General features: G+C 62.6%; 52 protein-coding genes (1 of these 52 running past the window's edge). 35 read left to right on the forward strand and 17 right to left on the reverse strand.

Going from position 1 to position 57,009, the window contains the following annotated elements; genetic code table 11:
- Positions 1–46 precede the first annotated feature (46 nt).
- The 13 genes from SMD31_RS14760 to SMD31_RS14820 all read left to right on the forward strand — a co-directional run bounded on the left by SMD31_RS14760 (position 47) and on the right by SMD31_RS14820 (position 14,767).
- Entirely contained in the window at positions 47–1,267 is a 1,221-nt protein-coding gene (locus SMD31_RS14760; RefSeq protein WP_320501663.1) for an NnrS family protein, read from the forward strand.
- Between the two features lie 47 nt (positions 1,268–1,314).
- Positions 1,315–1,773, forward strand: a complete 459-nt coding sequence (locus tag SMD31_RS14765) for a c-type cytochrome (RefSeq protein WP_320501664.1) — start codon at positions 1,315–1,317, stop codon at positions 1,771–1,773.
- A gap of 25 nt (positions 1,774–1,798) precedes the next feature.
- Positions 1,799–2,239 (forward strand): hypothetical protein, encoded by a 441-nt coding sequence (locus SMD31_RS14770; RefSeq protein WP_320501665.1) that lies wholly within the window; start codon positions 1,799–1,801, stop codon positions 2,237–2,239.
- The gene (locus tag SMD31_RS14775) at positions 2,236–4,407 is read left to right on the forward strand and encodes a 4Fe-4S binding protein (RefSeq protein ID WP_320501666.1); all 2,172 of its coding nucleotides are present in this window, start codon (positions 2,236–2,238) and stop codon (positions 4,405–4,407) included. The genes SMD31_RS14770 and SMD31_RS14775 overlap by 4 nt, the downstream gene beginning before the upstream one ends.
- A 15-nt stretch (positions 4,408–4,422) precedes the next feature.
- Complete coding sequence (gene nosZ, locus SMD31_RS14780; RefSeq protein ID WP_320501667.1) at positions 4,423–6,360, forward strand: TAT-dependent nitrous-oxide reductase; 1,938 nt, start codon at positions 4,423–4,425, stop codon at positions 6,358–6,360.
- A 6-nt stretch (positions 6,361–6,366) separates the two neighbouring features.
- Positions 6,367–7,677: a nitrous oxide reductase family maturation protein NosD gene (locus SMD31_RS14785; RefSeq protein ID WP_320501668.1), complete on the forward strand. Its 1,311-nt coding sequence runs from the start codon at positions 6,367–6,369 to the stop codon at positions 7,675–7,677.
- 14 nt (positions 7,678–7,691) lie between these two features.
- Positions 7,692–8,648, forward strand: a complete 957-nt coding sequence (locus SMD31_RS14790) for an ABC transporter ATP-binding protein (RefSeq protein WP_320501669.1) — start codon at positions 7,692–7,694, stop codon at positions 8,646–8,648.
- Positions 8,645–9,469 carry an ABC transporter permease gene (locus SMD31_RS14795; RefSeq protein ID WP_320501670.1) on the forward strand — a complete coding sequence of 275 codons (825 nt, stop codon included), beginning with the start codon at positions 8,645–8,647 and terminating at the stop codon, positions 9,467–9,469. Before SMD31_RS14790 ends, SMD31_RS14795 begins: the two co-directional genes overlap by 4 nt.
- The gene (locus tag SMD31_RS14800) at positions 9,466–9,969 is read left to right on the forward strand and encodes a nitrous oxide reductase accessory protein NosL (protein ID WP_320501671.1); all 504 of its coding nucleotides are present in this window, start codon (positions 9,466–9,468) and stop codon (positions 9,967–9,969) included. Before SMD31_RS14795 ends, SMD31_RS14800 begins: the two co-directional genes overlap by 4 nt.
- A gap of 11 nt (positions 9,970–9,980) precedes the next feature.
- Positions 9,981–10,973, forward strand: coding sequence for an FAD:protein FMN transferase (locus tag SMD31_RS14805; RefSeq protein ID WP_320501672.1), 993 nt, complete (start codon positions 9,981–9,983; stop codon positions 10,971–10,973).
- Positions 10,957–11,679, forward strand: a complete 723-nt coding sequence (locus SMD31_RS14810) for an NnrU family protein (protein ID WP_320501673.1) — start codon at positions 10,957–10,959, stop codon at positions 11,677–11,679. Before SMD31_RS14805 ends, SMD31_RS14810 begins: the two co-directional genes overlap by 17 nt.
- Positions 11,680–11,817: 138 nt before the next feature.
- A complete protein-coding gene (locus tag SMD31_RS14815) occupies positions 11,818–12,252 on the forward strand; it encodes a bacteriohemerythrin (protein ID WP_320501856.1) in 435 nt (144 codons plus the stop codon).
- Between the two features lie 28 nt (positions 12,253–12,280).
- A complete protein-coding gene (locus SMD31_RS14820; protein ID WP_320501674.1) occupies positions 12,281–14,767 on the forward strand; it encodes a bacteriohemerythrin in 2,487 nt (828 codons plus the stop codon).
- A 52-nt stretch (positions 14,768–14,819) separates the two neighbouring features.
- On the opposite strand, the gene SMD31_RS21575 is transcribed toward SMD31_RS14820, so the two are convergent.
- Positions 14,820–15,122, reverse strand: coding sequence for a transposase (locus SMD31_RS21575; RefSeq protein ID WP_407652143.1), 303 nt, complete (start codon positions 15,120–15,122; stop codon positions 14,820–14,822).
- Positions 15,123–15,528: 406 nt separating this feature from the next.
- On the opposite strand from SMD31_RS21575, the gene SMD31_RS14825 reads away from it, so the two are divergent.
- The 3 genes from SMD31_RS14825 (at position 15,529) to SMD31_RS14835 (ending at position 19,717) form a co-directional block, all read left to right on the forward strand.
- Complete coding sequence (locus tag SMD31_RS14825) at positions 15,529–16,782, forward strand: Hsp70 family protein (protein WP_320501675.1); 1,254 nt, start codon at positions 15,529–15,531, stop codon at positions 16,780–16,782.
- Positions 16,783–17,046: 264 nt separating this feature from the next.
- Positions 17,047–18,189, forward strand: a complete 1,143-nt coding sequence (locus SMD31_RS14830) for a THUMP domain-containing class I SAM-dependent RNA methyltransferase (protein ID WP_320501676.1) — start codon at positions 17,047–17,049, stop codon at positions 18,187–18,189.
- A gap of 142 nt (positions 18,190–18,331) precedes the next feature.
- The gene (locus SMD31_RS14835; RefSeq protein ID WP_320501677.1) at positions 18,332–19,717 is read left to right on the forward strand and encodes an L-serine ammonia-lyase; all 1,386 of its coding nucleotides are present in this window, start codon (positions 18,332–18,334) and stop codon (positions 19,715–19,717) included.
- Positions 19,718–20,244: 527 nt separating this feature from the next.
- Here the strand turns inward: SMD31_RS14835 and SMD31_RS14840 are convergent.
- The 3 genes from SMD31_RS14840 to SMD31_RS14850 form a co-directional block, all read right to left on the reverse strand.
- Positions 20,245–21,258 (reverse strand): ornithine cyclodeaminase family protein, encoded by a 1,014-nt coding sequence (locus SMD31_RS14840; RefSeq protein ID WP_320501678.1) that lies wholly within the window; start codon positions 21,256–21,258, stop codon positions 20,245–20,247.
- 11 nt (positions 21,259–21,269) lie between these two features.
- Positions 21,270–23,609 (reverse strand): caspase family protein, encoded by a 2,340-nt coding sequence (locus SMD31_RS14845; protein ID WP_320501679.1) that lies wholly within the window; start codon positions 23,607–23,609, stop codon positions 21,270–21,272.
- 116 nt (positions 23,610–23,725) lie between these two features.
- Positions 23,726–24,679 (reverse strand): autotransporter outer membrane beta-barrel domain-containing protein, encoded by a 954-nt coding sequence (locus SMD31_RS14850; protein WP_320501680.1) that lies wholly within the window; start codon positions 24,677–24,679, stop codon positions 23,726–23,728.
- 267 nt (positions 24,680–24,946) lie between these two features.
- On the opposite strand from SMD31_RS14850, the gene SMD31_RS14855 reads away from it, so the two are divergent.
- The 3 genes from SMD31_RS14855 to SMD31_RS14865 are packed head-to-tail and all read left to right on the forward strand — an operon-like array spanning position 24,947 to position 28,427.
- Positions 24,947–25,582: a hypothetical protein gene (locus SMD31_RS14855; RefSeq protein WP_320501681.1), complete on the forward strand. Its 636-nt coding sequence runs from the start codon at positions 24,947–24,949 to the stop codon at positions 25,580–25,582.
- Positions 25,583–25,635: 53 nt separating this feature from the next.
- A complete protein-coding gene (locus SMD31_RS14860) occupies positions 25,636–27,678 on the forward strand; it encodes an adenylate/guanylate cyclase domain-containing protein (protein ID WP_320501682.1) in 2,043 nt (680 codons plus the stop codon).
- The gene (locus SMD31_RS14865) at positions 27,675–28,427 is read left to right on the forward strand and encodes an SDR family NAD(P)-dependent oxidoreductase (RefSeq protein WP_320501683.1); all 753 of its coding nucleotides are present in this window, start codon (positions 27,675–27,677) and stop codon (positions 28,425–28,427) included. Before SMD31_RS14860 ends, SMD31_RS14865 begins: the two co-directional genes overlap by 4 nt.
- Before the next feature lie 117 nt (positions 28,428–28,544).
- Here the strand turns inward: SMD31_RS14865 and SMD31_RS14870 are convergent, their stop codons facing one another.
- The 4 genes from SMD31_RS14870 to SMD31_RS14885 all read right to left on the reverse strand — a co-directional run bounded on the left by SMD31_RS14870 (position 28,545) and on the right by SMD31_RS14885 (position 33,390).
- On the reverse strand, positions 28,545–29,741 hold the full coding sequence (locus SMD31_RS14870; protein WP_320501684.1) for a Gfo/Idh/MocA family protein: 1,197 nt from the start codon (positions 29,739–29,741) through the stop codon (positions 28,545–28,547).
- 15 nt (positions 29,742–29,756) lie between these two features.
- Positions 29,757–30,812 carry a sugar phosphate isomerase/epimerase family protein gene (locus SMD31_RS14875; RefSeq protein ID WP_320501685.1) on the reverse strand — a complete coding sequence of 352 codons (1,056 nt, stop codon included), beginning with the start codon at positions 30,810–30,812 and terminating at the stop codon, positions 29,757–29,759.
- A 70-nt stretch (positions 30,813–30,882) separates the two neighbouring features.
- Positions 30,883–32,337: a xylulokinase gene (xylB, locus tag SMD31_RS14880; protein ID WP_320501686.1), complete on the reverse strand. Its 1,455-nt coding sequence runs from the start codon at positions 32,335–32,337 to the stop codon at positions 30,883–30,885.
- 15 nt (positions 32,338–32,352) lie between these two features.
- On the reverse strand, positions 32,353–33,390 hold the full coding sequence (locus SMD31_RS14885) for a LacI family DNA-binding transcriptional regulator (RefSeq protein ID WP_320501687.1): 1,038 nt from the start codon (positions 33,388–33,390) through the stop codon (positions 32,353–32,355).
- Positions 33,391–33,815: 425 nt separating this feature from the next.
- Here SMD31_RS14885 and SMD31_RS14890 point away from each other — a divergent pair, with 425 nt between their 5' ends.
- From SMD31_RS14890 to dhaK, 12 genes are all read left to right on the forward strand, one after another.
- The gene (locus SMD31_RS14890; protein ID WP_320501688.1) at positions 33,816–35,132 is read left to right on the forward strand and encodes an ABC transporter substrate-binding protein; all 1,317 of its coding nucleotides are present in this window, start codon (positions 33,816–33,818) and stop codon (positions 35,130–35,132) included.
- A 69-nt stretch (positions 35,133–35,201) separates the two neighbouring features.
- Complete coding sequence (locus SMD31_RS14895; RefSeq protein ID WP_320501689.1) at positions 35,202–36,155, forward strand: carbohydrate ABC transporter permease; 954 nt, start codon at positions 35,202–35,204, stop codon at positions 36,153–36,155.
- Positions 36,152–37,108: a carbohydrate ABC transporter permease gene (locus SMD31_RS14900; RefSeq protein WP_320501690.1), complete on the forward strand. Its 957-nt coding sequence runs from the start codon at positions 36,152–36,154 to the stop codon at positions 37,106–37,108. The genes SMD31_RS14895 and SMD31_RS14900 overlap by 4 nt, the downstream gene beginning before the upstream one ends.
- Positions 37,109–37,119: 11 nt before the next feature.
- The gene (locus tag SMD31_RS14905) at positions 37,120–37,314 is read left to right on the forward strand and encodes a hypothetical protein (protein ID WP_320501691.1); all 195 of its coding nucleotides are present in this window, start codon (positions 37,120–37,122) and stop codon (positions 37,312–37,314) included.
- A 3-nt stretch (positions 37,315–37,317) separates the two neighbouring features.
- Positions 37,318–38,415, forward strand: a complete 1,098-nt coding sequence (locus tag SMD31_RS14910) for an ABC transporter ATP-binding protein (protein WP_320501692.1) — start codon at positions 37,318–37,320, stop codon at positions 38,413–38,415.
- Positions 38,408–39,427: an ABC transporter ATP-binding protein gene (locus SMD31_RS14915; RefSeq protein ID WP_320501693.1), complete on the forward strand. Its 1,020-nt coding sequence runs from the start codon at positions 38,408–38,410 to the stop codon at positions 39,425–39,427. The genes SMD31_RS14910 and SMD31_RS14915 overlap by 8 nt, the downstream gene beginning before the upstream one ends.
- Positions 39,428–39,451: 24 nt before the next feature.
- The gene (dhaL, locus tag SMD31_RS14920; protein WP_320501694.1) at positions 39,452–40,063 is read left to right on the forward strand and encodes a dihydroxyacetone kinase subunit DhaL; all 612 of its coding nucleotides are present in this window, start codon (positions 39,452–39,454) and stop codon (positions 40,061–40,063) included.
- Positions 40,060–40,449, forward strand: coding sequence for a dihydroxyacetone kinase phosphoryl donor subunit DhaM (gene dhaM, locus SMD31_RS14925; protein WP_320501695.1), 390 nt, complete (start codon positions 40,060–40,062; stop codon positions 40,447–40,449). The genes dhaL and dhaM overlap by 4 nt, the downstream gene beginning before the upstream one ends.
- Positions 40,450–40,487: 38 nt before the next feature.
- Positions 40,488–40,835 (forward strand): HPr family phosphocarrier protein, encoded by a 348-nt coding sequence (locus SMD31_RS14930; protein ID WP_320501696.1) that lies wholly within the window; start codon positions 40,488–40,490, stop codon positions 40,833–40,835.
- Positions 40,825–42,426, forward strand: a complete 1,602-nt coding sequence (gene ptsP, locus SMD31_RS14935; protein WP_320501697.1) for a phosphoenolpyruvate--protein phosphotransferase — start codon at positions 40,825–40,827, stop codon at positions 42,424–42,426. The genes SMD31_RS14930 and ptsP overlap by 11 nt, the downstream gene beginning before the upstream one ends.
- Positions 42,423–42,848, forward strand: coding sequence for a hypothetical protein (locus tag SMD31_RS14940; RefSeq protein WP_320501698.1), 426 nt, complete (start codon positions 42,423–42,425; stop codon positions 42,846–42,848). The genes ptsP and SMD31_RS14940 overlap by 4 nt, the downstream gene beginning before the upstream one ends.
- Before the next feature lie 23 nt (positions 42,849–42,871).
- Positions 42,872–43,873 carry a dihydroxyacetone kinase subunit DhaK gene (gene dhaK / locus SMD31_RS14945; protein WP_320501699.1) on the forward strand — a complete coding sequence of 334 codons (1,002 nt, stop codon included), beginning with the start codon at positions 42,872–42,874 and terminating at the stop codon, positions 43,871–43,873.
- Position 43,874: 1 nt separating this feature from the next.
- Here the strand turns inward: dhaK and SMD31_RS14950 are convergent, their stop codons facing one another.
- The 5 genes from SMD31_RS14950 to SMD31_RS14970 all read right to left on the reverse strand — a co-directional run bounded on the left by SMD31_RS14950 (position 43,875) and on the right by SMD31_RS14970 (position 48,895).
- Positions 43,875–44,774 carry a carbohydrate kinase family protein gene (locus tag SMD31_RS14950; protein ID WP_320501700.1) on the reverse strand — a complete coding sequence of 300 codons (900 nt, stop codon included), beginning with the start codon at positions 44,772–44,774 and terminating at the stop codon, positions 43,875–43,877.
- Positions 44,775–44,777: 3 nt separating this feature from the next.
- A complete protein-coding gene (locus tag SMD31_RS14955) occupies positions 44,778–45,806 on the reverse strand; it encodes an SIS domain-containing protein (protein ID WP_320501701.1) in 1,029 nt (342 codons plus the stop codon).
- Entirely contained in the window at positions 45,806–46,651 is an 846-nt protein-coding gene (locus SMD31_RS14960; protein WP_320501702.1) for a carbohydrate ABC transporter permease, read from the reverse strand. Before SMD31_RS14960 ends, SMD31_RS14955 begins: the two co-directional genes overlap by 1 nt.
- Positions 46,652–46,655: 4 nt before the next feature.
- Entirely contained in the window at positions 46,656–47,540 is an 885-nt protein-coding gene (locus SMD31_RS14965) for a carbohydrate ABC transporter permease (protein WP_320501703.1), read from the reverse strand.
- A gap of 86 nt (positions 47,541–47,626) precedes the next feature.
- Positions 47,627–48,895 (reverse strand): extracellular solute-binding protein, encoded by a 1,269-nt coding sequence (locus tag SMD31_RS14970; protein ID WP_320501704.1) that lies wholly within the window; start codon positions 48,893–48,895, stop codon positions 47,627–47,629.
- 217 nt (positions 48,896–49,112) lie between these two features.
- Here SMD31_RS14970 and SMD31_RS14975 point away from each other — a divergent pair, with 217 nt between their 5' ends.
- The gene (locus SMD31_RS14975) at positions 49,113–50,342 is read left to right on the forward strand and encodes an ROK family transcriptional regulator (protein WP_320501705.1); all 1,230 of its coding nucleotides are present in this window, start codon (positions 49,113–49,115) and stop codon (positions 50,340–50,342) included.
- A 4-nt stretch (positions 50,343–50,346) separates the two neighbouring features.
- Here SMD31_RS14975 and SMD31_RS14980 read toward each other — a convergent pair whose 3' ends face one another.
- A complete protein-coding gene (locus SMD31_RS14980) occupies positions 50,347–51,462 on the reverse strand; it encodes an ABC transporter substrate-binding protein (RefSeq protein ID WP_320501706.1) in 1,116 nt (371 codons plus the stop codon).
- A gap of 284 nt (positions 51,463–51,746) precedes the next feature.
- Between SMD31_RS14980 and SMD31_RS14985 the strand changes: the two genes are divergently transcribed.
- From SMD31_RS14985 to SMD31_RS14995, 3 genes are read left to right on the forward strand one after another with little or no spacing between them, the layout of a single operon-like run.
- Positions 51,747–52,721 (forward strand): ABC transporter permease, encoded by a 975-nt coding sequence (locus SMD31_RS14985; RefSeq protein WP_320501707.1) that lies wholly within the window; start codon positions 51,747–51,749, stop codon positions 52,719–52,721.
- Between the two features lie 3 nt (positions 52,722–52,724).
- Positions 52,725–53,528 carry an ABC transporter permease gene (locus tag SMD31_RS14990; RefSeq protein ID WP_320501708.1) on the forward strand — a complete coding sequence of 268 codons (804 nt, stop codon included), beginning with the start codon at positions 52,725–52,727 and terminating at the stop codon, positions 53,526–53,528.
- Between the two features lie 4 nt (positions 53,529–53,532).
- Positions 53,533–54,633, forward strand: a complete 1,101-nt coding sequence (locus SMD31_RS14995; protein ID WP_320501709.1) for an ABC transporter ATP-binding protein — start codon at positions 53,533–53,535, stop codon at positions 54,631–54,633.
- Here the strand turns inward: SMD31_RS14995 and SMD31_RS15000 are convergent.
- From SMD31_RS15000 to gap, 3 genes are all read right to left on the reverse strand, one after another.
- Positions 54,630–55,835 carry a serine hydrolase domain-containing protein gene (locus tag SMD31_RS15000; protein WP_320501710.1) on the reverse strand — a complete coding sequence of 402 codons (1,206 nt, stop codon included), beginning with the start codon at positions 55,833–55,835 and terminating at the stop codon, positions 54,630–54,632. The two genes, SMD31_RS14995 and SMD31_RS15000, sit on opposite strands and share 4 nt — an antisense overlap.
- Before the next feature lie 209 nt (positions 55,836–56,044).
- Complete coding sequence (locus SMD31_RS15005; protein ID WP_320501711.1) at positions 56,045–56,443, reverse strand: MAPEG family protein; 399 nt, start codon at positions 56,441–56,443, stop codon at positions 56,045–56,047.
- Between the two features lie 124 nt (positions 56,444–56,567).
- A protein-coding gene (gene gap, locus SMD31_RS15010; protein WP_320501712.1) for a type I glyceraldehyde-3-phosphate dehydrogenase crosses the window boundary here: on the reverse strand, positions 56,568–57,009 show its end. Its footprint extends 569 nt past the window's final position; the window shows 442 of its 1,011 coding nt (coding positions 570–1,011); the start codon falls outside the window, past its right edge; it ends in the stop codon at positions 56,568–56,570.

The raw sequence follows: 57,009 nt of genomic DNA on the forward strand, positions 1-57,009 counted from the left end.
CTCAATCTCGGCGCGTTCCTCATCAGCCGCACCGGTCGTCAGCACCATGTCCGAGACTCGTTTCATCGCCGTCGAGCCAGAGCACCGCCAAGCGTCGCGCTTTGCCTTGTTCGACTATGGCTTCCGCCCCTTCTTTCTCATCGGGGCGTGCCAAGCGGCTGTGGCTGTGCCGATCTGGGTTGCGATCTGGCGCGGAAGCCTGGGCTGGCAGCCGACACTGCCGCCAGCCCTGTGGCACGGGCATGAGATGCTGTTCGGTTTCGCCACCGCGGCACTTGCCGGCTTCATGCTCACAGCCGTGCCCAATTGGACCGGCGGCGCCGCGATCCGTGGTTGGAAGCTGATGCTGCTGGTAGCTCTGTGGCTCGCCGGCCGTATCGCCGCTTTCACCCCTTGGCCGGATTTCTTCGCGCTCGTCGACATCGCCTTTCTGCCCGCGCTGGCATTGACGCTGGGTCCCGGCATTCTGCTGCGCAATGGGCGCCGGAACGGCATTCTGGTCGCGATATTGCTGTTGCTGGCCTTTCTCAATGCCGGTGTTCATTTCGACGGCTGGGGATGGACCGGGCTTTCGGGCGCGTTCCTGAGCGGCAGTTGGTCCTTGCGCGTCGCCATCGCCGTCTTTGCCCTCCTCATCGGCCTGATCGGTGGGCGCATCGTGCCGGCCTTTACCCAGGGCGGCATGAAGATGAGCGGCGTGCCGTTCCAGATCACCGGGCACCGCCTGGTCGATGGCGCGGCCGTGCTCAGCCTGGCCTTCCATCTGCTGGCCACCGGGCTTGATCTGGCATCAACCATAATCGGGGTCGCGGCGCTGATCGCAGCGCTTGCCAATGCGCTGCGGTTATTGCGCTGGCAAGGATGGCGCACGCTCGGCGTACCGCTCGTCTGGGTTCTTCACCTTGGCTACGCCTGGCTCGTCGTTGGCTTGCTGCTCTCCGGTCTCGCTGTCTTCGATCTCGTGCCGGCGGCGAGCGGCATCCACGCGCTGACGGCCGGATCGTTCAGCACGATGATCATGGCGGTGATGAGCCGTGCGTCACTTGGTCATACCGGGCGGCAATTGATCGCAAGCCGGGCCACGGCGGTCGCCTATCTGGCACTGACCGCCGCGGCATTGTTGCGAGTCCTCGCGCCCTTCGCCGGAAATGGCGAGCCGGCGCTGATTGATTGCGCCGGTCTGTTCTGGTCCCTCGCCTTCCTCATTTTCATCCAGCAATACCTGCCGATCCTGATCGGGGCGCGCCCCGACGGGCGGCCCGGTTGAACCCCGATTGATTCAGATCAACACGCGTAACGCCACGGAGATTAAAGATGAACATCAAATATACCTTCACAAAAGGCATGGTCATGAAGACAAGCTTGCAGACCGGTTTGACGGCACTGTCGCTCCTTGGCGTCCTGACATTCGGCATCTCCGCCAGCCGGGCCGATTGCCCCGTGCCGCCGAGCCTCAACCAGTGCAAGACCTGCCACGCGCTTGACGCCAGCAAGCCCTCGCGCGCGACAGGCCCGAACCTGCACGGGATTCCCGGCCAGCCCGCGCTCCATGCGGCGGACTTCAAGGGCTACTCACCGGCGATGAAGGCGGCGCAAGCCAAGGGTCTCACCTGGAACGACGACAATCTCTTCAAATATCTGGGCGATCCGAAGGCGTTCCTGGCCGAGGTCAATGGCGAGCCGTTGAAGAACGCGATGATGTTCCAGATGAAGGACGAGACCAAGCGCAAGGCCGCGATCGAGGGGCTGAAGACCATGGCGGCCTGCCAGTAACACCGGGAAGCGGAACCAGAATCACATGATCGGCACCGAACGCATACTCGCAGCCCTCCGGCTACGACGCCTGGCGATCGGCATGTTGCTGGTGCCGCTACTGGTGCTCAATCTTGTCGCCGCCAGCCTCGGCACCAGCCACATGGCCCGGGCCAGTGCGTTCGACGATGTCGTTGCGCGGTCCCGTTGCCTCACCGGTACGGACGCGATGCTACCAGGGAAAGCCCCGGTAAAGTCCGAGAAGCATCAGCCTTGCCCGGCTTGCGCAACAGCCTGCACCACGGGCTGCTGCGCCGGTCCGGCGCTGTTGGGCGCCGGCATGTCGGCCAGCGAACGGCGCCTGGCCGCCAGCCTGAATGCCACGCACATGCCGATCACCTATCTGGCCGTGCCGCTGCAATTCCGCTCGTCCCTACATGCCCAGGCGCCCCCGCTGCGCCAGCGCGGCCAGAGTTTTGACGCATGATGACCCGTATCCTCCGCAGCCTGCTTGTTCTTGGCATCCTTGTCGCAGCGCTGCTCCAAGTCCAGCCGGCGCTGGCCAAGGGGTTTGGCGCCTATCTCGCCGACATCAAGCCGGAAGAGGTTTTCCCAGGCGCCGATCACTTTGGGCCGCGCGAGGGAAATCCGCCCTCGATGGCCGCCTTCAAGGGCGATGCATTGCTGGGCTACGTGTTTGAGACCGCCGATATCGGCTATTCCGGCAAGCCGATCCGCCTGCTGGTGGGCTTGGACAAGAGCGGCGTCATTCGCGGCGCCAAGGTGATGGAGCATCACGAGCCGATCCTGCTGGTCGGCATCCCACCCGAAAAGCTCACCGCCTTCGTCGATTCCTATGTCGGCCGCAACATCGTCACCAAGGTCGCCGGCGACGCAAACGCGGTGGACGCGATCAGTGGTGCGACCGTCACCGCCATTGTCATCAATGACGGCATCAGCCGTGCCGCCATGCAGGTTGCTAAGGCCCGGGGCCTCGCCGGCTTCGAAGCCGCCACCGCAGCAACGGGCAAGCGCTCGCTCGTCGATATCCCCTTCGCCAAGGCCGATTGGCAGTCGCTGCTGGGCGACGGGTCGGTGCGGCGCCTGCATCTTCTTAACAGCGACGTTGACGCGGCGTTTCAGAAAATCGGTGTCGGCAGCCCAGAGCCTTATGCCCGCGCTGGCGTCCCCACCGAGCAGTTCGTCGATCTTTATGTGTCGATGGTGTCGGTTGAGGGGATCGGCCGCAACCTGCTGGGCGATGCCGAATTCGAGCGGCTCGGCCACTGGCTGAAACCCGGCCAGCAGGCCATCCTGATCGCCGCCAACGGCGACTATTCCTTCCGCGGATCCGGCTTCGTGCGCGGCGGCATCTTCGACCGCTTCCAATTGGTACAGGACCAGACCTCGATCCTTTTCAAGGATCATGACTACCGCCGCATGGGCGATCTGCCAGACGGCGTTCCGACCTTCAAGGAAGCCGGCCTCTTCCGCATTCCCGACGGCGTCGCCTTTGATCCCACTGCAGATTGGGAGATCAAGCTGCTGGCGCAGCGCCCGACGGGTCCGACGCAGAAGGCCTTCACCAGTTTCCCGTTGCGCTATCATCTGCCCGATCGCTTCATCCACGCCGAGGCCCTGGCGGCGCCTGCCGCGACACCCGCGGCCACCACGCCGGAAGCCGCCCCGGCGAGCGACCTGTGGAAGAAGATCTGGCGCGGCAGAATCGTCGACATCATCATCCTGTCGCTGTCACTGGCGCTGTTGACCCTCATCTTCTTCTTCCAGGATGAGTTGGTGAAGAAAGGCAAGCTCTTCACGTATCTTCGCGTCGGCTATCTCGTCTTCTCAGTGGTGTGGATCGGCGGCTGGGCCCAGGCGCAGCTCTCGGTCGTCAACGTGCTGACCTTCACGGGCGCCCTGGTCAGCGGTGGCTTCCGCTGGGAACAATTCCTGCTTGAGCCGCTCATCTTCATTCTGTGGTGTGCGACCGCCGTTTCATTGCTCTTCTGGGGTCGCGGGCCGTTCTGCGGCTGGCTGTGCCCGTTCGGATCGCTGCAGGAACTGCTCAACCATCTGGCCCGCCGCATCGGCATTCGGCAGATCGCCATACCCTTCCATTGGCATGAGCGCCTGTGGCCGATCAAATACATCATCTTTCTCGGCCTCTTCGGGTTAAGCCTCAATGAATTCGCGCTGGCCGAGCAGTTTGCCGAGGTGGAGCCCTTCAAGACCGTCGTGCTGCTGCGCTTCATCCGTGACTGGCCGTTCGTCGTCTGGGCCGTCGCAATGCTTGTGGCCGGCCTCTTCATCGAACGCTTCTTCTGTCGCTATCTCTGCCCGCTGGGTGCTGCCTTGGCGATTCCCGGCCGCGGGCGGCTCTTCGAATGGCTGAAGCGGCGCAAGCAATGCGGCTTTGAATGCCAGCTCTGTGCCAAGCGCTGCCCGGTGCAGGCCATCCATCCGCTGGGCCAGATCAATCCCAATGAATGCGTCTATTGCATGCAGTGCCAGGTCATCTACTGGGACGATTCGACCTGCCCGCCGCTGCTGCTGAAGAAAACCGGTCGCGGCAAGAAGCCGGCGCCGCGCCCAACACCCCCTGCGGTCGCGGCCCCAACCGTACCGAAATCTGTCGAAACAGCATCCGTTTGAAAGAGGAGGAGTACCATGACTAAGAACACGGAAGACACCACTGGGCATGCCAGCATCAGCCGGCGTGACATATTGGGTGGCAGCGTCGCCTTGTCGTCGCTTGCCGTGGCAGGTGCTGGTGGCGCCGTCATTGGCGGCGCGGCCGGAATCCTTGCTACGCCAAAGGCCGCCGTCGCTGCGGAAACGGACGAAGTCAGCGTCCCTCCGGGAAAGCTAGACGAATATGTCGGCTTCTGGAGCAGCGGCCAGACGGGCGAAGTGCGCGTCCTCGGCCTGCCGTCGATGCGCGAGCTTGTCCGTATCCCGGTTTTCAACCGCTGCAGTGCGACGGGTTGGGGTCAGACGAATGAAAGCCTGAAGATCCTGACCGAGGGCCTGCTGCCCAAGACCAAGGAATGGCTGGCCAAGCGCGGCATGAAGACCTTCGAGAACGGCGATTGCCATCATCCGCGCCCCTCGGTCACGGATGGCTCCTATGACGGTCGCTATGTCTTCATCAACGACAAGGCCAACACCCGCCTTGCCCGCATCCGCCTCGATGTGATGAAGGTTGACAAGATCATCGAGATCCCGAATGCGCATTCGATCCACGGTCTGCGCGTGCAGCGCTACCCGAAGACCGGCTATGTCTATTGCAATGGCGAGAACCGCATTCCGCTCCTCAATGACGGACGTGAGCTCGAGGACGTCAAGGCGTGGCGGTCGGTCTTCACGGCGGTTGACGGCGATACGATGAAGGTTGCCTGGCAGGTCATCGTCAGCGGCAACCTCGACAACAATGACGCCGACTATAAGGGCAAGTATGCCGCCTCGACCTGCTACAATTCCGAGGAAGGCGTCACTGTTGAGGAAATGACTGCCTCCGAAACCGACCATGCCGTCTTCTTCGACATCAAGGCGATCGAGAAAGGCGTTGCCGACGGCAAGGCCAAGATGATCAACGGCGTGCCGGTACTCGATGGCACCAAGCAAGCCAAATCGCCCTACACGCTCTATATCCCGATCGCCAACTCGCCGCATGGATGCAATGCCAGCCCCGACGGCAAGTATGTGGTCATCAACGGCAAGCTGTCGCCCACCACGACGGTGATCGAATGGGACAAGCTGGACGACATCTTTGCCGGCAAGGCCGAGCCGACGACGGCCATCGTCGCCAACGTTGAACTGGGGCTTGGGCCACTCCATACCTCGTTCGACGGCCGTGGCAATGCCTATACCTCGCTCTTCCTCGACTCCCAGGTCGTCAAATGGAACATCGACGAGGCGATCCGGCAGTTCAAGGGCGAGAACGTCAATCCCATCAAGCAGAAGCTCGACGTGAACTACCAGGTCGGTCACGTCAACGCCTCGATGAGCGAGACAAAGGATGCCGACGGCAAATGGCTGGTGGCGTTGTGCAAGTTCTCCAAGGATCGGTTCATCAATGTCGGTCCGCTGAAGCCGGAGAACGACCAGCTGATCGACATCTCGGGCGACGAGATGAAGCTGGTGCATGACGGCGCCAACTTCGCCGAACCGCATGACGGCACGATCATGAAAGCCAACATGATCAACCCGCTGGAAATCTGGAAGCGCGACGACCCGATGTGGGAAGACGCCCGAGAGATGGCCAAGAAGGACGGCGTCAAGCTGGAGGAGGACAACAAGGTCATCCGTGACGGCAACAAGGTGCGCGTCTACATGACGTCGGCGGCGCCCGCCTTCGGCGTCACCAGCTTCAAGGTGAAGCTTGGCGACGAGGTTACCGTCATCCAGACCAATATCGACGATGTCGTGGACCTGACCCACGGCTTCACCATGGTCGATTACGGTGTCGCGATGGAGATCGGGCCGCAAGCGACGTCGTCGGTGACCTTCGTCGCCGACAAGCCCGGCGTCTATTACTACTACTGCCAGTGGTTCTGCCATGCGCTCCATATGGAGATGTCTGGGCAGATGCTGGTAGAGGCCTAAGCGACCATGCGCCGGTCGGACGCCATTCTTCTGGCGATCATGCTCGCGGTGGCGGGCATGCCGGCCGGTGCATGGGCCAAGACCATCACCGTGGCGGCCGGCGGCAACACCCTCATCGAGGCTGTTGCCGCCGCGTCTCCCGGCGATATGCTGGATTTACAGCCGGGGCGCCATCAAGGCCCGGTGCTGATCGCCAAGACACTCGCGCTCATCGGTGCTGACGGCGCCGAAGTGGTCGGGAATGGGGAAGGCAGCGTTATCCGCATCGAGGCCGCGGGCGTCACCATTCGTAACCTCACCATCACCGGCTCGGGCACCAACACCACCAATATCGACGGTGGAATCTATGTCGCCCAGGGAGCCGACGACCCGGTCATTGAAAACAACCGCCTGGACCAAAATCAGTTCGGCATCAGTCTGCATGGGCCAAAGCGGGCCATCGTCCGCAACAATGTCGTCACCAACCGCAATGATCTGTGGCTGAACAGTCGCGGCAATGGCATCCACATGTGGAACAATGTCGGCTCGCGCATCGAAGACAACATCGTCACTGGCGGTCGCGACGGCATCTTCGTCCAGTTGGGCAGCGATAACATCATCACCGGCAACAAGTTCAGCCATCTGCGCTTTGCCGTTCACTACATGTATTCAAAGCGCGGATCCGTTTCCGACAACGTGTCGATCGGCAACCATATCGGCTATGCGCTGATGTATTCCGACCAGTTGATCATCAAGGGCAATATCAGCGTGAAGGACCGCGATTACGGCCTGATGCTCAATTCGGCCCGCAAAGGCGACATCCGCGACAATGTCATCTATGGGACCGCCGACAAGTGCCTGTTCTTCTATCTGGCGGTCAAGAATCAGCTCATCGGCAATCGCTTCGAGGATTGCGGCATCGGCGTCCATGTGACGGGATCCGATGCCAATCTCATCGGCGGCAACGCGTTTATCGGCAATCATGTCCAGATGCATTATGCCGGCACCAAATTCCATGAATGGTCGATCGACGGACGCGGCAATTACTGGAGCGACAATCCGGCCTTCGATCTCAATGGCGACGGCATGGCGGATACCGCCTACCGGCCGAACGACATCGTCGACTGGGTGGTGTGGCGCTATCCGCTGTCAAAATTGCTGATGTCGAGCCCGGCCATGGAGATCCTGCGCGTCGGGCAGAGCCAATTTCCAGCGCTTTACCCGGGCGGTGTCGTCGACTCGCATCCTCTTATGACGGCGCCAACCGCGCCACGCGCGTTGCCGGAGATCCCGGCCGATGTGAAGTGGGAAGAAGGCAAGGCAGACCCATCATCATGAATGTCGTGACGAAAATGACCCTTTTTGAGCAAGGTCCAGCAGGCGTGGCGCCCGCCATTCACGCCAGCCATCTGGTGAAACAATATGGCACGCATCGCGCGGTCGACGGGGTTGAGCTGATGATCGAGCCTGGCCGTACCGTGGCGTTGATCGGCCACAATGGCGCCGGCAAGACCACGTTGATGAAGCTGATCCTGGGGCTGATCCGGCCCAGCGCCGGCGATCTCGTGGTGCTGGGGGCGAGGCCATCGCTCGCTGGTCTCGACTATCGGCGGCAGATCGGGTTCCTCCCGGAGAATGTCGCCTTTCATGACGAACTCACCGGCACGCAGACATTGCGCTTCTATGCCGATCTCAAAAGCGCCCCGCGATCGCAATGCGCGGAATTGCTGGAGCGCGTCGGCTTGAGCTTTGCGGCCGGGCGGCGGGTCAAGACCTATTCGAAGGGTATGCGGCAGCGCCTCGGCCTGGCGCAGGCCTTGCTCGGCGTGCCGCGCCTCCTGTTGCTGGACGAACCGACGACGGGGCTCGATCCGAACTCGCGGCGGGAATTCTTCGCCATCATCCGCGAGCTTTCCGCGCGCGGTGCGACGGTGATCATCTCCTCCCACATACTGACCGAGTTGGAAGCGCAGACCGATCTGGTTGCCATCATGAAGGGCGGGCATCTGGTCGGTCTCGGGCCGCTGGAGACATTGCGCAGCCAGGCGGCCCTTCCGGTGCGTTTCGTGGTGGGTTGTCGCGGTTCCGCCGAAACCCTCTCAACCCATCTCGCCGATCTCGATGCATGCGTGATCAACCAGGACGCCTTGATGGTGGCCTGCCCGGTGGCAGATAAAATGACGACCCTGGCGCGTCTGGTGGCGCTCGGGGCGGCGGTGACCGATATCGATATTCGGCATCCGGGGCTTGACGAGATCTACAATCATTTCAGTCCGCAGCCGGCCGACCGGACAGGGGGTGCCGCATGAGAGCGATTTTGATCATCGCCCGCAAGGAGATTACCGACGGCCTGCGCAACCGGTGGGTTCTGGGCGCCACGTTGCTGCTCTCTGGCCTCGGCTTTGCCCTTGCCTTTCTCGGCAGCGCCCCTAGTGGCCAGTTGGACGTCAAACCGCTGGCGGTCATCGTCGTCAGCCTTTCCAGCCTCACCATCTTCCTGATGCCGCTCATCGCCCTGCTGATCTCCTATGACGCGATCGTGGGCGAGATCGAGCGCGGCTGCATGTTGCTGCTGCTGACCTATCCGGTGACCAAGGGCCAGATCCTGGTCGGCAAGTTCCTGGGCCATACCGGCATCCTTGCCATCGCCACATTGGTGGGCTATGGCGCGGCCGGGATGGCCGCCGCAATGAGCGGCGATGCCGACATTCAATCCTGGAAGGCCTTCGCCAATCTCATTATCAGCTCGATTCTGCTGGGCTGTGCCTTCCTGGCGCTCGCCTATTGGGTCAGTGCCTCGGTGCGGGAGCGCAGCACGGCGGCCGGAATCGCCATCGGCATCTGGTTCGCCATGGTCGTCATCTATGACCTCATGTTGATGGGTCTGTTGATCGGCACCAAGGGCTGGATCGACGACAAGGTCTTCCCCTATCTGCTCCTTGCCAACCCCGCCGATATCTATCGCCTGCTTAACCTCACCGCTTTCGACAATATCCGCAGCTTCTCCGGCATGGCCGGCTTGAGCGAGCAGGCTCAGTTCGCGCCCACGACATTGCTGGTGGCGCTGCTCGCTTGGATTGCCGTGCCGCTGCTGCTGGCCGGGCGTCGTTTTGTCAGGAGTGAATCATGAAGACCTTTCTTGTGGCCGGTGCGGCGGCCTTGATGTTGCTGCTGGCCGCCTGCTCGCCGGAAGAGGACGCCGCATTGCCGCTGCCGTTGGAGCCGGATGCCAATTCGATCGCCTATTTCTGCCATATGGCTTTGACCGAGCACGAGGGGCCCAAGGGGCAGTTGTTCCTGCGCGGCCAGGCGGCCCCCGTCTGGTTCTCTTCGCCCGGCGAGGTTTTCATGTTCCTCGCCACCGAGTTGGCGCAGCCACGCGATCTTCGCGCCGTCTATGTCAACGATATGGGCCGCGGCAGTTGGGAAAAGCCAGAGGTCGGCGCCTGGATCGAAGCCGACAAAGCGTTCTATGTGGTCGGCAGCAGCAAGACCGGCGCCATGGGTGAGAAAGAGGCGGTTCCCTTCGCCGACAAGGATGCGGCCGTTCAATTCGCGACGCAGTTCGGTGGCCATGTCCTCGATTTCGACCGGGCCAAGGTGGCGATGAATCCCGAGACCGGCAGCTAAGGGAGACGGCGATGTCGACTCCTCGCACCTATTCACGCCGCCGCGTCCTGTCGATCCTGGCGGCGGCAACGATCCTGCCGCTGGGCAAGGCGCAAGCCCGTGTGCCCAACATGCAGCCCTATCGTTGGCAGGGATTGGCATTGGGCGCTGAAGCGGACTTGACGCTCTATGCCGAAACGGAATCGGTGGCGATGGAGGCCATCGCTGCGTCGCTCGCGGAGATCGACCGGCTGGAGCGGATCTTCAGCCTGCACCGGCCGGATTCGGCCATCAGCCAATTGAACCGGGTGGGCACATTGCCGGCGCCGCCGGTTGAATTTGTCGAACTTCTTTCCCTCGCCCTGACCCTCGCCGAGCGTACCGATGGTCGCTTCGATCCCAGCATTCAGCCGCTCTGGCAGCTTTACGCAAAGGCCGGGCCGGCCGCTGCCGAACTTGATGAGGGGCAGCTCAAGGCCACGCAAGCACTGGTCGATTGGCGCAACGTTGCGCTCTCGCCCAGCGTGGTCACCTTTGGGCGTCCCGGTATGCAATTGACACTCAATGGTATCGCGCAAGGGTATATCAGCGACCGCATCGCCATCCTTCTCCAGGGGCGCGGCTTTACCCATGCGCTGGTCAATCTCGGTGAATTGCAGGCGCTTGGCAGCAGGGCCGACGGATCGCCCTGGCAGATCGGATTGTCGGCGCCGCATGACCGTGCGGATTTGCGCGAGACCGAATTGTTGTCCTCCGGCGCCATGGCGACATCCGCCGCCGCCGGGCTCAGTTTCGACCGGACGGGCAACTACAACCACATCGTCAATGCCCGGAGCCTGCAATGTGCCGACCCGCGCTTCAGTGTGACTGTGCGCAGCCAATCTGCGGCCGTGGCTGACGGCTTGTCGACGGTCGGCACCCTGATGCTGCAGGAGAGGGATGCCTTCACCGATCTTTTGCGGCAGTTCGTGGCACGGGCCATCATCATCGACGAGCAGCAAGCGCCGCTTGTTCGCCTCGGGTAACATCATCTCCGGCCTGGATGGTTGGGGCGAGTTCGCGGCGGCGCTGGCACTGTTCTTTCTGTCGCATGGCATTTCGGCCTCGCCGCGCTTGCGCCAGATGCTGCGGCACCACCTTGGTCGCCGCTGCTATGGCGCGCTCTATGGCACTCTGTCGCTGATCATCTTCTACTGGCTGATTCAATCGGCCGGCCGGGCACCCTATGTCGAGCTCTGGGGTACGGCACCATGGCAGTATCTTGTGCCGCATATCGCGATGCCGATCGCCTGCCTGCTGCTCGCTTGCGGTATTGGGGTGGTTAACCCGTTCAGCCTGGGCGGCACCGCCGGACCTTTCTCGCCCCGGGCACCCGGCATTGCCGGAGTCACGCGTCACCCCCTGCTTTGGGCGGTCATATTGTGGGCGATGGCGCATCTTTTTCCCAATGGTGACGTGGCGCATTTGCTTTTATTCGCGTCGCTGGGACTCTATGGCGTTGTCGGCACGCTGCTCTTTGATGCCCGTCGCCGGGCCGCATGGGGTCCGTCGCAATGGCTTGCTTTCTCAGCTCATACCTCCTGGCTTCCTGGTTGGGCTTTGATGACGGGCCGATGGCGTGGCGACGTGCGGCAACTGCCGTGGCGACGCTTGATCGCCGCGATGGGCCTCTATGTCGGCATCCTTTTCAGCCACGCGATCATCATCGGCGCAACGCCCCGGCCATTCTGATATTCCTACGACTAGGAAAACGATTTTTGATTATTATCAAGTGGCGCCATTCATCCGTTGGTTGATTTGCCTCAATGACCGTGTTTATCGTTCTGCCATCCTTGCTCGCACTGATTTCTGCTCGAGGAAAGAGTGTGCATGGCTTCATCTGTCGACAATGGCATCACGCTGATCTGGTCGGAGGCTTTTGAGAGCGGCGATCCGGAGATCGATCGGCAGCATCAATGCTTGTTGGCGGACAGCGCACGGCTGCGGGCGCTTGTCGAAACTGGTGCGCCCTGGAGTGACGTGCAGGCCGCACTTTCGGTATTGATCGCCGATTGCTCCGCGCATTTTCGCTTTGAAGAGGCGATGTTGCGCAACACCCATTTCCCACGAGCCGAGGCGCATGCCGGGCAGCATCAGGCAATTGAAGCCATGTTGCAGCAACTGGCCGAGATGGTCGCCGAGCCCGGCGGCTCGGAGCCGGAGCGTTGCAGCCTCGTTGCTACCATGGAACGCAAGATTGTCGAAATCATCGTCCGGCACGATCTCGACTTCAAATCACACCTGCTCAATTTGATCGGTCGGTAGTTCAGCACCAGGCAAGCGGAGATGGACCATGCTTAAGGCCTTCAATGATCTGCGCATCGGCAAACGGATCCTCATTGCCCTCTTGATCCCGATGCTCGGTCTGCTGGCCGTCTCCCTCTTGGCTGTGGCCGACAAGTACCGTCTGTGGGCCGAGATGCGGCAGCTGCAATCCATGGCCGAGCTGGCACCTGAAATCAGTGCTCTCGGCCATGAATTGCAGCGCGAGCGCGGTGCGTCCGCCATTTACCTCGGCAGCAAGGGCGGATTGTACAAGACAGAGCTCGATACGCAGCGGCAGGCAACGGACGCTCAGATCGCCAAGCTGAAGGCCGCTCTCGGCGCGGATGGCATGCAAGGTTTAGGGGCTGTTGCGCAGCCGGCCGACGACGCAGTCGCGGCCCTTGCCGCAGTATCGGACATGCGCCAGTCCATTACCGATCTGAAGACCGGCGTCGCCGACATGGCAGGCTATTATACGCCGATCATTCGCCGGCTGATCGCCAGCGTCGAAAAGATGGCCCCCCTCAGCCACAATGCCAACATCGGTCGCGCCATTCTGGCCTATGCCGCGTTCCTCCAAGGCAAGGAGCGGATGGGCGTCGAGCGTGCCATGGGCGGCGCTGGCTTCAGCGCCGGCAAATTTGATGGCGAACTCTTTCGCAAGTTCGTCGGCCTTATGGCCGAACAGAGCGCCTTTTTCGACCGTTTCGGCTCGATGGCGGACGATGCCCTGGTCGCCACTCTCGCCGAATTGCCGAAGACACCCGCATCCATGGAGGTTGACCGGCTGCGCGGTATTGCGATTGCCAGTTTGCAGTCGGGTGATACGCAGGGGGTAAAGGCGGGCGACTGGTTTACAACCGTCACCAAGAAGATCGAGACCTATGAGACGGTGGAAGCCGACATAGCTGCCGATCTTGTCACCCAGACACGGGCGCTGGGCAGCGAGGCGCGCAATATTCTGTTCTATGTCCTGGCGTCGGCCTCTGTGCTCTTTGTCATCACCATTTTGTTGGGCGTCCTGATCGCGCGCGGAATAACCCGGCCGATTGCCGGCATGACCTCTGTGATGACGCAGCTTGCGGCTGGTGACCACAGTGTCGCGGTCATAAGCATCGATCGTGGCGATGAAGTGGGCGATATGGCCAAATCGGTCGAGATCTTTCGCGAAAGCATGATCCGCGCCGATCGGTTGGCCGAGGAGCAGTTGTCAGCCCAGCGAGAGCGGGATACCCGGCAAACCAAGGTCAATTCCTATATCGGTCAGTTTGAACTGACGATCCGCAGCGTGCTTGACGGCCTCAGTCACGCCGAGGAAGTGATGGGAACGACCGCATTGGGCGTCGACAAGGGTGCCACGGATACGCGCAATGAATCGGCATCCGTTGCTGCAGCGGCCGAACAATCGACCACGAATATTCAGTCGGTGGCAGGTGCCACCGAGGAACTGGCTGCCTCGATCCAGGAAATCAGCCGCCAGGTCAGTCAGTCGGCGGCACTCACCAGCAAGGCCGCCGATGTGGCCGACAGCACGGGGCAGAAGATGACGGGTTTGGTCGCCACGGTTGGCCGCATCGGCGATGTGGTGCGTCTTATCACGGATATCGCCGAGCAAACCAATCTGTTGGCCCTTAACGCGACCATCGAGGCGGCCCGTGCCGGCGAGGCGGGCCGCGGGTTTGCCGTGGTCGCCAATGAAGTGAAGTCACTCGCCACTCAGACCGCCAAGGCCACCGAGGACATCGGGCAGCAGATCAGCGAAGTGCAGGCGTCGACCGGCGATACGGCAGCCTCCATTCGCGAGATCATGGAGGCGGTCAAGCAGATCAATGAGGTCTCATCCTCCATCTCGGCAGCCGTCGAGCAGCAGGGCGCCGCGACCGCCGAAATCGCACGCAATGTCGAGCAGGCATCGGCCGGCAGCGCCACGGTGACCACCAGCATCCACCGGGTGCTCTCCTCGGCCGAACGATCGGCAGGCCTTGCCGCCGACATTTCGACCTCGTCCGGTGATCTTTCCACCCAAACGGCGACCCTGAAGCAGAATGTGGCGAGCTTCCTCGAAAAGGTGCGCAAGGCCGATGGCAGCGAGTCGAGCGAGCTGATCGAGTGGAACGACAGCCTCACCATCGGTGAGAAGGAGATCGATGACGAGCACAGCCAGATCATGGCGACCATCAACGACCTGCACCGAACCATTTCATCCGGTGCCGACGGGGCCGCGGTCCGGCGCAGCTTCCAGCGCATGATGGAGTATACCCGGACGCATTTCTCACATGAAGAAGCTCTGATGAATGCGCGGCAATATCCCGAATTGATCGAACACAAGCGCGCCCATGACGGCTTTGATCGCCGGCTCAATCAACTCCATGAGCGCTTCCAGCAGGGCCACCGGGAAGCGGGAACAGACCTCCTCAACCTGCTTAGCAGCTGGTGGATGACCCACATATCGACCGCCGACACGAAACTCGCACATTTCCTGCGTCCGCGGTCAGCTGCGCTGGCCAGTCGGTAGCTGGGTAGGAATGCGAAACGAGCAGCAGGTTGAGTAGCCGCTCTTCAACTCGCTATCGCTCATCGCAACCCAACGATGCGGCGCTGCGGGCGAGGCTGAGATACATCGCCTCGATCCAGGTGCTCAGCCGAAGGTTGGTCGAATGCACCAATGTATGGGTCGTCACGCTATACTGTCGGCTGCAATCGCGGCACTTGATCAGGCCAGGCCGGCAGCTCGCAGCCTCCAGGCGCAGGTGATCGTAGCTGCCGCAGAGCGGACACTTAGGGCCATCAGGCCAGCCCATCTGCTCAAGAAGGGTTCTGCAAGCAGCCTTTATTGGGTAAGAGGCGGGCAGCTTCGCGAACGATGGCATTTTTGAGCCATTCCCAGATTCCACGTCGATATCTCAAGACCGTCCATACGCTAGATTTTGGACCATCCCGGACAATCGTTTACCGACCGGGACTCTTATTGAAGCAACTGAATTTTCGACTCAGTGGCTTTGTTTGATGTGTAAAGGCGAAAGCTCTTGACCTCCCGACGCTCTTCATCCAAATGCAAGCTGTCGGAGAGGACGATCGTCCTTTACCTGGACATAAAGAGTGGCACAATATTGGCACAGAACCAAAATAGACTGCGGCTTTGTGCGGGGCGTACAGGGGAATCATAATCCCTAGGTCGGCGGTTGATATCCGTCGGGTGATACCATTTTCTTTTATCAAGCCATGTTCTGGTCAGGGTGCCGTTCGGCCCCTTCCTTGCACGCGGTTGGGGTTGCGATGCCGAAAAACTTTTGCGGTCTCGATTTCGGGACGTCGAACTCGACCCTTGGCATTGCCGCCGGCAATGGCGTGGCGCTTTGCCCGCTGGAGGCGGAGAGTGTGACGCTGCCCAGCGCCATCTTCTTCGATTACGAAGAGCACAAGGTGCGGTTCGGGCGCGAAGGGATCGGCGCCTATATCGAGGGCACGGAAGGGCGCCTGATGCGGGCGCTGAAAAGTGTTCTGGGGTCGAGCCTCATCGATGAAACGACATTGGTGCAGCGCAAGCGCGTCGCCATGCGCGATGTTATCGGCATGTTCATGCGGCACTTGAAGGCCCGGGCGGAGCAGCATGTCGGTCACACGATAGAGCATGTCGTGCTCGGCCGGCCCGTGCGCTTTGTCGACGAGGATGACGCGGCGGATGCGCAGGCCGAGGCGGAGCTGATCGGCATCGCCAAGGCGCAGGGTTTTCATCATGTCGAGATGCAGTTCGAGCCGGTGGCGGCAGCGCTTGCCTATGAGCAGTCCCTGGCGCGGGAGGAACTGGCCCTCATCGTCGATCTCGGCGGTGGTACATCGGACTTTGCGGTGGCGCGGTTGTCGCCCGAGCGGGCGCGGGCCCATGACCGTGCGGCCGATATCCTGGGCCGCAGCGGTGTCCATATCGGCGGTACCGATTTCGACCGGCGCCTCAGCATCCGCCATGTGATGCCGCATCTGGGTTATGACGCGCTCATCGGGCCGAAGAAGCTGCCGATGCCGAGCCACCTCTATCATGATCTGGCGACCTGGCATCGCATCCCGACGCTCTATACGCCGCAGAACATCAATTATCTGCGCTCGATCCTGTTCCAGGTGAGCGCGCCAGAGATGATCGAGCAGTTGATCGAGGTCTTGGTCGATCGGAAGGGCCACCGCATCGCCGCCGCCGTGGAAGCCGCCAAGATCGCGCTGTCGGATGAGGCCGAGGTGACGCTGCCCATTCCATTGGATCCGGTCGTCGAGACGGTGCTGCACCAGGGCGATCTGGATCACGCGGTCTATGAGGATGGCTTACGGATCGTGCAGGCGATCGATGCATGCCTCCGCGCCGCCGGTGTGGCGCCGGGTGCCATTCAATCGGTGTTCCTGACCGGTGGCTCGACCGCCGTGCCGGAAATCCGGCGCCAGGTGCTGGGGCATCTCCCCAATGCCAAGCCGGTGACGGGCGACCTGTTCGGCAGCGTCGGGCTGGGCCTTGCCATCGATGCGGCGCGGAAGTTCGCGTGACGCGCCTTAAAAAGCCTGTTCCCACCTGCCGATTGATCGTAGGTTGAGGGCCAACAGAATCTGAATTTGCCGCGTTTTCATCACGTTCGGCAGCAATCGGGTGCCCGCTTGAGAAAACCGACCCGGCCGCAAGGTCGCCCACAGCCAGGAACACCGCCACGGCCGCAGCCCGGTGCCAAGTCCGCACCTGCGGGGAAGCCGGGGCCACGGGCAGAGAGCCGGCCGCAGGGCGGTAAGCCCGCCAAGCCGACGCGGCCAGCGCCGATGCCTGAGCGCGAAGACGTGCCGCGGCTCGGGCATGTGTTCGAAATCTTCCTGGTTTCGATCCCCGGCTTTGAAGAAACCTTGGCTGGCGAGGCGCGCGATCTCGGTTTCAAGGAGGTCACCGTCGTTGGGGGCGGCGTCACGGTGAAGGGCGGCTGGCCGGAGGTGTGGCGCGCCAATCTGATGCTGCGCGGGGCGAGTGCGGTCTTTGCGCGGATCATCTCCTATCCCGTCTTTCACTTGGCCCAGCTCGACAAGCGGTCGCGGAAGGTGCCGTGGGACCAGCTGCTGCGCAAGGATGTGCCGGTGCGGGTCGAGGCCACCTGCAAGCATTCCAAGATCTATCATTCGGGGGCAGCGAAACAGCGCATCGAGACGGCGATTGCCGAGACGCTGGGGGCGCCGATTTCGGACGAGGCCGAACTCTGCGTGAAGGCGCGCATCGAGGACGATATCTGCACCATCAGCATCGATACCTCGGGCGAGAGTCTGCACAAGCGCGGCCATAAGGAGGCCGTCAACAAGGCACCGATGCGCGAGACGCTGGCCGCCTTGTTCCTGCGGGAAGCCGGTTACACGGGGGGCGAGCCGGTGCTCGATCCCATGTGCGGTTCGGGCACCTTCGTCATCGAAGCGGCGGAAGTGGCGCTGGATCTGGCGCCCGGCCGGTCGCGCCCCTTTGCTTTCGAGCAGTTGAAGGGATTCAACGCGCAAAGCTGGGCCAAGCTGCGTGACAGCGTGGCGACGCCGGGAGCAACGCCCGATTTCCGCTTCTATGGCTGCGACCGTGATGGCGGTGCGATCGAGATGAGCCGCGCCAATGCCGCGCGGGCAGGGCTGGGCGAGGTCACGGCCTTCCGCCAATGTGCGGTGAGTGCCGTGACGGCGCCGAATGGCCCTGCCGGCCTTGTCATCGCCAACCCGCCCTATGGCCAGCGCATCGGCGACAAGAAGAAGCTGTTCGGACTCTATAAGACCTTTGGCCAGACCATGCTGGCACGCTTTGGCGGTTGGCGCGTGGCGGTCATCACCAATGATGCGAGCCTTGCCGGCGCTTGCGGCCTGCCATTCGGCACCCCGTTCGGACCGGTTTCCCATGGCGGGCAGCGAGTCTATCTCTATCTGACCGACGCTCTGCCCTAGGCCGACGGAGCTTTTTCGCCGGCAAACGGCTGTTTTTGGGCGGATTGCGACTCTGGGCGTCCGGACCCGTTTTGCGCTAACATGGTGGCAAAGGGGACGGTTGCGGTTTGGCGGCCGACATAAAAAGCACCGAGAACACCAAATGTTTTTGAGCGTCTTCGATATTTTCAAGATCGGCATCGGGCCGTCTTCGTCGCACACGATGGGGCCGATGACGGCTGCGGTTCGTTTTCTGGACCAGCTGCGGGCGGCAGGCGGCACACCGGCGAGACTGCGTGTGACGCTGCATGGCTCGCTCGCTTTTACCGGCAAGGGTCATGCGACCGACCGCGCCGTGGCGCTGGGCCTCATCGGCTATACGCCGGCCGGTATCGTGCCGGGCGAGGCGGAGGAGAAGCTGGCCAGATTGCACGCGGAGAAAATCGTGCGTCCCGCCGGCCTGCCGCCGCTGGGCTTCGATCCGCAGCAGGACATCGTCTTCAATTACGGGCCGCCGCTGCCCGGCCATTCCAACGGCCTCATCTTTGAGGCCTTCGATGGCGCCGGCAACACGCTGCTGCGCGAGGTCTATTATTCGATCGGCGGCGGCTTTGTGGTGACGGAAGCCGAACTGGCTAATCCCGTGAAAACGGAAGCGAGTGCCCAGGGCGGTGTCACGCGGCCCTATCCCTTCGACAGCGCTGCCGAGATGCTGGACATGGCGAAAGCCAGCGGCAAATCGATCGCGATGATGAAGCGGGAAAACGAGCTGCAATCGCAATCGAGCGCAGAGCTCGAGGCGGGGCTCGACCAGCTGTGGGCGACAATGGATGGCTGCATCGAACGCGGTTTGGCGCAGCAGGGCGAATTGCCGGGCGGTCTCCATGTCAAACGCCGCGCAGCTGTCATTCGGGCGCAACTGGAAAAGGAGAAGGGCACCAATCTCGCGCAGCCGCATGTGACCTCCGACTGGCTCAGCGTCTATGCGATGGCGGTCAATGAGGAGAATGCGGCAGGGGGCAAAGTGGTGACGGCGCCGACCAATGGTGCTGCTGGCGTCGTGCCGGCCGTCATCCGCTATTACCTCGACCATTGCGTCGGTGCCGAGCGTGGTCGGGTGTCGGAATTCCTGCTCACCGCAGCGGCGATCGGCGGGCTCATCAAGCACAACGCCTCGATCTCAGGTGCCGAAGCCGGCTGCCAGGGCGAAGTGGGATCGGCCTCGGCGATGGCGGCGGCGGGTCTTTGCGCGGTCCTGGGCGGGACGCCGGCGCAGGTCGAGAATGCGGCGGAGATCGCGCTGGAGCATCATCTCGGCATGACCTGCGACCCGGCGGCGGGATTGGTGCAGGTGCCCTGCATCGAGCGCAACGGCATCGGCGCCATCAAGGCCGTGGCGGCGGCGTCACTCGCCTTGCGCGGCGACGGCTCGCATTTCATGCCGCTCGACAATTGCATCGAGGCCATGCGCCAGACCGGCGAAGAGATGAGCACCAAGTTCAAGGAAACCAGCCTCGGCGGCCTCGCGGTCAATCTGCCGGAGTGTTGAGGGCGCGGTTCGAGCGTGCGCTCAGACCCCTCGCCCTCTCTACGGGATCACCATCGGCATAGAAAAATGGCCGGACAAGGGGAATTGTCCGGCCAAAGTAAGGCTTGGTTCTGGGAGGCCGGAATGCGCCGCGGAGGACGGCGGATCCGGGAGTGCGACTGACGTGCCGTTCCGCGGGCGATCGGTTGATCGATGGTGGAATGACTGTCGAGCCACCCCCATATGAGCGTGGCAGCAGCATTCGGGCAATCGAGGCTTCCTTGAGCGCTCTCAAGAAAATCTGGCCGTTAGATTTTCTGCGCCGGCGGCGCAGTTAAGCTCGTTTGTTTGTCGAAGGGCGCCAACGCATCATCGTCTTGCGGCTGGGTTCCGCGAGATGAGGGCAGGTCGGGCGAGATGTTCCCTCTCCATCCGAACGGTCCTGTCCCGCGGAGAAGGGTGCCGCAATGCGTCGGCCGGCGATTCTCCTGTCGTCATGCGGGTTCTGCGGCAAGACCCAAGTGGCGTGAATCGCCGGCTGCGCGACTTCAGATGAAGCGCAGGTTCTGGCCGAGGCCCTGGCGCTTGGCTTTCTCGAGCAGAGCGTGGCCGAGGGCGATGTCGCTGAGGCTCAAGCCCCGGTGCCAGAAGAGGTTGGTCTCGCTCTCGCGCTCCCGGCCAGGCTTCAGTCCGGCGACGATCTGGCCGAGTTCTGCGTGCAGTGTTTCTTCCGTCAGCTTGTCGCTGTCGACATGCTGGCGCAAGGCTCCGAAGGGCAGGCCCTTGCGGCATTGGCCCCAATCATCGACCACGATCTTGTCCATGATGTCGGTGAGCGAGAGTTCGACGGCACTCATGGTGCCATAGGGGATGACCAGGGCGCCCTTCTTGATCCAGGAGGTCTTCAGCATCGGCTGCGGGGCGGGCAAGCGCGACGCTTCGACGACGATATCGGCGCCAGCGACACAGGATTCCCAATCGCTGGTGGCGACGACTTTCTTGCCGAGATCGGCCGAGAGGCGGGCAGCGAAGGCGTCGCGGCTTTCCGGGCGCCGCGAATGGACGCGGATCTCGTCGAAACCGAACAGCCGGTCGAGCAGGCGCACATTCCAATAGGCGGTACCCCGGGCGCCGACATGGCCCAGCACCTTCGATCCCTTGCGGGCAAGATGCTTGGCGCCCAGCGCGGTGATGGCGCCGGTGCGCATATCGGTGATGGCGGTCGCATCGAGGATCGCCTTGGGCATGCCGGTCTCGGGGTCGAAGAGATTGAGGACTGCCATCTCGGATGGCAGGCCGCGCTCGAAATTATGGACGAAGTCGCCCACCACCTTGACGCCAGCCAGTCCCAACGGCTTTACGACACCGCGCAGCACATTGAAATGGCCCTTGGCGGAATCTTCCGGCACCAGGTGCACGCGGGGCTCGATGACCGTCTGGCGGTTGCCTTGGGCGCGCAGCGCGTCCTCGACCGCCACCAATATCTCGTCATCGGTCAGCGCCAGCTTCTCGACATCGGCACCATTGAGGAAGGTGATGTGGATCGGCTGCGTGGTGGTCATGTGGGCCTTCTCTATTTGGCTTTGGCGATGAGCAAATCGGCGCCGACGGTGTAGACGTCCGGCTCCTGTACGTCGGCACCATATACCGAGCGGAAGGCCTTTGGATTCTTTTCGCGCTGCGCCAGGAAGAGTTCCGGCAGCGCCTGGGCGGTGAATTTTGCCACTTCCTGCGAGGAGATCCAGCCATCCTTCGGATCGACATCGCCCTTGCCCTTCAAGGCCTGGTCGACGAGATAGGTGAGGAAGCCCGCGCCGAGTTCGGCGCTTTCCGGCGCCAATTGGTCGCGGCGTGTCGCGGTCAGGACCTGGATGCCGGAGCTGCGCAGCCCGTTGGTGAGAAAGCGCTTCTGGAACGACGAGACGGCGTAGAAATTCTCCACCGTGCCGCCGGAATAGCAGGCGTCGATGATGACGAAGACGCGCTGGGCGCCTGATTTTTCGAGCGCGCTACGGATCTCGGTCGCGGAGATCCAGCTGTCGGAATCATCGGCGGTCGCGTCGCTGGGCAGGAAGTACCAGTCGCTGTCATCGGTAAGGCCGTGGCCGGAGAGGAAGAGGATGACCGAATCCTCAGGTTTCGCCGATTTGAGTTTGCCGAGCGCGCCGAGGATCTGCGCCTTGGTGGCGCGCCCATCGGTCAAGTCGCTGGCGGCGATACTGGTGAAGACGTTTTTCGAATAGGTTGAGATCGCGGCCTTGACGCGCTCGGCGTCGTTGGCGGCGACCTTCAACTGGTATTCTATGGGCAGCTTGCCATAGGCGGAGATGCCGATGGTGATGAGGTTGAGCTGGCCCTTACGCGGTTCGCCGCTGAAGGTCTGGCGCATCTCGGCCTGGTCGCCCGGATTGTCATAGACGCCGGTCGCCACGGCCTGGAACACGTTCGGCCCCGGCACCGGCCAGACATTGTAGCCGATGACGCGCACATGCTTGCCGTCCACCTCGGCATCCTTCTGTTCGAGGATGGCGCCGACATCGACGATCTTGCCGTTGTGATAGAGGCGCACGTCCTTGATGCCGCCACCCTGGTCGCTGGCGATGACCATCAGCTGATAGGGCTTGTCGCCGGAGAGCTCGGTCGAGATGGGTTCGATCTCGGCCTTGGGCGGCATCGGGTATTTGTCGGTCGGGTTGCCGGGCACCGCACGCAGCTCACGCTTATCCTTATCAAGAAGCGCCGACAGCATGCCGGGATCGGAGAAGGCCTGAGTGAGCGAGGTGATGGGGAAGTTCGACTTCTTCACCGCCCAGGCGATGCCGCGCAGGCCGCTGCTTGAGCCGTCGAAGCGGCCCTGGCGATCGACCAGCGCCCAGCCTTGTGCCGAGATGAAGATGGAGAGGACCAGTTCCTTGGTCTCGGTGTCGAAGATCTTGAGGGCGCCACCGGCATCGACAACGATGACCTTGGCCGCCGCCTCGTCATAGATGAGGCCGATCGCCGGCGTGTCGAGGTCGGCGATTTCGTGGCGCTTCTTGCCGCTCGCCAGGTCGACCAGCGCCATCTCCTTGCCATTGAGGATGACGGCGCTGGTGCCGGTCATGCCGATGCTGGCAGCGGTGAGCCCGCCGAGATCGCTGCTGCTGCTCTTGGTGCCAATGCGCGCGAGCTTGCCGTTGCTGCCGATGGCGCTGATATTGCCGTCATCACCGATCTGCAGGGCGGCGGGTGCCGCGCCGACGCTGCCTTTGGCTGCAGTCGGCTTGCCGCTGGCGTCGAAGGCGGTGACGCCGCCGCTGCTCTCCGCCATGGCGATGAACTTGCCATCGGCCGAGACGCTGAGAGCGGCAATCGCACCGCCGCCAGCCGCCTGCCAAATGGCTTGGCGGGTATCAAGCTGCCAGGCCGTGATCTTGCCGGAGGCATGACCCACATAAAGGAGAGCATCGTCGGGTGACCCCGCCAGCGCCGTCACGGCACCATCCTTGCCAGCCAAGGTGGCGAAGGCTTTGCCGCTGTGCGGGTCGATCAACTGCACGCTGCCATCGGCCTGGCCCAGGAAGAAGGTTGTGGCGCTGGCGGAGGGCGCAAAGGCGGACCCTTTCCCAGATTTGATGACAGCCTGCTGGCTGCCGGCCTGGAGATTCCACAGGCGATAGGCGCCATCGCTCCCTTGAAGGGCAAAGGTGTTGCTGCCGGTGCCGATGGCGAATCCGGTCTGTTTCAGCAGAGGTATCGTGACCTTGAGCTGCGCCTGGGCGTAGAGCACGTTTTCAAAGAGGTGATCGCCGATCGCATCGAAGACGTCTTGTGCGCTCGCCGGCGTGTCATGCGCCGCCAAGGGCAGCAGGCAGAGCGGCAATAGCCGCGCTAGGCGTTTCAGGAAAGATGGCAAGGGGGCGAGGGCGATCATGTGAGCATTCCCGTTTCGCTGGTACCGTCCCAATAAAAAGGGGCGCGCCCGCCGCCGCGGACCGCGCCCCCATCTTATGCCATCCCAGTCCTAAGCCATCCCTGGCGCCCTGTGGATCAGAAGCGGGCCTTGAACTCGACCTGGCCGCCGATCTGATTCGTCTCCTGGTTCACGACTTCGGCGCGGACGCCGGCGCCGAGCGAGAGCCAATCGTTCACACGACCGCGCACGCCGCCCGAGAGGTAGAGGAAATCCTGGTCACCTTCGTCAACTTCCGGGACGTTCTCCGGGAAGACATGCTCGTACTGGATACCGAGATAGGGCACGAAGGGATCAAGGTTGTAGCCGACCTCGAACGAACCCACCGCGGTATGGGCGTCGCTGTCGTCATCGCCTTCGCCCTCGAAATCGAGGAGCTCGGTATAGGCATAGCGCCAGCCGGCCTTGCCCTTGAGGATGAAATCGCCGACGGGCGCCGCGGCGTTCAACGCCAGTTCGCCCGAGAAGGTCTGGCTGTCGGAATCGACGTCTTCGGCGCCGTCGCTCGTCGCCTTGCCGTCGGCATAGGCATAAGAGAACATGCCGGTGGCGAAGAAGTAGTTCGCGAAGCGATAGGCGATGTAGGGCGAGACGGTGAAGGTGTCGCTGTAGAAGTCGGAATCGATATCGCTGCCATCGACGTCGATATCGGTCGACGAATTGGCATAGGCGCCCGAAATACCGATGAAGAGATTGTCGCCGAAGCGGTGGTCGACACCGAACGGAACCGTCCACAGATCGGTGCTGAACTTGCTGCCGGCCTCCTCGATCAAGCTGTCGCTGTCCGAGGTGATGTTGGTGTAGGAGGGCGTCAACCAGGCGCTGTTGGTGTAGCCGGTATCGGGCATGCCATCCATATCGGAGGTCACGTCGTCGCCGATGCGCTTTGAAATCGCGTCGGTGACGCGGCGGCTGACCTCGTCGCGGATCTTCTTTTCGATCTCGTCATCGGCGCGCGCCAAGGTGGCGGTAACGCCCGACAACACGGTGGCGGCCAGCGCCAGCCGGAATGATTTTGCCAACAGAGCCATGATCGTCCCTCGTGAAAAATATCGTTCCCCCGGAAGGCGTTAGCAAACTGCCAGCCGGTTGCTACTCTTTTTGTACAGGTGGTCGAATACCGCTTCTAGCGGCCAGCGCCAAGACCGTCAACACTGGGTTGTGACCCCAATCACAAACCGATCGACGTTCCGTAGCGCCTAACACGCCCGTGTGGCTATATACGACCTGAGCCGGCCGTGCCGGAAGCTAAGAGAATGCTAAACATGACGAGCAAGTTTAATAAAATCAGATGCTTGATGGCCGGCAGCCTGGCTGTGGCGAGTCTGATCCTGCTTGCACCATCGGCGATGGCAGCATCGAAGCCGGTCGCCATCGTCGAGGATTCGCCACTGACAATGGGGCGGGGTCAGGCCTTCGACCTGCTGAATGAGAGCGAGGTTCTGACCCTGGCGCCGCAGCAGACGCTGGTGCTGGGTTATCTCAAATCCTGCACCCGCGAGACGATCACGGGCGGCACGGTGACCATCGGCGCCAAGGAATCCACGGTCGAGGGCGGCAAGGTGACCCGGGAAAAAACGGTATGCACCCAGACCAAGCTGGCGCTCACGGCGGACGAATCCCAGCAGAGCGCCACGATTGCCTTCCGCGGCCAGATCAAGCACGTCTATACCCGCCAGCCGCTGATCGTCGCCGAGAAGAGCGAGACGGTGAAGATCGAGCCGATCGAAGGTGGCGAGAGCTGGAATTTGAAGCCAGAGAACGGCCGTATCGACTTCCAAGCCGCCAAAGTAGAGATGCAGCCCGGTGCCCGCTACAAGGTGACGGGCGCCAAGACATCGCTCATCGTCGAGGTTGACGCTGCGGCCACCACGGCAAAGACTGGCACCCTTGAACGGGTCGTCGTCCTGGAATTGGCCGACCCGACGAACTGAGCGCGTGAATTCAGACAAACGGGTGGGGCTTGCGGGGGCGGCGGAACGTCTTATTGGCATTGGCCGTTGCTGCGCTCATCGGTGCGGCTTCCTTCACCACATACGGCGTGGCGCTCGACCGCTTGTCGATCGATCTGCTGCATCTCATTCATCTCAAGGTCTTTGGCCCATCCAAGGTCAGCGACGAAATCGCCATCCTGGCGATTGATGAAGAGACCTATCGCGATGACCATTTCCGCAACCTGCCGCAGGCCCTTTGGACACCTGAGCTTGGCGACATATTGCAGGCAGTGCTCGATGCCGGACCCAAGGCGGTCGGCATCGACATTATCATCGGCACGACCGCGGACAGCATCAGCCCGGGCTATGATCGCCCCTGGTTGAAAGCGCTGCGGCGCGCCGCTGACGAGAACCGCATTGTGCTGGGGTTTGCCCAGAATCAGGGCCAACCCATTCTGCCGACCCAGCAGCAGCGCGTCGCCGTGCGGGATATCGGCAACGATTTCGTCAACCACGGCGCCGTCAACCCGCTCACCGATGCAGATGGGGTCGTGCGGCAGATGCCGCTGGCTTTTGCATCGGGCAAAGGTCCGGTACCGACATTGTCAGCCGGACTCTATGAAAAGGCGATTGGGGCGCCAGCCGCCGCCATGGCCGATCGTCCGCCCTTGCTGCTGAATTTCGCCGCGGCCAAGCGACCCTTGCTCTATTCCCTGGCCGATCTCGCCGCCTGCGTGGAGGCGCAGAACAGCGATTTCTTCCGCCAACAATTTGCCGGCAAGGTCGTCATCCTTGGCGGCATCCTTGACATTGAGGACCGCAAGCTGACCTCAAACAGGTTTGCAACGCTGCCGGAAGGGCAGCGCGACGAGCCGCGTTGCGTCAGAGAAGCCATCGGGCAGAAGTTCTTCTCCGGCTTCTCGCGCGATACGATCCCCGGGGTGCTCATTCATGCCGCTGCCGTCGACAACCTGTTGCATGGCAGCGCACTGACCCTGTTGCCGGCATGGCTGCGCGCCCTTGCGATCACGGCCATAGCCTTTGTGGCCGCGCTGATCTTCCTGTTCCAGAAGCCCAAGCGTGCGCTACCGATCTGGGTCGCGCTGGCGCTGGCGTGGTCGGTGCTCGGCGCATTGGCCTTCACCTATTTTCTTGTCCTGCCGCTCATCACCGGCCTCATCGCCATGTCGCTGGCGGGTCCCGCCGGGCTTGCCCTGCGCATGGGCAGCATGGATCGCTCGCGCCGGCAGTTGCGGCAGGCGTTTTCACTCTACCTTCCCAAGAGTGAGGTCGATCGGCTCGTGCGCGAGGAAAAGCTGCCGGCCTTGGGTGGTGAGTTGCGCGATGTCACCATCCTCTTTTCCGATATCGCCTCCTATTCGACCCTCTCCGAGCGCGTGGCACCGGGGCCGCTGGTCGACGAGCTCAACCGCTATTTCGGGCGCATGACGGATATCGTCCAGGCCCATGGCGGTTTCGTCGACAAGTTCATCGGCGATGGCGTGTTGGCAATCTTCGGCGCACCGCTGGCGCGGGAGAATGCGGCGGCCGACGCGGTGCGGGCGAGCCTGGCCATGATCCAGTCCTTGAAGGACGAACCGCTCTTCATCGGCGGAGATGGGCGCATTGCCATCCGCATCGGCCTCCATCGCGGCGAGGCGATCGTCGGCAATATCGGCTCGGCGCAGCGCTTCAACTATACAGTGATGGGCGACGCGGTGAATGTCGCCTCGCGCCTCGAAGGGGTCGGCAAGCATTACCACATTCCGATCGTCGTGAGCGAGCAGGTGCAGGAAGCGGCGGCGCGCGACTTTGCCTTCCGCGAACTGGATTTCATCCGCGTCGTTGGACGTGACCAGCCGGTGCGGCTATATCAGCCGCTGTCGGCTGACAGTGCGGCGACACTGGACCTGCCGGGTTTTGCGGTGGCCTTGGAACTGTGGCGCAAGGGGCAGTTCGTGGAGGCCGGCAAGGCCTTCGCGGCCCTCGCTGCCAAGGGCGACGAATTGGCGGCCCGCTATGTCAGCTGGGCGCAGACTTACGCCGAGACACCGATGTCGCATTGGGAAGGCATCATTCAACAGGGATCGAAATGACGAGCGATTTGAAGGGCAAGCGCGTGCTGGTGACGGGCGGGGCGACGGGCATCGGCGCAGCGATATCGCGCGCCCTGGCCGATGCCGGCGCGCTGGTTGCCGTCCATTATCATGCCGGCAAGGCGGCGGCGGACAGTCTGGTCGCCGAGAAGAAAGCCGTTGCTGGGTTCGGCGCTAACCTCGCCAAGGCGGATGCTTGCGTGGGATTGGTGAATGCGGTCGTGGCGAAACTGGGTGGGCTCGACATCCTCGTCAACAATGCGGGCGGCATGGTGGGGCGCAAGCCCTTGGCCGACATAGATGACGCTTTCATCGACGAGGTGTTCGATCTCAACGTGCGCTCGACGGTGCATTGCTGCCGCGCGGCGTTGGCGGCGTTCAAGGCACAGAAAAGCGGTGTCATCATCAATGTCAGCTCCGTCTCGGCCATCACCGGCGGCAGCCCGGGTTCCAGCATCTATAGCGGCGCCAAGGGTTTCATCTCGACCTTCACGCGCTCGCTGGCGCGGGAACTGGCCCCGGACGGCATTCGTGTGAACGCGGTCTCGCCGGGCACGATCCATACCGACTTCCATGTGCGGCACTCGACGCCGGAGAAGCTGGAAGCCACGCGCAAGACCATCCCGCAGCAGCGCCTGGGCACGGCAGAGGATTGCGCGGGGACCGTGCTCTACCTCGCCTCGGAGAACCTGTCCGGCTATGTCACCGGACAGGTCATCGAGGTGAATGGTGGCCAGTTGATGGTGTGAAACGCCCCTCACCCCGACCCTCTCCCCGCTATCGCGGGGCGAGGGAGTTCAATCGAACGCGGCCTTAAAGCCCCTCGCCCCGCTGGCGGGGAGAGGGGTGGGGGTGAGGGGGTGCACTCAAATCTTCGGCAGCTTCACCCAGGCGGCGTTGCGGGCCGACGACTTCACGGCCGCTTCGACGAAGGCGACGCCACGGGCGCCGTCGACGACGGTGGGGTACAGGACGGCCGGGTCAGCGCGGCGCCGGTTCCGGGCAGCGCGGATCGCGGCCGCGACTTCCGTATAGATATTGGCAAAGCCTTCGAGATAGCCCTCGGGATGTCCGGGCGGCACGCGGGTCATGCGGGCTGCCGCCGCATTGGCGGCCCCCGTGCCGCGCGAGATGACGCGCGTCGGCTCGCCAAAGGGCGACCACAGCAACTGGTTGGGATGTTCCTGATGCCATTCCAAGCCGCCCTTGGGACCATAGAGGCGCAGGCGCAGATTGTTCTCGTTGCCGGGGCTGACCTGACTGGTCCACAGCATGCCCTTGGCGCCGCCCTTGAAGCGCAAGAGGACATGGGCGTTGTCGTCGAGCTTGCGACCCGGCACAAAGCGCGACAGATCGGCCGCGAGTGAGTCGAGCGTAAGGCCGCTCACAAAGCAGGCGAGATTATAGGCATGGGTGCCGACATCGCCGAGCGATCCGCCGACCCCCGATTGTTTCGGATCGGAACGCCACGTCGCCTGCTTCTGGCCGGTCGCTTCAAGTTTCTCGGTGAGCCAGTCTTGCGGGTATTCGACCTGGATGACACGCAGCGGTCCCAGTTCGCCATCGGCCACCATCTGGCGGGCATGCCGCACCATGGGATAGCCGGTGTAGTTATAGGTGACCGCCAACAGCTTGCGCGCCTTCTTGGCGCGGCGCTGCAGGTCGAGCGCGTCTTTCAGCGTCGTCGTCATCGGCTTGTCGCAGATGACGTGAATGCCGGCATCGAGAAAGGCGCGGGCTGCCGGGGCATGGAGATGATTGGGCGTCACGATGGCGACGGCTTCGATGCCGTCTTCGCGTGCCGCTTCCCTTTGCGCCATGGTTTCAAAATCGCTGTAGATGCGATCGCGTGCCAACCCCAGGGCGGCGCCGGAGCGCTTGGCCTTGGCCGGTGTCGAGGAAAGGGCACCCGCCACGAATTCGAACTGGTCGTCCATGCGCGCTGCCAGCCGATGCACGGCGCCGATGAAGGCGCCTTCGCCGCCGCCGATCATGCCGAGGCGAATGCGATCCCCATTGACGCCTCTTGGGCCGCCTTTATCCTTGCTGCCTTCGATGGGCATGTCTCTTCCTCCCCCTTAAATGCCGAGCATGCGGCGGTTGGCGGCCTTGTCGGCACCGCCGCCGGCGAAATCGTCGAACGCCTTCTCGGTCACCCGGATGATGTGATCGCGGATGAAGATGGCGCCTTCACGGGCACCGTCTTCCGGGTGCTTCAAACAGCATTCCCATTCCATGACGGCCCAGCCCTTGAAATCATAGGCAGCGAATTTCGAGAAGATCGCGCTGAAGTCGACCTGGCCGTCGCCCAACGAGCGGAAGCGGCCGGCGCGGTTGACCCAGGTCTGATAGCCGCCATAGACGCCCTGGCGCCCGGTCGGGTTGAACTCGGCATCCTTGACGTGAAACATCTTGATGCGTTCGTGATAGATGTCGATGTAGTCGAGATAGTCGAGGCATTGCAGGATGAAATGCGACGGGTCGTAGAGGATGTTGCAGCGCGGATGGTTCTTCACGCGCTCGAGGAACATCTCGAAGGTGACGCCGTCATGGAGATCCTCGCCAGGATGGATCTCGTAGCAGACATCGACCCCGACCTTATCGAAGGCATTCAATATCGGCAGCCAGCGCTTGGCCAGTTCCTCGAACGCAGTGTCGGTCAGGCCCTTGGGGCGCTGCGGCCAGGGATACATGAAGGGCCATTCGAGGGCGCCTGAGAAAGTGACATGGGCGTTGAGGCCGAGATTGGCCGAGGCCTTGGCCGCCAGCATCATCTGGTCGACGGCCCATTTCTGCCGCGCCTTCGGGTTGCCCCGTACCTTCTGCGGTGCGAAACCGTCGAAGGCCTGGTCATAGGCGGGATGCACGGCGACCAACTGGCCTTGGAGATGCGTTGAAAGCTCGGTGATGGTGATGCCGTGACTCTTGGCGATGCCTTTGAGTTCATCGCAATAAGTCTTCGATTTCGCGGCCTTCTCCAGGTCGATCATGCGCGCGTCCCAGCTTGGCACCTGGACGCCTTTGAAGCCCAGTGACGCGGCCCATTTGCAGATCGAGTTGAAGGAATTGAACGGTGCCTTGTCCCCGGCGAACTGCGCCAGAAAAATGGCTGGTCCCTTGATGGTCGTGGCCATGATCGTCTCTCCCGGTTTGGCGCCTTGTTGCCGGCGCATTGGTGGCGATGGTGATCAGAAAACTCGGCTGTCAGGCAACTTCCTTAAGATGCGGATAAAGCTGGCGATAACGCTGATGGTTGGCTGCATAGGCATCTCGCAAGATCGGATCTGGCTGGATCGTCTTGCCGCGCGGCGCCTTGTGACAGACATCCCCGGGCGCCTCACCCGTCGCCGCCAGCCGGCCCAGCCGAGCGGCACCGAACGCGCCGCTGACATCGGCGCCGGTGATCTCAGCCAACGGCAGGTCGAGCACATGGGCGATGATGGCGCGCCACAGGGGTGAGCGCGCACCGCCGCCGATGATGTCCGCGCTGCTGACATGCGTGCCGGCGCCTTTTAAAGCATCAAGGCAATCCTTGAGGGCGAAGGCAACGCCTTCCATCACGGCTTGAACCAAAGCGGCCCGATCCGTCTCGTGGGAGAGGCCGATGAAAGCGCCGCGGATGCGCGCGTCGTTATGCGGCGTGCGTTCGCCAGAGAGATAGGGCAGGAACAAGACGTTGCCGGGCCGCACCGGATTCTCGGGCATGCCCGCCAGCAATTGCCCTTCCGACGTGCCAAGGGTATCCGCGAGCCAGGCAAAGCAGGAGGCGGCCGACAAGATGACGCCCATCTGGTGCCAGGTCTGCGGCAGGCAATGGCAGAAGGCATGCACGGCTTTCCCTGGATTGGGCGCGAAGCCAGCCGTCGTCGCCCAGAGCACGCCAGAGGTGCCGAGCGAAACAAAGGCATCGCCCGCATGGATGGCGCCGAGGCTGACGGCGCCGGCGGCATTGTCACCAGCACCGCCGGCAATGACGGGGGCAGCCGTCATGTTCCAGCGCTTCTGCAGTTCCGGGCGCAGCCGGCCGGCCGGTGCCGAGCCTTCGACGAGGCGCGGCATGTGCTGGCGCGTCAGGCCGGTGGCAGCGAGGGCTGCGTCCGACCAGTCGCGCTTGGCGACGTCGAGCCACAGCGTGCCGGCGGCATCCGACATGTCTTCGGCATATTCCCCACTGAGCCGCAGGCGCAGATAGGCTTTCGGCAGCAGCACTTTGGCGATGCGGTCGAAAAGGGCCGGCTCATGCTTGCGCACCCAGAGCAGCTTGGGTGCGGTGAAGCCCGGCATGGCGATGTTCCCCGTGACACGGCGCAGATCCGGCCAGCGCGCTTCCATTTCGGCACATTCGGCGGCGGCGCGACCATCATTCCACAGGATGCAGGGGCGCAGGACCTGGTCCGCGGCATCGAGCAGGGTGGCACCATGCATCTGGCCGGAAAGGCCCAACCCGCGCACATCCGACATGGCCCCCGGGTGGTCGGCTGCCAGCCGGTCGAGTGCCTGCAACGTGGCCTGCCACCAGCCGGCGGGATCCTGTTCGGCGTGGGTGGGGGCGGGGCGGTTAACCGCCAGCGCCTCGCTGGCACTTCCCAGCACCCTCTGATCGGGGTCGACGAGAACGCATTTGACCGAGGAGGTGCCGAGATCGATGCCGATATACATGCGGTCTTCCGGTAATCAGGGCAGATTGTCACGAAGGAAGATATCGATGCGGATACGCTCCTGATCGTCGATCATAGGCTGGCCCGTCGCATAGGCAAGCAGGACGCGCGCCGCCGAGCGGGCCTCATGCCCGGCGTCCTGGTTGATGACCGCATCCATGCTGCCCTGCAGGAGGAAGCGGCGCGAGAACTCGGTGAGTTCATGCGCGACGAAGATGATATCGCGCGCCCGGCCGGATTCCTCCAGCGCCTCGACGATGCCGCGATTGCCGGCGCCGATGCTGTAGATGGCGGCAAGGTCCCTGTGATCGGCGAGCAGGCCCGCCGCCAGCGCCTTGCAGCGCACGGCGTTGTCATTCCCTTCCAGCGCTGGCAACGGCGCAAGATTGCGATAATCGGCGCCGATCACCTGCTGGAAGCCGAACAGGCGCTCGGCGTGATCGCGCAGTGAAAGGCTGCCGGCGATGAGGCCGAGCTTGCCCTTGCGACCGCCGGCGAACCGGCCGATCAACGTCCCGGCCGTCCGGCCGGCCGCAGAGTTATCGATGCCGATGAAGCGGTGGCGCTTGGAGCCCGGCATATCCGACACAAGCGTCACGACATAGACACCGTTCTCCACCAGCGCATTGATGGCATCGCGCACGGCGGGGTGATCGAGTGCCACGACCGCAACACCATGGTAACGCCCGATCAGCCCGCGCAAGGCGTCAGCGAGCACGATGGGGTCGAACACGTCAACGCGCAGCATGTCACCAAAAGCGCTCTGATCGCCGAGCCAGTCCAGCGAGCGGTCGACCTGGGCCGCCAGCATGGACATGAAGGTGTTGGTGCCGGTCGGCAGCACGAAGCAGAAATTGAAACGGATGCCCCGCGCGAGACGAACGGCTGCGGGATCGGGCCGATAGCCGAGCTTCACCAGGGCCAGTTCCACGCGCTCGACGGTCTTGGCGCTGACGCCCGGGCGGCGGTTGAAGACGCGGTCGACGGTGGCAAGGCTCACCTGCGCATGTTCGGCGACATCAACCAGAGTAGGGCGGCGAGGATGATCATTCATGATCAGCGCAAGGTGACCTCAATTGTTGAGGGGCGCAACGCAAAAATTGAGGTAAAATGGCTGAGCAGCGCCAATTTGTTCAGGTGAGGTGTGTTTATATTGTTTAGTAAGATTGGCGCGAGCCGGCTGTCATTGAGTAATGTTTCGCTGGTGCAAAAAGATTAACGACAATAATGCTGCGCTGCACCAGCCAATTTTCGCGAGAATCGCTGCGAAGCACGCTTGCCGTGTTTAGTGTTTTGACGTATCACTGAACACCACGGCCGAGGCACTAAACACCTCAGAACAAGACTCGTGCCGCGACGCATCAAGAACAAGATCGCTTGAAGATCAGCAGAAATGCCCAGACGCGCGGGGAGCGTGGAATGGGCCCTCCAGCAACAGGGTGCCTGGGGGAACGGATGCAACATTGGGAGGAAACCGGAATGAAAAAGCTCCTTGCCTGCACTGGCGCGTTGGCGGCCCTTATGGCCCTCGCGCCCGTTTCGAACGCGAAGGCCGCCGATCTCACGCTGTGCTGGGCGGCCTGGGATCCAGCAAACGCACTTGTCGAATTGTCGAAAGACTTCACCGCGCAGACCGGCACGGAGATGAAGTTCGAATTCGTGCCATGGCCGAACTTTGCCGACCGCATGCTCAACGAGCTCAATTCGGGTGGCAAGCTGTGCGATCTCCTGATCGGCGATTCACAATGGATCGGCGGCTCGGCGGAAAACGGCTATTACGTGAAGCTCAATGATTTCTTCGACAAGGAAGGAATCAAGATGTCGGACTTCGCGCCGGCAACCGTCTATGCCTATTCGACCTGGCCCAAGGGCACGCCGAACTATTGGGCGCTGCCGGCGATGGGCGACGCCAATGGCTGGTTCTACCGCAAGGACTGGTTTGCGAACCCGGACCTGCAAAAAGAATACAAGGCCAAGTACAATCGCGACCTCGCGCCGCCCAAGACCTGGGACGAGTTGAAGGAAACGGCGGAGTTCTTCCAGGGCCGCGAGATCGACGGCAAGAAAGTCTATGGTGCGGCGATCTTCACCGAGCGTGCCTCGGAAGGCATCACCATGGGTGCCACCTCGGCGCTCTATCCATACGGCTTCAAATACGAGAACACGCCGGGCAAGTATGACATGGAAGGCGCCGTCAATTCCGCCGATGCGGTTGCCGGCCTCGAAATGTACAAGGCGATCTACAAGTGCTGCACCCCTCCGGGCTATACCGACAGCTATATGGGTGAAGGCCTCGACGCGTTCAAATCCGGCCAGGTGGCCATGATGATGAACTGGTTCGCCTTCATGCCCGGTATGGCCAAGGACGAGAATGTCGGTTCGAAGACCGGCTTCTTCGTGAACCCCAGCGCTAAGGTTGCGGCCTCGACGCTGGGCGGGCAGGGCATCTCGGTTGTCGCCAATACCGACAACATGGATGGCGCTCTCGCCTACATCAAATGGTTCGCCCAGCCAGAGGTGCAGAAGAAGTGGTGGTCGCTGGGTGGCTATGCCTGCCATAACGCCGTGCTGAACGACCCGGGCTTCAAGGACTCGCAGCCCTTCGCGGCGCAGTTCCTGGAAGCAATGGGCGGCGTGCAGGATTTCTGGCAGGAGCCTTCCTATGCGCAGTTGCTGCAGGCCATGCAGAAGCGACTGCACGACTATGTGGTGGCCGATCAAGGCACGGCCAAGGAAGCGCTGGACGGTTTGATCCAGGACTGGACCGCCATCTTCAAGGAAGAAGGCAAGCTGTAACGACCTGCTAACTTCGTAACGGCGTCTCCGACATTCCCGCCGGAGACGCCGCTTCTTCCAGAGAGACTCATGCCTGATATCGAAGCAATTGCAGATCGCGCAGCTTCTGCGACGCCGCAGGGTGTTGCCAAGGTGGTGCGCGGCCTTTCGGACCGGTCCATCGCCTGGCTGTTCGTGGCGCCAACGATGGTACTGCTGCTGGCGATCAACATCTTTCCGCTGATCTGGACCGTCTATCTGTCCTTCACCAACTACGCCTCGAACCGGCCAAACCGCCCGGTGGTGAATGTCGGCCTCAAATGGTACCAGGATATCCTGAGTTCGCCCGAGGTCTGGGCGGCGATGCAGGCGACGGCGCATTTCGTGTTCTGGACGATCCTGTTCCAGACCTTGATCGGTTTCAGTCTCGCCTATCTTATCGATCGGAAATTCCGCGGCCATGCCTTCTGGACGACCATCATCCTCATTCCGATGATGCTGTCGCCGGCTGTGGTCGGCAATTTCTGGAAGTTTCTCTATCAGCCGCAGATCGGCCTCTTCAATTACGTCGTCTCGTTCTTTACCGGCATCCCACCATCTTCCTTCGAAATGCTGGGTTCAGTGACGCTGGCACCCTGGGCGATCGTCATCGTCGATACCTGGATGTGGACGCCCTATGTCATGCTGATCTGTCTTGCTGGCTTGCGCTCCATTCCGGATTACATCCTTGAAGCGGCCGAAGTGGATCGCGCCTCGCGCTGGCAGCAATTCTGGTCCATCACGCTGCCGATGGCGCTGCCCTTCATCATGCTGGCGGTGCTGTTCCGCGGCATCGAGAACTTCAAGATGTTCGACATGGTCATGCTGCTGACCGGCGGCGGGCCGGGATCGACCACCGAGCTCGCCTCGATCGCCTTGAAACGGCAGGCATTTGAGGCCTATCGCACGGGATACTCCTCGGCCTTTGCCATCATTCTGTTCGTCGTCGTCTTCGGCCTCGCCAATGTCTATGTGAAGGCCCTCAACAAGGTGAAGCAGAGATGAGCGGCGCCTCGACCACTGCCCATTCCGTCGTCGAGCCATCGGCCAATTCGAAGCGGCTGGCCGGGTTCTTCGTCATCCTCTATGCCATCGTCTCGATGGTGCCGCTGGCCTGGATTTTTGCCACCGGCTGGAAGACGCCGCCCGATTCCATTTCCTATCCGCCCAAGGTCGTCTTCAATCCGTCGCTGGAAGGGTATTGCAATCTCTTCACCACGCGCACGCGGCAGACCAACGAATATATTGCCGCACTCGGCCCGCCCACCGGACAATGCGATGAGGTGACAAGGCGGCGCGAGATGGTGATCGCCGGCGCCTCGAACTACCTGCCGCGCTTTGCCAACTCGCTCATCATCGCTTTCGGCTCGACTTTCCTCGCGGTTTCGCTGGGGGTCTTCTCGGCCTATGCGTTCTCGCGCTTCAAGATCCCGCTGGCCGACGACCTGCTGTTCTTCATCTTGTCGACGCGCATGATGCCGCCCATCGCGGTCGCCATCCCCATCTACCTGATGTACCGGGCCCTGGGCCTATCTGATTCGGCCCTTGGTATGATCCTGCTCTATACCGCGGTGAATGTGTCGCTGGCGGTCTGGCTGCTCAAAGGGTTCATTGACGAGATCCCGCGCGAATACGAAGAGGCGGCCATGATCGACGGCTACACACGCCTCCAGGCCTTCTTCAAGGTGGTCCTGCCGCAAGCCGCGACCGGGATTGCCGCTACCGCGATCTTCTGCATGATCTTTGCGTGGAACGAATATGCCTTCGCCGTTCTGCTGACCTCGGGCGAGGCGCAGACGGCACCGCCCTTCATCCCCACCATCATCGGCGAGGGTGGCATGGATTGGCCCGCGGTCGGTGCCGGTACCACGCTGTTCCTTATACCGATCGTCGTCTTCACCGTGTTGCTGCGGAAGCACTTGCTGCGCGGCATCACCTTCGGCGCGGTGCGCAAATGAGTCCGGAACCCATGACCAAGATCCAGCAAAGGCGCTGGCCGCGTTGGGCCCGCCGCGGCCTCATGGAGAATGTCGCCATCGCGCTCATCCTCATCGGGGTGGTCATGCTGGTGCAGCCTTTTTCGATCACGCTTTACGGCTGGTCATTCATCACCGTGCTGACCGGCGTGGTGATGTTCACCATCGTCAGCAAGTTCCCGGAGTAGGTCATGGCTGAGATCCGGGTCGAAAATCTGCACAAGTCATTCGGCGAATTCGCTGCCGTGAAGAATTCCAACTTTACCGTGGCGGATGGCGAGTTCTTCGTCCTCCTCGGGCCGTCCGGTTGCGGCAAGACCACGACCTTGCGCATGATCGCCGGGCTGGAATTGCCGACATCGGGGCGAATCCTGCTGGGCGGCGACGACGTCACATTCAAGCGGGCGGCCGAACGCGACATCGCCTTCGTCTTCCAGTTGTTTGCGCTTTATCCGCACATGAATGTGCGGGACAACATCGGCTTCTCGCTGAAATGCCAGGGCTTCAAGAAGGCCGAGATTCGCCGCCGCGTCGACGAGGCGGGGCGCATCCTGCGCATCGAGCATATCCTCGAGAAATCAGTGTCCGGCCTTTCCAGCGGCGACCGGCAGCGCGTCGCCCTGGGGCGCGCCATCGTGCGCGAGCCGATGTGCTTCCTGATGGATGAGCCCCTGGGGGCGCTCGATTCCGAGTTCCGGCATTTGATGTGCGGCGAGTTGCGCGGGCTGCACAACCGTCTGAAGGCGACCACGGTCTATGTCACCCATGACCAATTGGAGGCCATGTCGATGGCCGACAAGATTGCCGTCATGAATGCCGGCCTGGTTGAACAGTTCGGCACGCCGCAGGAAATCTATCAGCGGCCGGTCAGCATGTTCGTGGCCGATTTCATCGGTTCGCCGCCGATGAATTTCCTGCGCTTCGAGAGTGGCCTCGCCCGCGGCTCGGCCGAGGCGCGCCTCGGCGATGCCGTCATCCAGATGCCGGCGGTGCATGAGGATGTGGCGCCGTCCAAACTGGTGCTGGGGGTGCGCCCCGAACATATCCGATTTGACGACGCCTCGCCGTTGCGCGGCGCCGTCTATGGCGCGGAGTATCTGGGGACGACGCAGGTTGTCACCATCGATACCGAGTTCGGCCAGGTTAAGGCGCGCACCAATTCGCATATCCAGGTGGCGCCGGGCGCCCATGTCGGATTGCGCCTCAATCCCGATCGTTTGTCGCTGTTCCATGGCGACGGCGGTCGAGCCGTCAACACCGCTTTGTTCGAAGGAGGTTTCCATGGCTGAAATCCGCCTGGAGGCCGTGACAAAAAGGTTCGGCGACACAACCGCCGTGGCGAATGTGGATTTGACCGTCCAAGACGGCGAGTTTGTCGTTCTCCTCGGCCCGACGGGGGCCGGCAAGACCACGACCCTGCGCCTGATCGCAGGCCTTGAGAAGCCGGACGAAGGGCGCCTCTATATCGGCGGGCGCGATGCAGCCCCCCTGTCGCCGGCCGAGCGCGATGTTGCCTTCGTCTTTCAGCAGTACTCGCTCTATCCGCATCTCAGCGTCTACGAGAACCTCGCCTTTCCGCTGCGTTCGCCGGTGCGTCGGCGTGACGAGGCGACGATCCGCAAGACCGTCGAGCGAGTCGCAAGTATGCTGCGCATCGAGAAGAAGCTGCAGAACCGCGCCACGCGCCTGTCAGGCGGTGAGATGCAGCGTGTCGCCATCGGCCGCGCCCTGGTGCGCTCACCCTCGATCTATCTGATGGACGAGCCGCTCTCCTCGCTGGACGCCAAATTGCGCTCCGACATGCGGTTGGAATTGCAGCACATCCAGCGCGATCTCGGCGCCACCATGCTTTACGTGACCCACGACCAGATCGAGGCCATGACCATGGCGACACGGATCGGCGTGCTGGATCACGGGCGCCTGGTGCAGGTGGGCACGCCGCGTGAGATCTATGAGGCGCCACGCAATGTCTATGTGGCGACGCGGCTCGGCATGCCATCGATCAACCTGTTGCCGGCGGCGGCCTTTGCCGGCCAGCCGATGCCACCGGGTGCTGCCACCATCGGCGCCCGCACGGAGCACGTGGTGGTGGGGCGTACGACACAAGGTCGCAGTGCTGCTGCCAAGGTTGACTGGATCGAGCATCTCGGCGACCAGAACCATCTGCATTTGAGCCTGGGTGAGCACAAGCTGGTGACATTGGTCGATCCGGACATGGCTCTCTCAGTCGGCGATGCCGTCGATCTCAGCCTTAAAGGCGCGCTCTATTTCGGCGCCGATGGCGAACGGATTGCGGCGTGAGCGTCGGGAAATGGAATGATTGGCATGACGAATAGCGTGGAACTTCGCCAGAAACTGGTCGCTGCCGTGCTGCAGGTTGTCGAGAGCCATGCCGAGGAATTGACCTCGCTCGACCAGGCGATCGGTGATGGCGATCACGGCATCAACATGAAACGCGGTTTCGAGGCGGTGGCGGCGGATGCTGCGAGCCTCACGGCCAAGCCCTGGCCGGAATTCCTCAAGGCCGTCGGCATGACGCTGGTGATGAAGGTGGGTGGCGCCTCAGGACCGCTCTTCGGCACACTGTTCATGACCCTGGGCAAGGAATTGCCCTTGGAACCCAGCCAGGACGATCTGGTGAAGGCCTTCCGGGCCGCCATCGTGGCGGTGCAAGGCCGCGGCAAGGCGGAGCCTGGGCAGAAGACCATGCTGGACGTGCTCATCCCGGTGGCTGAGCAACTGGAAGGCGGCAATCGAGACCTCGATGCGTTGGCGGCCAAGGGACATGCCGCCGCCGAGGCGACGAAGCCTATCAAGGCCATTCGCGGCAGGGCGTCGTTCCTTGGCGACAGGTCGATCGGGCATATGGATCCAGGTGCCAGGTCATCGGCCCTGTTGATCGAGGCGGTGGCCGGCGTTTTGAAGGAAGTGGCATGAGCTGCGTCGGCATTGTCATCGTCTCTCATTCGCCCAAGGTGGCCGAAGGGGCCGCCGACATGGTGCGCCAGATGGTCGGTCCCGAAGTGCCGCTCGCCTGGTGCGGCGGTGACCCAGCCGGCAACCTCGGCACCTCGGTCGAACGCATATTGGAGGCGATCGACAAGGCCTGGTCGGAGGCCGGTGTCGCCATTCTGGTCGACCTCGGTGGGGCGGAGACCAATTCGGAAATGGCCGTCGAGATGCTGCCGGAGGAACGCCAGGGCCGGGTCGTGGTCTGCAACGCGCCGATCGTCGAGGGCGCCGTGATCGCCGCGACCGAGGCGTCGGGCGGGTCGGCGCTGGACATCGTGCAGCGAACAGCCGAAGAACTGTCGCCGCAGTAGCGGCAACGAGTCGTACCGAAATTCTAAGTCAGGTGAGCATGAGCGAAACAGCGATCACGGCGGCCATCGAGATCACCAACCCGACGGGGCTGCATGCCCGGCCGGCGGTGAAGATGACCAAGCTCGCCAAATCGTTTGCCGCCAAAGTCCAACTGGCTTTCGATGCCGCCGGCCCCTGGATCGATGCCAAGAGCGTGGTGAAGGTAATGGCGCTGAAGGCGCCCAAGGGGGCGGTCCTGCATTTTGTCGCCGATGGTGCCGATGCGGCTGGAGCGGTCGCGGCCCTGGTCGATCTGGTGAAGCGCGATTTCGATGAGAACCATGAGGACGGAGCGGCGGATCCCGCAGCAGGCCAAGTGCATGGCGGCCAGGGGCATGGCGGCTGAAGCCTGGCATAAGGGCCGGCCGGCCTCGCCCGGCCTCGTCGCCGGCCCGCTCTTCGTCGCGCGACCGATGCGCCGGGGGGTGGGTGTTGCGGGCAGCCCGGCGGATGAAGCGGCGAAGCTCCGTGGCGCCATCGCGCATGCGATGGCGGCAATCGAGAAATTGCAGGCGACAGCCAGCGACGATGCCGCCGAGATTCTGGAGTTCCAGGTCGCGATGCTGGGTGACGAGGCCCTGGCCGAAGGCGCCTTTGCCGCCATCGCCGAGGGGACGGCGGCCGATGCTGCCTGGACGGCGGCCCTTGATGTGCAGATCGCCGAATATGCCGAGGCCGCCGACGAATACTTCCGTGCCCGCGCCAGCGATCTCAGCGATATCCGCGACAGCGTCCTGGAACATCTGCTGGGCGGTGGCAGCGATTTACCGCCGGCTGGCGCCATCTATCTCGGCGAAGATATGTTACCATCGCGATTCCTCAGCTGCGATTGGTCGGCGGGTGGTGGCATTGCGCTCACAGGCGGCAGCCCCAGCAGCCATGTCGCCATGCTGGCGCGGGCGCGTGGCGTGCCGATGGTGGTGGGGCTGAAGCTGGATCTTGGCGCGCAGAACAATGCGTCTGCAGCTTTGCTTGATGGCGAGGGCGGCCGGATCAACCTGGCACCCAGCGCCGAGGCGACCCTGGCCTTCCAGGGCGATGTCGCCAAGGCCAGCACCGAGGCGGCACGCTGGGAGCAGTACCTGCGCCAGGCGGCCAAGACCGCCGACGGCGAGCGGGTGCTGACGCAGATCAACGTCGCAGCGCCGGCAGAGCTCGACCACCTCGATCCCGCGATCTGCGATGGCATCGGCCTGGTCCGCACGGAATTTCTGTTCCACGACCAGCCGAGCCTGCCGGACGAAGCCAGCCAATTTGCCGTCTATCAGCGCATCGTCAGGTGGGCGGCCGGCCGGCCGGTGACCATCCGCACGCTCGATGCCGGTGGCGACAAGCCGATTGCTGGCCTGTCGATGGAAGCCGAATCCAACCCGTTCCTGGGGTTGCGCGGCATCCGCCTGTCGCTTGCCTATCCGGATATCTTCCGTGTGCAGTTGCGGGCCCTGGCGCGCGCCGCAGTTGCGGGACCGCTCAAGGTCATGCTGCCGATGGTGACGGTGCCGGACGAGATCACGGCAACCGCGGCCCTGCTCGATGACGAGGTGGTAAAGCTGCAGGCGGCGGGCATTCCCTGCCGCCGGCCGGACCTTGGCATCATGGTCGAGGTGCCGGCGACGGCGCTGGCGATCGAGCGCTATCCGGCGGCGTTCTTCTCGATCGGCTCCAACGATCTCACGCAATATGTGACCGCCTCGGCGCGCGACATCGCCTCCGTGGCTGGCCTCAATGACACCGCCAACCCAGCGGTTCTGCGCCTCATCGGCGAAGTGGCCGGTTACGGCCGGAGGGCCGGCATCGATGTCAGCCTGTGCGGCGATGCCGGCGGCGATGCGCGCCTTTTGCCGCTGCTCTTGAACGCCGGCGTCCGTAATGTGTCGATGGCGCCCAAGATGCTGGCGCGAGCGAAATCCGTCATCGCCAACTGGCGCCCATCTTGAGTGCCGATACTGACAATGTGAGCGTTGAAGCCACGGCGATGGCCGAATACAAGGGCATTCTGCAACGTCTGCTCGATAACCGGCCGTCCGGTACGCGGCAGCGACTGGCACATGCCCTGGGCAAAAACCGCAGCTTTATCACGCAGATCACCAATGCCAGCTATGCCGTACCGATTCCGGCGCCGCATCTCGAGACGATCTTCGAGATCGTGCATTTCCCGACCCATGAACGGCAGGCCTTTCTTGACGCCTATGGGCGGGCGCATCCGGGTCGGCTACAGCGCGCGCAATCGAGCCGACGCATCCGGACGGCGACCTTGCACGTGCCCGATCTTGGCGACGAGGAACGCAATCGCCGATTAGATCATATGTTGAGTGAACTCGCCGTCCAGGTCGCCAAGATCGTCGAAGACGGCCAATAATAGTCAGTCTGGGAGAACTCGAGATGAAGAAGCTGATCAATGCCGTCGATACCGTCCTGTCGGAAACGCTCGACGGCTTTGCTGCCGCCCATGCCGATATCGTAGAATTGGGCGAGGAGCGTAAGTTCCTCCGCCGCAAGGCCTTGAAGAAGGGCAAGGTGGCGCTCATTTCCGGCGGTGGCTCGGGACACGAGCCGTTGCATGGCGGGTTTGTCGGTCATGGCATGCTGGATGCTGCTTGCCCCGGACAGGTCTTTACCTCGCCGACGCCGGACCAGATGCTGGCGGCGGCACAAGCGGTCGATACCGGGGGCGGCGTCCTCTTCATCGTCAAGAACTATGAGGGCGACGTCATGAATTTCGCCATGGCGGCGGAAATGGCGGGCGACATGATCGGCAGCCCGATTGCCACCATCATCACCGATGATGACGTGGCGGTTGAAACATCGACCTATTCAACCGGGCGTCGTGGGGTCGCCGGGACGATGATCGTCGAGCGCCTTGTGGGTGCCGCGGCGGAGCAGGGGCAGGATATCAACGCGCTGCAGGCCTATGGCAAGGCGGTCAACGCGCGCACGCGCTCGATGGGCGTGGCACTCACCAGCTGCACCGTGCCGGCGGCGGGCAAGCCAACCTTCACCCTTGCCGACAATGAGATGGAAATGGGCGTCGGCATCCATGGCGAGCCGGGACGCCGCCGGGTCAAACTGGCCTCGGCCGACGACATCGCCGCTGAAATGATGGGGGCCATCACGGGCGATCTGGCGCCAAAGCCCGGTCAGCAGGCGGTGCTGCTGGTCAACGGTTTCGGCGGCACGCCGTCGATGGAGCTTTACATCATGTGCAACGCGGCCCGAAAGATTCTTGCTGGGCAGAAGGTGCTGGTGGCGCGCTGCCTGGTTGGTTCCTATGTGACGTCGCTCGAAATGGCCGGCTGCTCGCTCACCCTGGCGCTGGTCGAGGACGGCGACTTGGCACTGTGGGATTCGCCGGTCCACACGGCGGCTCTGCGCTGGAAGATGTAAGCTAGAGGTATTGTCGTGGCAGGGTGGCGACGGCGCGCGATGCCGTGCGGATCCCGGCGGCGATCGCGTCACTGAAGGCGCTGCCGACTGCGATCTCGGCGAGATACGCGGCGTCGAACACATCGCCAGCGCCGATGGTGTCGACCGGAATGACCTTGGGCGCGGGCAGGGTGACGCGCTCTCCGCGATGTAGCCCAACGGCACCGGCCGGACCGCATTTGACCACGATATGTGCCTCGGCCGGCATCAGCGCCGCCAGCGCGTCGATGGCTGCGGCGACGGAGGATGTGTGGGTCAAGGCGGTCGCCTCGACCTCATTGAGGAGCAGGTGGTCGCAGCCATTGAGCCAGCCACGCGTTGTGTCGACGATCTGCGGCGTCCAGCCTGCGATGGGCCAGCCGGTATCCAGCGCCACAGCGATGTCATGCGAATGCAGCCAAGAAATGAGCGTGCGATAATCCGCCGTCAGCGCATCGGTGAGATATGAGCCGACCAGGAGGGCGATGCCGCCCTTGGCCAAGGCGATGTCGATCATGCCCATCACCTGATCGGTGGTGAGTACCGGCATGTGGCCGGGAATGGTGAAGAAGGTGCGCTCGCCATCCGGATGCGTCACGCCCACTGAAAATGTCGTCGGCGTCTTGGCGACAGGCCAGCGGCCGGCATGGGCATGGAAGGTCGCACGCAGCCAATGGCCGAAATGATCCTCGCCCGTATTGGCGGCGATCTGATAGGGGACACTCAGCGCATCCCAGGCGAGGGCGACATTGCCGGCAGCACCGCCGACGCGCACTTCGCCATGGTCGACCAGGGCCTCGGTGCCCGGCTGCGGCCACGGTTGGCACGGGCCGACAATGATGTCGACATTGACGTTGCCGATGACGATGAGGGGACGGCGCACGGACTACTCCTCGCGCGTGATCTTGCCGCTGCGAACCGGCGTGCCGACATTTGGCACCCGCGCATCGGCCAGGTCGATCACCAGTTTCTGCGCGGGCGGCAGCAGGGCAAGGGCTGCGGCAACGCCGGCGGCCTTGGCGACAGGCAGATGGATGCTGCCGCGGACAGGCTGGCCGCCGCTGGCATCCAGGACCACGGTCGGGGAGCCGGCGGCGACACACAGCTTGGCAAGGCCGTCGACCAGATCGCCGGTCGCCTCAGCAGCCTTCGCCAGGACGACACCGACCGACGCGCCGAGGATTTCCAGCGGCCCGTGGCGGAACTGGCCGCCCTCCAACGCCTGTGCCGGCAGCCGGCCAAGTTCCATGGCGCCAAGTGCCGCCGCTTCGGCAAGGCCGCGCATCTCGCGGCCGGAGAAGACCAGGGCGTTGACGCCCTTGAGGGCGGCCAACGCCGGCGCGAGGTCTGGCATCTCGGGCCGATCCAAAGCGTTGAGAGCCGCTGCCGGATCGTCGCCGAGTTCGGCAAGGACGCGCTGATGCAAGGCCAGGCTGATGAGGAGGCTGCGCGTGGCGGCAAAGGCACGCTCGGTACCACCTGTGCCGACCAGCGACGGACAGCTCCGTGCCAGCGACGAGCCGCCTTCGAGGGTCAGCCCGAATACATTGTCGTGCTTCCCCAGCGCCTCGAACAGGCGGACGACTTCGACGGATTCACCCGATTGCGACGTGACAATGACGACGCTACGGCTGAGCTCAAGCGGTGCATAGAGCTGTTCGGACAGCGGTAGAGAAATGGCCTGGATGCCAAGTGCCCGATAAGCCGGCTCGACCATGCGATTGACGGCATGCGAGGCACCCATGCCGAGCAGGACCAGCGACGTGTTGCTGCGCAGCGCCCCGGCGACCTTGACCGCCACCGCGCCATTGCCGTCATAGGATTGGCGCGCATCGGCGTGCTGCCGGGCCATTTCGGCGTGGAGCGCGAGGAGGCCCGGACCCGGATTGGGATTGGTGGGGCGGGTTGTCATCATTATCCTTTCACGCCGCCGGCGGTCAGGCCGGAGACGAGCGATTTTTGCAGGAAGAAGCCGATCAGTACCGGCGGCAGCGACGCCATGACACCCGCCGTGGCGATGAGGCCGTAATCGGCGACACGGCCGCCGGCAAGGTCGGCAATGAAGACAGGCAGGGTCTTCGAATCCTTCGCTGTGAATAGCAGCGCATAGAAGAATTCATCCCAGGCGAGGAGAAAAGCGAAGAGGCCAGCAGTGGTGAGGGCCGGCCGCGCCAGCGGCAAGGTGATGCGCCGCAGGATCTGGTCGAGCCGCGCGCCGTCGATCATGGCGGCCTGTTCGATCTCGGCCGGCACATGGTCGAAGTTACTTTTGAGCAGCCAAGTGGTGAACGGCGCCAGGATGCTGAGATAGACGATGGCGAGGCTGAAGACCGAATTGAGCGCACCCATGGCACTCAAGGCAAAATACATCGGCACCACCAGCGCCACTGGTGGCAGCATATAGGTAGCGACCACGACATAGAGCGAGAAATTGAGGCGCCCATGGGCGCGTGAGACCGACCAGGCCGCAGGGATGGCGACAGCGAGTGCGCCGAGCGAGGCGATCAGGGCCACGGCAAGGCTGTTCTTCAAGGCCGAGAGGAAGGCGATGCCGACGCTGTTTTCCGCCAGCGAGACGATTTCGCCGTAACGGTGAAGATCGAGCTTCTGCGGCAGCCAGCGCAAGGGCAGGGTGGTGAGGTCATTGGTATCAGAGATGCTCATGATGAGCAGCCAGACCAATGGCGCCAGCACGAAGATGCCGAGGATCAATGCACTCGCGTAGATGAAGATGCTGAAGGGGAGGCTGCGGCGTTCCATGGGCTTAGCGAAACTCCCCTTGGCGGCGCAACAGGCCTACATAGCCCGCAATGAGCAAGGAACTGACCAGCACCATGACGAGCGCTACCGAGGCGCCGATACCGGCCTTCTGGAACGAGAAGGCCTGTTCATAGACCAGCATGCTGACGGTCTTGGTGCTGTTGGCGGGACCGCCACGGGTCATCACCCAGATGATGTCGAAGACCTTGAAGGCCTCGATGGTGCGCAACACGATGGCGACGGTGAGCGGGCCGATGAGATAAGGCAACACCACGGCGCGGAAGCGCGACCAGGGACCGGCGCCATCGATCACTGCCGCGGCGTGCAATTCGCGCGGCACGGATTGGAGGGCAGCGAGTGCAATCAAGGTCACCAGGGGGAAGTTCTTCCAGACATCGGCAAGGCACACGGCCAGCAAGGCGGAGCCAGGTTCACCGAGCCAGGAGCGATAGGAATCGATGAGGCCGGTTTGCGTCAGGAGCGCATTGAAGGCGCCGAAATCGGGATTGTAGATGAGACGCCACATGGTGGCGTTGACGACGGTGGGCAGCGCCCAGGGCAGGATCAGCAGTGCTCGCAGCAGATTGCGGCCGATGAATTTCTGATCGAGCAACAGGGCGGCACCAAGGCCGATGGCGAATTCGGCAGTGACGGAGATGAGAACGAAGCGGACCGTGGTCCACACGACGTTCCAGAACATGCCGCTGGACAGAACGCGGGCGAAATTGTCGGTGCCGACCCAGTTGACGTCGCCGCCGATCAGCTTGGCGTCGGTGAAGCTGACGCCCACGGTCTTGGCGAGCGGCCAGCCGATGATGAATGTCATGACGGCGAGGAGGGGCGCCAGCAGCAGCCAACTCCGCAGCATCATCCATCGTCCGCTCATCATCGGGATCTTCGTTCCTGAGAAAAAGTTAAGAAAAGGGCGGCCGGATGTCGGGTCCGGCCGCCCAATATATCAGAGACGGCTGGGGCTTAGAGGCCGCCGCCGGCACTTTCGGCCGCGGTCTTCAGCGCCTCTTCCGGCGTCGCCTGCTTCAGCAGGGCGGCATGGATCGCCTGCTGCAGCTGGGTCGACATCTGCTGGTAGGTCGGCGTTGTCGGACGCGGGAACATGAGCCCGAGCGAGGTCTTGGCGGCGGCAACCAGGGCTTCCTGGCCGGTGGTGACGGCCGGTGAGCTGTAGGAATCGGCCCAGATCGGCAGGCTGAGCTTGGCGAACTTTTCCTGTTCCGCCTTCGAGGTCATGAAGGCGATGTAGTTCCAGGCTTCATCCGGATGCTTGCTGGTCGAGGTGATGCCGAGGCCCATCGAACCATTGACGGCCGAGGCTTCGCTCTTGCCTTCGACGCCCGGCGCCGGCACGACGCCGACCTTGCCCACGATCTTCGATTCCTTCGGGTCGCCATTGGCCATGTTGTACATGTAGGTCCAGTTGAGGGCGAAGGCTGCCTCGCCGCTGGAGAAGACGCGGCGCACGTCTTCCTCGAGATATTCCTTCGAGTTCGGGTTGCTGAGGCCGGCGTCGAGCGAATCCGCCATGTATTTCAGCGCATCGACACCGCCGCCGGTCTGGAAGGCCGGCTTGCCGTCGGCATCGAGGAACGAGCCGCCGAAGGCCGAGACCAGCGTGGTGTAATCGCAGATGGCGGCTTCGGCCTGGGCCCAGCTCCAGACGATGGGGAACTCAGCGAGCTTCTTTTCCTTGATGATCTTGGCCTGATCGAGCAATTCGGCCCAGGTCTTGGGCGGCGTCTTGATGCCGGCCTTCTCAAGAATCTCCGTGTTATAGAAGAGGTACTTGGTGTCGAGAATCCAAGGCAGGCCATAGCGCTTGTTCTGGTATTCGACGGTGGTCCAGGCACCCGGCAGCACGCCGTCCTTCATCTCCTGCGTCACCTTGTCGGTGACGTCGAGCAGGACTTTGTTCTCGGCGAATTCCGCCGGCCAGATCACGTCGAAGAGCACGACGTCGTAGCCGCCGCCGGCACCCTGGGCCAACGTCGTCTTATCGTGCAGGCCCTCATAGGGGACGAATTCGAGATTGATTTTGACGCCCGGATTGGCGGCTTCAAAATCGGCCGTCATGGCGCGGACGTTGTCCTCGCTATAAGCGGCCTGCGCCATGAAGAGGGCGTTCAAGGTGGTGTCGGCGAGGGCGCCGAAGCTCAAGGATTGCGCGCCGGCGAGAATGGCGCCGCCGACGATCGCCTGCATGAGGCGTGAGCGATAAGTGGTGAACATCAAAACCTCCCTAAGATACCTGCCCTGATGGCAGCAACGTTCCACGCTCCCGAGGGTGACGTGCCGAAAGCCGAAGCTGACCTTCCGCCATCCAACGCACCGTGCTGTTTGTTCACTTGCACGCCGGACCGTCACTGGTGATAATAAATCAATTTAGTTGACTTAATAAGTTTCGAGCAAAATTTCGACCCTGTCAATGGAGTTCCCGGCGGTGCAAATGAAGCGCGCCATCCTCGCCACGGCGGGCACCAATCTGGGGGGTGCCAGTGCCCATAACCGACGGGTCGTGTTCGACGCGTTGCGGCTCAATGGCGCCCTGTCGCGGGCCGAAATCGCGCGCGCCACGCAGCTGACGCCGCAGACGGTCAGCAACATCATCGACCAGTTCGTCCATGACGGGCTGGTAGCGGCTGACGAGCCCTTGCGCGGCGCCCGCGGCCAGCCGGCAACACCCTATCGCATCGAACCCGGCGGTGCCTGGTCGATCGGCATCGAGATCGACCGGCATCGGGTGCTGGGTGTGGGTGTCGACCTTGCCGGCACGACGCTGAGCCGCCGCCATTGCCGCCTGCCGGCTGGTGGGCCGAAACGGGGATTGGATATCGTGCTGCAGGTAATTGCCGACATTCGCCGGGACCTAAAAGAAACGGTGGGACGCGCAAAAGGGGCGCCATTGCTGGGCCTTGGCATCGCGATGCCGGGGCCGTTCGGGCTCAATGACGACGTGGCGCCCGATGATCCGCTGCTCGACCCCTGGGTCATGCGGGAATGGCACAGTTTTCCCTTGATGGATTGCCTCACCGACGCCACCGGGTTGGAGGCGCGCCTGCAGAACGATGCCAGCGCTGCGGCGATTGCCGAGAAGATGTATGGCGTTGCCCGCAGCCTCGACAATTTCGTCTATCTTTTCCTAGGCTACGGTCTGGGCGCCGGCATCGTCATCCAAGGCGAGATTTATGCCGGCATGGGTGGCAATGCGGGTGAAATCGGCCAGCTGCCGGCCATGCCTCTCGGGCCGCACGGACCGCAGCGATCGCTGGAAGAGTTCGTATCGATCCTGTCGCTGTGCCGGGCGGCCGGACTGGATCCGGCAAGCCCCGATCTCTTTGACGAAATGCATGCGCTGACGGAAAAGGGCGATAAGCGGCTTTGGGCCTGGGCGGAGCAGGCCGGGCGGCATTTGCGCCAAGCCGTGCAGATCGTCGAAGCCCTCTTTGATCCGCAGACGGTTGTTCTGGGCGGGCAGGTGCCAAAAAAGCTGCTGGCGGAAATCGCGCGGCATATCGAGCCGCTGCTGCCCTCGGTCTCGGCGCGGCCGCTGCGCAAGCGCCCAAGGCTCGCCCTCGGCACGGCAGACCTGTGGGCCGTTGCCGAGGGCGCTGCCATGGAACCGATCGCCCGGACCTTCGATCCGCAGTTCCGGGCGATCTTCAAGACGGTCGAGTGAGCGCTTACTGCTTCAGCGCCTTAATCTCTTCCCACAACTTGATGTATTTCTGGTTTCGCACCGTCTCGACTGGCTCGAATAGGATGCCATCGGCGAGATAGGCGACCGGATCGGTGATGCCGAGGGCCGCCACTTTGGCCGGGTCGGCAATCTCGAACGCCTTCCGGTTGGCATGGCCGTAGCCATATTCGTTGATGAGGTATTTGCCCGTCTCGGGCGACAGCCAGGCGTCGAGGAAGTCATATGCTGCGGCTTCATCCGCCTTGCCGGTGTTGAGCAAGGTGAGGCCGCAGAGCCAGGTAAAGCGGCCTTCCTTCGGCTTGGCGAAGGCCATCGGGATGCCCTGCTCGCTCAGGCTTTTCACCGCTTCGTTCCAGGCATAAGCGGCGACGATCTCACCCGATGCCAGCGCCTGGTTGATTTCTGTCTGGTCGGTCCACAGGAAGCGACTGTTCTTGACCATCTTCTCAGCCAGCGGCCTTGTCGCCGCCAATTCCTCGTCGGTCATTTCGAAGATCTTCTTGCGCGAATAGCCAAGGAGCAGGCCGGCAATCTCGAGGGCCCCTTCAGTGTCGGACATCGACACCTTTCCTTCATAGCGTTCGTCGGTGAAGATGGACCAGGACTCATTCTGGGCGAAATCCGGTTCCACGAGATCAGTGCGATAAGCGATGCTGGAAATGCCCCAATCGGCGGGGGCCATATAGACTTCGCCATTGACCATGACGCCGCCGGTCTTCAAAGGATCGAAGATATCGTTCCAGTTGCTAAGGCGTGCCGTGTCGATCGGCTTGGCGATCTTGGCTTCGACGAAGGGCAGCAGCGAATAGGTGCAGGGATGCACGGCATCGGCGTTGAAGCCGCCGCGCACTTTTTGCAGCGCTTCATCCTCATTGGCGAAGATCGAGAAGGCTGGCGGGGCGCCGTACTTCGTGACATAGGAGCCGAACAGTTCCGGTATGTCGTAGCCGCTCCATTCCATGACGACGAGCGGATCGGCAGCGCGGGCGCGGTTCGGCATCAGCATCATGCCGATGCCAAAGGCTGCGGCGGAACGCATCACGTCGCGGCGGGAGACGCGGCCCTGCGACATGCGATCGATGAATTTCACGCGGTTCATTCCTGAAAGCCCCCTATCGATATTGTTTGTTATGAGATTGCCGGATGGTCCCTGTTGAATGGTACGGGGCGAATTTGACGACTGGCTGTATACGGCTGTCAACGCCGTTTGCGGCGTGCCTGCGCTCACAACGTGCTGATGCTGCGATGCATGAGGAGAGTTCGCGCATGCATGAATTGCCATCCGCTTGACAGTGCGGTCATCGGCATTTGAAACTTGGCCTCAAGACATGGCGTCTAATGACTGTGTCACAGGGATGGTGGCGTGATCGGGATTTACACGAAATGAGTGATGCTGTCGGAAGCAGCATCACGGCTGGCACGACGCGCCGTAAAGGCACGATTCTGCAGCGTTATCCGTGGCTGAGCGGCTATGCGCTGATGATGCCGACCTTGGTCGTCATGCTGGCGATGCTGGTGACGCCCCTTGTCGCAATGGTCGTAAGGAGTTTCTGGACACAGAATGTGTTCGAGATCGATACGACCTTCACCTTGCGCAACTACCTGCAGATTTTCGGGCCGGGCGAGAAGACGACCTATTGGATGGGGATCCCGTTTCCGCTCGCCAATCCGGTCTATCTTATCCTGTTGGTCAAATCGATTTTGATGTCGCTCTGCGTCACGGCCTTCGTCCTGCTGCTGGCCTACCCGATGGCCTATTTCATGGCTTTCCGTGTGAAGCGACATAAGGTCTTGTGGCTGATCCTCATCACCGTGCCAATCTGGACCAGCTATCTGCTGCGGGTCTTTGCCTGGAAGATCATGCTGGGTTTCAACGGCATCATCAATTCCGGCCTCATCAAGCTGGGGCTCATCGACAAGCCGCTGGAATTCCTGCTCTACAGCCCGACTGCGGTGATGCTCACCCTGGCCCATGCCTGGGTCGCCTTTGCCATTCTGCCGATTTATGTGAGCCTGGAGAAGATCGATCGGTCGTTGCTGGAAGCAGCGACCGATCTTGGCGACAGGCCCTGGGAGCGCTTCTGGCACATCACCTTGCCGCTGTCGGCGCCGGGCACGATCGCCACGGCGCTGATGGTGTTCATCCCGACTGTGGGCGATTACGTGACGCCGGCGCTGGTCGGCGGGTCTGGCGGCAGCATGATCGGCAACAGCATTCAAATTCTCTTTGGCCGCCAGAACGATGCGCCGCTGGGTTCGGCCGTGTCGATCGTGATGATGGCCATGGTCAGCGCCGTCGTCTGCCTGTTCCTGTGGGCGGTCGGCTACCGCAAGATTCGCGCACGCGAGGCGATCTGAGCCATGCGCAAGAAGACCAATCTGCTCTTGCTCTATGCGCTGGCGTTCCTCGTCTTCCTTTACGGGCCCGTGCTGCTGCTGCCGCTGTTTTCGTTCAATGACGGGCTCTACGCGATCTTCCCGTTGAAGGGCTTCACGCTGAAGGCCTATCAGCAGATGGCGCATGACCCATCGCTGATCAAGGCGTTGAAGAACAGCCTGGGCGTTGCGGTCGGTGTGTCGATCGTCAGCACCGCCTTCGGCCTGCTGGCGGCGATGGGTGTCACTCATTACAAGCTGCCAGGCCGTGGCCCGATCATGAGCGGCATCATGTTGCCGATGGTGGTACCCAGCATCATCCTGGCGGTGGCGCTGCTCGTGATCTTGCGTCAGGTCTTCGATATTCCGCTCACCCTGTGGACGGTGGGGGCGGGGCATGTCCTGATCTGCGTACCGTTTTCGATGATGGTGCTGATGGCGCGTCTGGAAGGCTTTGATAAGAGCCTCGAGGAGGCCTCGGCCGATCTTGGCGAAAGCAGCTGGATGACCTTCTGGCGGGTGACATTCCCGCTGGCGCTGCCGGGCGTCGTTTCCAGCCTGCTCATGTCCTTCACCATTTCGCTCGACGAGTATGTGATCGCCTTCTTCCTGTCGGGCCTCGATCAAACGCTGCCTATCTTCCTCTACAGCCAGCTGCGTTTCCCGCAGCGGCTGCCGATGACGCTGGCCTTGGGCAGCACCATCCTGTTCGTCTCGACCATTATCGTCATCGTTTCTGAAGTCGTGCGCCGTCGCGGCGTTCCTACGGCCAAGCCAAGTGGATTATGAGATCATGACCGGTGCCGACACCATTATCTCGCTTAACAATGTCTCGCGGCATTTTGGGCCGGTTCGCGCCGTCGACGACGTGAGCTTCGAGATAAAGCGTGGCGAGTTCTTCTCGCTGCTGGGACCGTCGGGTTGCGGCAAGACCACGCTGTTGCGGATGCTGGCAGGCTTCGAGGTGCCGACGGCAGGCGCCATCGTCATCGACGGCCAGGATGTTTCGGCGGTACCGCCTTATGCGCGGCCGACCAACATGGTGTTCCAGAACTACGCCATCTTCCCGCATCTCAATGTCGGCCAGAACATCGCCTATGGGCTGCGCAAGAAGGGCCTCACGAAGCCGGACCTGGCGCGCATCGTCGAAGAGGCGCTGGAACTCATCAAGATGCCGGGCTATGGCAGCCGTGCCAGCCACCAACTGTCCGGTGGCCAGCGCCAGCGCGTGGCGCTTGCCCGTGCGCTGGTGTGCAAGCCCAAGGTGCTGCTGCTCGATGAACCGCTGGGGGCTCTTGATAAGAAGCTGCGGGAAGAGATGCAGATCGAATTGCGCCAGATCCAGCGCAGCGTCGGCGTTACCTTCGTCTTCGTGACTCACGACCAGGAGGAGGCGCTGGCCCTGTCAGACCGCATTGCGGTGATGTCGGGCGGCAGGGCGTTACAGATCGATACCGCCAACCGGCTCTATGAAGCACCGAATTGCCGTGAGGTCGCGGCCTTCATCGGCTCGATGAATTTCTTTACCGGCAAGGTGAAGGCAGTGGCCAATGGCAATGTCGATGTTGATGCCGGCGCCGCCGGGGCGCTTTCGGTTGCCGTGAGCGGCCAAGTGCCGGCGATCGGGTCGCAAGTGACTGTGGCAGTGCGGCCGGAAAAGATGCGGCTCAACTGGGCGGCACCGGCCGTTGGCGGAAATGCCGTGTCCGGGAAAGTCGCGGCGGAGGCCTATTTCGGCGACCGCAGCCATTACCATGTCACGATCGAGGGCCTGTCGGCGCCGGTCGCCGTCGCCCACCAGAAGGCCGATCGCCGGCTGGATGACCAGGAGACGGTCGGTCGTCCAGTCTGGTTGACCTGGCCGCAGCATGCCGGCGTGCTGCTGACCGACTAGCCGATCTGGGCCGCGATGGCGCGCAAGGCGGCAAGGATGTGTCGGTCCATTGCTTCATCGACCGGCAGGGGCTGCGAGGAGACTTTTACAGCCACCATCTCGGCCTTGCGGTCGATATAGATCCACTGGCCATGAATGCCGACGGCACAGAATGCCTCGCGCGCGTCATCGACGACATACCATTTGCTGCGATACTTGCCGCCGGGAATGAAATTGGCCATGTCGCCGCGTGCCCAGGCGCCCGCATCGCCATTCTTCACGATATCGTCGACCCATGCACGGGGGACGACGGTCTTGCCGCCAGCGGTGCCGTGATTGCGCATCATCTCGCCAAAGCGGGCGAGGTCGCGCAGGGTTGCACTCATGCCACCGGCCGTGCGCGCGGCGCCTAAGCGATCGACGGTCACATAGGCCGGCATTTCGGCACCGATATGCTGCCAGATACCCTCGCTGAGGATATCGGCGAGCTTGCGGCCCGAGGCGCGTTCCAGCAGCCAACCCAAGAAGTCCGAATTGGGCGACACATAGTGAAAGGCGTGGCCGTGATCACCTGTCGCCCGGCGGATGCTGGCAAGAAAGCTGCGCAGATCGCCGGCTGTTTCCGGATTGTCGACCGGGTTCCAGCCACTCGCCTTGCGATAGCGCATGAAGTCGCCTTCGGGGTCGAGGTAATTCTCGGTGAAGTCGATCGCCACGGTCATGTCGAGCACATGGCGCACGGTTGCATCGCCATAGGCCGAGTTCTTCGCCTCAGGCAGGTACTGCGTGACGGGGGCGTCCGGATCGAGCTGGCCGCTCTCCACCAGCAGGCCGGCAAGCGCACCCGTGATCGATTTGCTGACCGAAAAGACGATATGTGGCCGGTTGGCGGCGAGCGCTGCCGCGTAATGCTCGGTCAGGATACGGCCCTGGCGCAGCACCAGGAAACCATCGGTGAAGGTGTCGGCCAGCATGCCCGCAACGATCCCGTTCTGGCCGTCGCTGGTGCGATAGCCCACGGCGCTGAGATCGGTCGGCGCCGCAATCAGCGGAACCATGCTTGCAGGATCATGGGCGATGATGGCGCTGGGGACGATCTCGGACACATGCGAGAAGGACCAGCGGTTGAATGGGGCATTGCGCCAATTGGCCAGGGTCACCTGGTCGGCGGCATCGGCCGGCGAGGCTTGCATCAACCCGGCCTGAAACGGCATTCCATCCATCGCGCTATCCATCCAGTCATTCGGTCGTTTAACAGTGCCGCAATCTAGCGCTGCGCGCTGGGTGCTGCCAAGGCCCGGAGACCGTCGTTTACGGCATGCAAGGATAGACGGCGGCGAAGCTGTGGCCGCGGGCGAACTGTAGAGTGTGGCCGGATCGCGATCGGGGCCGCAATGACTTGGCCACGGCCAAGGCCGCGCCGGCGGAAAAGTCAGATCAGCTCGACAATCAGCAATACGATGCCAACCATCGATACGGCCCAGCTGGCCGTCCGCAGCCATGGAATACCGACGAGGTAAATGACGGCATAGGCCAGCCGCGCCCAGAAGAAGAGTTGCGCGCCGAGAACAGTCATCGGCGCGCTGTGACCCGTTACCTGAACGATCAGGACCAATGCGGCGAAAAGCGGCAGGTTTTCCAGCATGTTGCGATGCGCCCGCTGGGCTCGACCGGCGAGGCCCAAGGCCGTCGGCATGCCCTCACGGTTACCGGCCAGTGTCGGCAGACCGACCTGGGTTTGCAGCGTGACTGCGGAAACGACCATTTGCACCAGGCAGAGGATGACGCTCCAGACCAGGAGTGAAAGTTCCGTCGGCAGTTCCATCGGCATGACAACCTCCCCCTTATGACGAAGCGGCAATGATAGCGTGGGGCCGCGCCATTCGATAGGGGTGGTAAAAGAAAAGCCCCCGCGTCAGGGACGCGAGGGCTCTTGGAGGACCGTGCCGGCGCTCTTAACCGAGCTTACCGACCGCAACGAGCGTATCGCACATCCGGTTGGAGAAACCCCATTCATTGTCGTACCAGCTCAGCACGCGCACCAAGGTGCCTTCGATGACCTGGGTCTGCGACAGATCAAAGGTCGAGCTGTTCTGGTTGTGATTGAAGTCGATCGACACCAGCGGCTGGTCGTTGGTGCCAAGAATGCCCTTCAGCGGACCGCTGGCGGCAGCCTTGATGATCGCGGCGTTGACTTTTTCCTTGGTCGTGGGTTTCGACGCCACGAACTTGAAGTCGACGACCGAGACATTGGGCGTCGGCACGCGGATCGACGACCCGTCGAGCTTGCCGGCCATTTCCGGCAGCACCAGGCCGACGGCCTTGGCGGCACCGGTCGTGGTCGGGATCATGCTGAGGGCCGCGGCGCGCGCGCGGTAGAGGTCCTTGTGCATGGTA

It is taken from the genome of Dongia rigui, assembly GCF_034044635.1.
Classification (GTDB): domain Bacteria; phylum Pseudomonadota; class Alphaproteobacteria; order Dongiales; family Dongiaceae; genus Dongia; species Dongia rigui.

Bases quoted from the DNA above. Each gene is read 5' to 3' on its own strand.
- SMD31_RS14760 (WP_320501663.1), top strand. From the start codon at position 47: ATGTCCGAGACTCGTTTCATCGCCGTCGAGCCAGAGCACCGCCAAGCG.
- SMD31_RS14890 (WP_320501688.1), top strand. From the start codon at position 33,816: ATGAAAAAGCTCCTTGCCTGCACTGGCGCGTTGGCGGCCCTTATGGCC.
- SMD31_RS14990 (WP_320501708.1), top strand. From the start codon at position 52,725: ATGCGCAAGAAGACCAATCTGCTCTTGCTCTATGCGCTGGCGTTCCTC.
- SMD31_RS14775 (WP_320501666.1), top strand. From the start codon at position 2,236: ATGATGACCCGTATCCTCCGCAGCCTGCTTGTTCTTGGCATCCTTGTC.
- SMD31_RS14875 (WP_320501685.1), bottom strand. From the start codon at position 30,812: ATGGCCACGACCATCAAGGGACCAGCCATTTTTCTGGCGCAGTTCGCC.
- SMD31_RS14970 (WP_320501704.1), bottom strand. From the start codon at position 48,895: ATGTTCACCACTTATCGCTCACGCCTCATGCAGGCGATCGTCGGCGGC.
- SMD31_RS14850 (WP_320501680.1), bottom strand. From the start codon at position 24,679: ATGGCTCTGTTGGCAAAATCATTCCGGCTGGCGCTGGCCGCCACCGTG.
- SMD31_RS14900 (WP_320501690.1), top strand. From the start codon at position 36,152: ATGAGCGGCGCCTCGACCACTGCCCATTCCGTCGTCGAGCCATCGGCC.
- SMD31_RS14805 (WP_320501672.1), top strand. From the start codon at position 9,981: ATGTCGACTCCTCGCACCTATTCACGCCGCCGCGTCCTGTCGATCCTG.
- dhaL (WP_320501694.1), top strand. From the start codon at position 39,452: ATGACGAATAGCGTGGAACTTCGCCAGAAACTGGTCGCTGCCGTGCTG.
- SMD31_RS14830 (WP_320501676.1), top strand. From the start codon at position 17,047: ATGCCTGAGCGCGAAGACGTGCCGCGGCTCGGGCATGTGTTCGAAATC.
- SMD31_RS21575 (WP_407652143.1), bottom strand. From the start codon at position 15,122: ATGCCATCGTTCGCGAAGCTGCCCGCCTCTTACCCAATAAAGGCTGCT.
- SMD31_RS14895 (WP_320501689.1), top strand. From the start codon at position 35,202: ATGCCTGATATCGAAGCAATTGCAGATCGCGCAGCTTCTGCGACGCCG.
- SMD31_RS14995 (WP_320501709.1), top strand. From the start codon at position 53,533: ATGACCGGTGCCGACACCATTATCTCGCTTAACAATGTCTCGCGGCAT.
- SMD31_RS14955 (WP_320501701.1), bottom strand. From the start codon at position 45,806: ATGATGACAACCCGCCCCACCAATCCCAATCCGGGTCCGGGCCTCCTC.
- dhaK (WP_320501699.1), top strand. From the start codon at position 42,872: ATGAAGAAGCTGATCAATGCCGTCGATACCGTCCTGTCGGAAACGCTC.
- SMD31_RS14960 (WP_320501702.1), bottom strand. From the start codon at position 46,651: ATGGAACGCCGCAGCCTCCCCTTCAGCATCTTCATCTACGCGAGTGCA.
- SMD31_RS14820 (WP_320501674.1), top strand. From the start codon at position 12,281: ATGCTTAAGGCCTTCAATGATCTGCGCATCGGCAAACGGATCCTCATT.
- dhaM (WP_320501695.1), top strand. From the start codon at position 40,060: ATGAGCTGCGTCGGCATTGTCATCGTCTCTCATTCGCCCAAGGTGGCC.
- SMD31_RS14865 (WP_320501683.1), top strand. From the start codon at position 27,675: ATGACGAGCGATTTGAAGGGCAAGCGCGTGCTGGTGACGGGCGGGGCG.
- SMD31_RS14840 (WP_320501678.1), bottom strand. From the start codon at position 21,258: ATGACCACCACGCAGCCGATCCACATCACCTTCCTCAATGGTGCCGAT.
- SMD31_RS14905 (WP_320501691.1), top strand. From the start codon at position 37,120: ATGACCAAGATCCAGCAAAGGCGCTGGCCGCGTTGGGCCCGCCGCGGC.
- SMD31_RS14870 (WP_320501684.1), bottom strand. From the start codon at position 29,741: ATGCCCATCGAAGGCAGCAAGGATAAAGGCGGCCCAAGAGGCGTCAAT.
- SMD31_RS14770 (WP_320501665.1), top strand. From the start codon at position 1,799: ATGATCGGCACCGAACGCATACTCGCAGCCCTCCGGCTACGACGCCTG.
- SMD31_RS14825 (WP_320501675.1), top strand. From the start codon at position 15,529: ATGCCGAAAAACTTTTGCGGTCTCGATTTCGGGACGTCGAACTCGACC.
- SMD31_RS14885 (WP_320501687.1), bottom strand. From the start codon at position 33,390: ATGAATGATCATCCTCGCCGCCCTACTCTGGTTGATGTCGCCGAACAT.
- SMD31_RS14765 (WP_320501664.1), top strand. From the start codon at position 1,315: ATGAACATCAAATATACCTTCACAAAAGGCATGGTCATGAAGACAAGC.
- SMD31_RS14785 (WP_320501668.1), top strand. From the start codon at position 6,367: ATGCGCCGGTCGGACGCCATTCTTCTGGCGATCATGCTCGCGGTGGCG.
- SMD31_RS14800 (WP_320501671.1), top strand. From the start codon at position 9,466: ATGAAGACCTTTCTTGTGGCCGGTGCGGCGGCCTTGATGTTGCTGCTG.
- SMD31_RS15000 (WP_320501710.1), bottom strand. From the start codon at position 55,835: ATGGATGGAATGCCGTTTCAGGCCGGGTTGATGCAAGCCTCGCCGGCC.
- SMD31_RS14980 (WP_320501706.1), bottom strand. From the start codon at position 51,462: ATGAACCGCGTGAAATTCATCGATCGCATGTCGCAGGGCCGCGTCTCC.
- SMD31_RS14790 (WP_320501669.1), top strand. From the start codon at position 7,692: ATGACCCTTTTTGAGCAAGGTCCAGCAGGCGTGGCGCCCGCCATTCAC.
- nosZ (WP_320501667.1), top strand. From the start codon at position 4,423: ATGACTAAGAACACGGAAGACACCACTGGGCATGCCAGCATCAGCCGG.
- xylB (WP_320501686.1), bottom strand. From the start codon at position 32,337: ATGTATATCGGCATCGATCTCGGCACCTCCTCGGTCAAATGCGTTCTC.
- SMD31_RS14985 (WP_320501707.1), top strand. From the start codon at position 51,747: ATGAGTGATGCTGTCGGAAGCAGCATCACGGCTGGCACGACGCGCCGT.
- SMD31_RS14915 (WP_320501693.1), top strand. From the start codon at position 38,408: ATGGCTGAAATCCGCCTGGAGGCCGTGACAAAAAGGTTCGGCGACACA.
- SMD31_RS14815 (WP_320501856.1), top strand. From the start codon at position 11,818: ATGGCTTCATCTGTCGACAATGGCATCACGCTGATCTGGTCGGAGGCT.
- SMD31_RS14835 (WP_320501677.1), top strand. From the start codon at position 18,332: ATGTTTTTGAGCGTCTTCGATATTTTCAAGATCGGCATCGGGCCGTCT.
- SMD31_RS14975 (WP_320501705.1), top strand. From the start codon at position 49,113: ATGAAGCGCGCCATCCTCGCCACGGCGGGCACCAATCTGGGGGGTGCC.
- SMD31_RS14910 (WP_320501692.1), top strand. From the start codon at position 37,318: ATGGCTGAGATCCGGGTCGAAAATCTGCACAAGTCATTCGGCGAATTC.
- SMD31_RS14845 (WP_320501679.1), bottom strand. From the start codon at position 23,609: ATGATCGCCCTCGCCCCCTTGCCATCTTTCCTGAAACGCCTAGCGCGG.
- ptsP (WP_320501697.1), top strand. From the start codon at position 40,825: ATGGCGGCTGAAGCCTGGCATAAGGGCCGGCCGGCCTCGCCCGGCCTC.
- SMD31_RS14930 (WP_320501696.1), top strand. From the start codon at position 40,488: ATGAGCGAAACAGCGATCACGGCGGCCATCGAGATCACCAACCCGACG.
- SMD31_RS14965 (WP_320501703.1), bottom strand. From the start codon at position 47,540: ATGATGAGCGGACGATGGATGATGCTGCGGAGTTGGCTGCTGCTGGCG.
- SMD31_RS14855 (WP_320501681.1), top strand. From the start codon at position 24,947: ATGGCCGGCAGCCTGGCTGTGGCGAGTCTGATCCTGCTTGCACCATCG.
- SMD31_RS15005 (WP_320501711.1), bottom strand. From the start codon at position 56,443: ATGCCGATGGAACTGCCGACGGAACTTTCACTCCTGGTCTGGAGCGTC.
- SMD31_RS14795 (WP_320501670.1), top strand. From the start codon at position 8,645: ATGAGAGCGATTTTGATCATCGCCCGCAAGGAGATTACCGACGGCCTG.